This is a genomic window from Jatrophihabitans fulvus (assembly GCF_054781375.1).
On sequence record NZ_BAAGUN010000007.1, the window covers coordinates 281,718 to 332,625 of the forward strand.

The following is a 50,908-nucleotide window of genomic DNA, read 5'->3' on the forward strand; positions in this document are numbered from 1 at the left end:
CGTGCTGTTCGCGGGCCTTGCGGGTGCTGCGCGACGGCCGCACGGCCGACAGGTAGTCGTACGCCCGTTCGAGGTGCCGCTCCTCCCACTCGCTGCGCAGTGCCGCGGCCTGCGGGGTCGAGCTCTCGGAGTAGCGGGCGACCAGCCGCGCCGCCTCGGGCTGGGTGCGCCAGTAGTCCCATCCGGCGCGCAGCACGTTGCGCAGCGCCTCGATGGTGCCGGGTTCCTCGTCACCGCGGGCGGCGTAGACCTGCTCGCTGGAGCCGTTCAGCGCCGCGCGCAGCGCCTGGTTGAACAGTTCCTCCTTGCCGCCGAAGTGGTAGTAGATCGCGGTGGGGGCGACGCCGGCGACCTTCGCGATGTCCTCGAGGTTGGCGGCGAGGTAGCCCTCGCGGGAGAAGACGGTGGTGGCGGCGTCGATGATCTGGCGGCGCCGGGACGGCCGGTGGGCCGGCCGTTTCGCCGCCCGCGCCGTCGAACCGCCGCCGTCCGACCCGTCCGTGGCGTCGCTGATCGCCTCTAGCATGGGAACATGATGTCGCAGAACACCTCTCCTAAACCCGCGAACCGACCCTCGCGTCGTCAGGATCTCATCGCGGCCGCGGTGGAGCTGTTCTCACTTCAGCCGAGTGACCTGGTCACCGTCGCCGACATCGTCGAGCGCGCGGGCATGACGCCCGCCGCATTCTATTACCACTTCTCCTCCCGGGAGCAGCTGCTCGAGGAGGTCGTCCGTGACTTCGCGGCGACCTGGACGGCGCTGGTCGAGCGGCTGCTGTCCGAGGTCACCACGAGCGAGCAGCTGTGCGAGGTCGGCGCCGCCGTGCTCGACGAGATCGAACCGATGGAGCAGGTCGCCAAGATCTTCTTCCTGAGCGGGGCCACGGCGCCGGTGCTCGTCGAGCAGATCCGCCGCGAGGCGCGCAGCCGGCTGATCAAGGCGGCGGGCGCGACGGTGAAGCGGGTCGACGGCCGCACCGCGGCCACCGACGTCGTCCGCGGCCTCACCCTCATCGTGCTGTTCGAGACCGCCGTCCGGTCGCGCCTGTCGCTCGACGACTCGTACCGGACGCTCGGCCCGCGCCGCTTCCGGGAGGAGCTCACCAAGCTCAGCCGCGTGGCCGGCGGGCTCGCCGCCTGACTCAGGCCGGCACGCGGTCGCGGACGTACGGGCCGGGGGCGGGCTGCAGCGGCCGGTGGCCGTGGCTGCCGGCGCTCGACGGCGCGTCGACCTCGTCGCCCGACCGCTCGATGGCCCAGTCGGCCCAGTACTCCCACCACGACCCGGAGCGCTTCGTGGCCGACCGGCGCCACGCCTCGGCGTCGCCGCCGGGCTCGCCGTCGACGAAGTAGGACGCCTTCGGGTTGCCGGGCGGGTTCACCAGGCTGGCGATGTGCCCCGCGTTGCTCAGCACGAACGTCGACTCGCCGCCGATCAGCTCGGTCGTGCGGTAGCAGCCCTTCCACGGGGTGAGGTGGTCGGTGATCGCACCCGTCACGAACGAGGGGACCTTGACCGCGGACAGGTCGACGCGCGTGCCGAGCACCGTCGCCTCGCCGCGGGGGATGGTGTTGTTCTTGAAGACGTCGAGGAACTCGCGGTGCAACCGCGCCGGCAGGTTCGTGCTGTCGGCGTTCCAGGCGAGGATGTCGAACACCGGCGGCGGGTTGCCCATGAGGTAGTTGCTGACCCAGTAGTTGAAGACCAGGTCGTCCGGTCGCATCCAGGCGAACACGTTGCCGAGCTGCCGTCCGGTGATCACCCCGGCGCGGCTGGAGTTCTTGCGCGCCATCTCGAGCATCCGGGGCGCGGAGAACGCGCCGAGCGCGGCCCGGGAGTCGAAGTCGAGCAGCGTCACCGCGAACGACGCGGACGAGACCCGCTCGTCGCCCTGCGCGGCGAGGTGGCTGAGCACGCCGGACATGAGGATGCCGCCGGCGCAGAATCCGACGGTGCCGACCTGGTCGCTGCCGGTGATGTCGCGGACGGCGTCGATCGCGCCGAGCACGCGCGAGGCGTAGTCGTCGACACCGGTGTCGCCCATGTCGGGGGTCGGGTTGCGCCAGCTGAGCATGAACACCTGCAGGCCGCGGCTGACCGCGTACTCGACGAAGCTGCGGCCGGGCCGCAGGTCGAGGAAGTAGTAGCGACCGATCGGCGGCGGCACGATCAGCACCGGACGCTGCCGCACCTTCTCCGTCGTCGGCGTGTACTGGATCAGCTCGGCCAGGCCGTCGCGCTGCACCACCCACCCGGGTGTCGCGGCGAGGTCGGTGCCGACGTCGAACGCGCTGCGGTCGGTCTGCGACGGCATGCCGCCGTTGCGGCGGACGTCCGAGACGAAGTTGCGCGCGCCCCGCGCGATGCTGCGTCCGCCGGTGTCGAACGCCTGCTTGAGCGCGGCCGGGTTCGTGAGCAGCGCGTTGGTCGGCGACAGCGCCGCCGTCACGATGTTCATGACGAAGCGGGCGCGCTCGGCCTCCTGCCAGCTGTGGTGCGAGTGCTCGAGGTCGTCGACCAGCCGGTCGATCGACTCGCTGAGGCTCAGGTACTCCTGGGCGAGCCGGCGGAAGAACGGGTTCCCCGTCCACGCCGGGTCGGCGAAACGGCGGTCACCCTTGGCGGGGGCGCGGCTCGACTTCCCGAGTGCGATGCGGACGCTGTCGCGCGCGAACCGCCGCGCCTCGCGGCCGACGGCGGACGGCCGCCCGAAGGTGGTCGCCAGGCTCTTGAGCAGGACGGCGGCGGTCGGGATGCCGACGGCCTCGCCGGCCTCCACGAGACCGAGCGCCTCGTCCTCGTCACGGGGCAGTGTCGCGTCGGTCATGGGTCCGCCTCTCTGCTCGGTGTGCCCTACGTGCTGTGGGGGACGGCGTCGCGGTGGACGAAGTCGCGCAGCACCGGATAGACGTCGTTGGTCCACTTGCTGCCCGCGAAGACGCCGTAGTGACCGACGCCGGCCTGCAGGTGGTGCGCGTGCTCGCCGGGCTCGAGGCCGCTGAACAGTTCGTGCGCGGCGCGGGTCTGGCCCGGCGCGCACAGCTCGTCGTTCTCGGCCTCGATCGTCAGCAGCGCGGTGCCGGTGACGCGTCCGGGCTGCACCGGACGTCCCCGGTAGGTCAGCTCGCCCTTGGCGAGCAGGTCCTTCTGGAAGATGCGCTCGACGGTCTCGAGGTAGAAGTCGGCCGACATGTCGAGGACCGCGTAGTACTCGGCGTAGAACTCGCGGGCCCGGCGGCTCGAACGGCTCTGGCCGCTCGCGATGCTGCGGTAGATGTCCCGCCCGGACTTGAGGTGGCGCGACATGTTCAGCGACATGAAGCCGCCGACCTGCAGGAAGCCTGGGTACACCGCGCGACCGCGGCCGGCGTAACGCCAGGGCACCGTCGTCGTGCAGCGCCGGTACCAGCTCAGCGGCTGCTTGTAGGCCAGCTTGTTGATGAGCGTCGGGTTCGCGCGCGTGTCGATCGGCGAGGCCATCAGCGTCAGCGTGCGCGGCTGTGCGGCGTCGCCCTCGGCGGCGAGCGCGGCGGTGGCCATGACCGCGGGAACACCCGGTTGGCACACCGCGAACAGGTGGACGTCCGAACCGTCGGCCGCCATCGCCCGCAGGAACCGCACGAGGTGGTCGACGTACTCGTCCAGGCCGAAGCGGCCCTGCTCGAGTGGGATGTCCCGCGCGTTGTGCCAGTCGGTGATGTACACGTCGTGGTCGCGCAGCATCGTGCGGACGGTCGGCGTGAGCATGGTGGCGAAGTGACCGGACATCGGCGCGGCGATGAGCACCTTCGGCAGTCCGGTCGCGCCCGGCTGCGCGAAGTGCAGCAGCGAGGCGAACGGAGTCTCGTCCTCGACGACCTGCGCGACGGGCTCGCCGTCGATGCCGAGCAGCGGGTCGTCGGTGGTGCCGAAGCGCGGGCGGGTGTGGGTGAGCTGGGCCCCGACGACGACGCTGCTCGCGGCGGTCAGGTGCCGCACGAGACCGTTCTCGCGCACCGAGGGCGGGCTGGCCTGCAGCAACTTGAGGGTGACGGCGGAGCCGAGGCGAGACGGCGCGCTCAGCGCCCGGTTCGCCTCGTACGCCGAGTACAGCCAGTGGTCCACTCGAGGACTCCCGCGGGTCGGGTGGTGCCGGTCACCACGTCCGGAAGTCTAGGCGTGAACCGCGAGCCTGCCCAGCGTCCGTGATCGGACTAACTAGATAGCAACTTCAGTTTTGACGGCGCCGCAGGCCCGTGAATACGGGTGAGTAACAACAGATGTCGTTGACTAAGCCGCTCGTGCCGTGTGACGATCCGTTCCGGCGTGGGACGAAACGTCCCACAGATCGAGGGAGCGCGATGCGGTCACTGGTGCTCGGCGGCTCGACCTTCGTCGGACGGCGGCTGGTGCGCCGGCTCGTGGCGGACGGTGATGAGGTCACCGTCCTCAACCGCGGCCGCACCGCCAGCGACCTGCCCGCCGGGGTCGACCGTCTCGTCGCCGACCGCACCGACGCCGAATCGATGCGCGCCGCGCTCGAGGGCACCGAATGGGACGCCGTGCACGACGTCTCGGGCTTCGTGATGGTGGCCGGCGGGTCGCCCATCGGCGACCTGCTCGCGCTGCTCGACGGCCGCGTCGGCGCCTACGTGTTCGTCTCCTCGATCATGGCCTACGCGCCGCGCCCGGTTTTCCCGTGGACGGAGGACGGGCCCACCTCCACCGAGCCGGTGGCGAAGTACGGCGGGTTCAAGGCGTTCGCCGAGCGGACGATCCTCGAGCGCCATGCCGCCACGGGTTTCCCGGGCTCGGTCGCCCGGCCGGCGGCCATCTACGGGCCCGACAACAACATCCACGACATGGAGACGGCGATGTTCCTGCGGCTGCGCCGCGGGCTGCCGGTGCTGCTGCCGCACGGCGGGCTCGTCGCCGGCAACTACGGGCACGTCGACGACCTGTGCGCGCTGCTCGCCGCGATGGCGCGCGAACCCCGCGCGGCCGGCGAGGTCGTCAACGCCACCGGCGACGCGATCACGTCCGCGGGGTACGTCCGCATGCTCGCCGACGTCGTCGGCGCCGAGGCAGACGTCCGGCTCCTGCCGGACGAGCTCATCGGCAGCGAGGGAGCGCCGCTGTTCGGCCATCTGTTCCACGCGCGGCACCATGCCGTGCTCTCGACGGAGAAGGCGCGCCGCGACCTCGGCCTGCCCGAGGCGCGTGACCTCGGCACCGGCCACCGCGAGACCTACGAGTGGTTCTGCTCGACCGGGCTCGTCGACGCGCCCGACACGCTGTCCGACCCGGTCTGGGGTGCGGGCTACGACTTCGCCGCCGAGGCGCGCGTGGCGGCACGGCTGTGACGGCGTTCCTCGGCCGCGACGAGATCCGCGACGCCTACGAGCGCGCGCAGGCACACGACCTGACGCCGGTCGAACGGCGACGCTGGCAGCTGGTGCTCGAGCACGCGGACGCCCGTCCGAAGATCGGTGGGTCCGGTCGCGACCGGCTCGCCGCCGAGGTCGCCGCGGCGGCGCCGCTGCTGGAGCTGTTCACCGGCCACCACCGCGACCCCGAGGGCGGGCCGCCGCCGCTCGACCCGGAGCTGGTCGAGCGGCTGCGCGTCTGGTTTGCCACGCGCTCGCTGACGTTGCGGCAGGTGTCCGTGATCGCGGGCGGGTTCAGCCGGTTGATGCTCGACGCGCGGTGGGACGACGCCGACGGCGGCTCCGGCCACGGCGTCGTCCGCGTCGAGCAGGGCGGGCTGTTCGCCACCGACGGCGCGCGCGAGGTCGCCGTCATGCGGGCGGTCGCCGCGCACGGCTACCCGGTTCCCGAGGTGCTGTGGCAGGAGCCCGATCCGGGCGCGCTCGGCCAGCCGTTCTTCGTGATGAGCTTCGTGGCCGGCGCCGCCCGTACGGACGCCGACGGCGTCGACGACGTGGTGCGCTCGCTGGCCGCGTTGCACGCCCTCGACGCCGCGGACGAGCTCGCGGCGCTCGACGGGCTGGCGGGCCGGCCGCCGGAGGCGTTGCTCGCGGGTCAGCTCGACCGGTGGCACGCGGTGTACCGCGAGGCCCTCGCCGACGAGCTGCCGGTGCTGGAGGAGTGCTTCGAATGGCTGCAGGCCCGGCTGCACCCGACCGGCCCGTCCGTCGCGGTCCACGGCGACCCCGGGCCCGGCAACGTGCTGCAGGACGCCAGGGGCGTCACCGCGGTCATCGACTGGGAGTTCGCGCACGCCGGCGACCCGGCCGAGGACTGGGCCTACCTCGCGCTCATCCGCGGCCGGCGGATCGCCGGTCCCGACGAGTGGAAGCAACGCCTGCGCCGCGTGGTCGACATCGGCTACGACGAGGCGACGTGGCGCGCATGGGAGACCTACAACCAGGTGAAAGGAGCGTGCGTGAACCTCACCGCCCTCGAGGTCTTCCGGACCTCGCCGAACCCGACGCCCGACCTGCTCGCCATCGGCACCGCCGTGCACCTGCGCTTCCTCGCCCGGGCCGTCGAACTGGTCGACCGCCCGTGACCGCCGTCGAGGACCCGCGCGTCACCGCCAACCGTGAGGCGGTGCAGGGCGCGGCGCTGCAGCTGCTCGCCACGCACGGCATCGCCGGGCTGACCGTCGATCGCCTGGCCGAGGTGTCGGGCGTCTCGCGCAGCACGATCTACCGCCGCTGGCCGGACCTGTCCGTGCTCGTCGTCGCCGCCTTCGACGCCGTCGTGCACGAGCAGGCGGCCGCCGACAGCGCGCTGCCGCGCGACCCCAAGCAGGCCCTGCTCGCCTACCTGCGCGACTACGCCCGGCGCCTCAACGACCCCGTGTACGCGACCGTGCTCGTCGTGATCACCGAGTGGGCGTGGCGTGACCCGTCTTTTGCGCGCAAACACGCGAACACGTTCGACCAGAGCCGGTCCAGGGCGATGCGCATCGTGCAGAGCGGACGCAAGGCCGGCGTGTTCCGTCACGATCTCGACGCCGGGCAGGCCGTCGAGGACCTCGTCGCCCCGTTCTTCTACCGACGCATCGTGCAACGACGGCGCATCGGGGAGGACGAGGTCCGGCGACTTCACCGCAGACTCGTTCACGACTTCACCACAGGGGAGAGCACGCGATGACCGACGACCTGACCACCGAGCGCATCGAGGTCACCACGGCGCTGTTCGCAGCGTGGTCCAGCGGGGACCTCGACGCGCCGCACGCGTACTTCGCCGACGACGGGGTGCTGTGGGACTCCGTCGGCGGCGAGTACCGCGGCTGGCCCGCGATCAGGGGATACTTCGAGCACGGCCTGCGGCGCTATCCCGACCTCGTGCTCGAGCCCACCGGCGACTTCTGGTCGCGTCCGGACGGTCTCGCGCTGCTGTGGACGATGACCGGCACGCAGACCGACGAGAGTCTCGGCACCGAGTTCGTCGGCCGCCGCTGGAGCGTCGAGGGCCTCTCCTACCTCGTCTTCGACGGCCTCACCGTCACGCTCGAACGCGACTTCCACGACAAGGGCCAGCGCGAGCGCTCCCTCCGCTGTGGATGTTGATGGACGGACGGCGGCAGGGCGACGCCCGCCCATGAAGATCGGCGTCGGGTGGGTTCGAACGGCGGCGGGTGCGGCGGGTGTCAGACCTGAGGGGCGAGCCGGGCCAGCCCGTCCGCCAGCAGCCGGCGCTGGCGCCGGGCGGAGTTCGTCGCCGGGTCGAACACCGCCTGCAGGGCGATGCCGAGCATCAACGACACGAGGTGGTGGGCGGTCTGCGCGCGGCCGGGGCCGGTGAGCAGCCGCTCGACACGGCCGCGGGCGCGGCCGACGTGCCCGTCCTGGACGGCCGCGAGCTCGGGGTCGCTGACCGCCACGCCCCAGAAGGCGATGATGACGCGCCAGTCGTCGAGCCGCTCGGCGTCCATCGGCAGCCAGGCCTCGAGACACTGCTGCACCCCGGCGCCGTCCGCGATCGCCTTCTCGAAGCGGACGGACGTCCGGGTGGCCGTCGCGCGCAGCGTCGACAGCAGCAGGTCGCGCTTGTCGGTGAAGTAGGTGCTGACGATGGCGGTGCTCGTGCCGGCCAGCTCGGCGACGCGGCGGAAGGTCAGGGCGGTGACGCCTTCGGCCGCGACGACCCGCGCCGCGAGTTCGGTGACGTGGGCGCGTTGCGCGTCGCGGTCGACCTGGATCGGCATGCGGCCATCCTGCCCCGTCCGACCAAGCCTGACAATCGTCATCTGACGCTTGTCATATGACAGCTGTCATGTCACGGTGGGCCTATGGTCCACGTCCCCACCCGAGGAACCGGTCCGCTGCGATTCGGTCCCGAGGTGCCGATGGTGCCCGACATCGGCACGGGCAGCGTCCCCGCCGAGGTCTACACCGACCCCGCCCGCTTCGAGCGCGAGCGCGAGACCGTGCTGCGCCGCAGCTGGCAGGTGATGTGCCGCTCGTCCGAGCTGGCGAAGCCGGGCGACTTCGTGGTGTGGGAGGGGCACGGCGAGACTGTCGTTCTCACCCGCCGCCGCGACGGCGGCACGGCCGGCTTCCACAACGTGTGCCAGCACCGCGGCGCCCGCATCGTCGCCGAGCCCTCGGGTTGTGCCCGCCGGTTCACCTGCCGGTGGCACAGCTGGGTCTACGACCTCGAGGGGTCCGTCGTGGGCGTTCCCGACCGGGAGGACTTCGACGAGAACGAGCTCGACGGTCTCGCCGCGCCCGCCGTCGAGACGGCCGAGTGGGGTGGCTGGGTGTGGGCGGTGCTCGCCGGTCCTGGTGTCGCGCCGCCGTTGCTCGAGTGGCTGGGCGACGACATCGTCACGGACCTCGGCGCGTACCGCATGCAGGACATGAAGCTCGTCGAGAAGCTCGTGTGGGACGTGCCGGTGAACTGGAAGGTCGTCGTCGACGCCTTCAACGAGAACTATCACGCCGCCCACCTGCACGCGAAGAACACGAAACCGCAGGACGTGCGCGACGGGCGCTTCAGCACCTACTTCGTGCTCGGGCGGCACGGCATGATGGTCATCCCCTACAAGGGGGTGCTCGAGCGGTTGCGCGAGACCCTCGACCACCAGAGCCTGGCCATCTGCCACTACACGCTGTTCCCGACCGCGGTGTTCAACTGCAACCCGAACCACATCCAGCTGTTCCGCTCGGTGCCGATCTCGGTCGACCGCAGCCGCTTCGAGTGCTGGGAGCTGCAGTACCCGGACGGAGACGACGAGTACGACACCAAGGTCGACGAGCACTGGGGCCGGCTCAAGGGCGTCGTCGCCGAGGACGTCGAGATGTGGGACGAGCTCGCGGCCACGCGTGACTCGTACGGCTATCGTCGCAACATCCTCAACGACCGCGAGTGCAAGATCACCGCGTTCCACCGCAGCGTGCAGGAGATGCTGGATGACCCCCGTGACTGAGGTCGTGCGTCGCGAGATCGACGGCGCCGTCGCCACCCTGACCCTCGAACGTCCGGACGCGCTCAACGCGCTGACGATCGAGCTGCTCGAGCAGCTCGGCGACGCGCTCGAGTCGCTGCCTGACGACGTGGCCGTCGTCGTCCTCACCGGAGCAGGGCGGGCGTTCAGCGCCGGCGTCGACCTCAAGGCCCTGGGCGAGCGTCGCATCGAGAACGGCATGGTCGGCGACGTGCTCGACCTGCCCGCGCGCAGGGTGATCGAGCTGATCACCGGCGGCGACCGCGTCGTCGTCGCGAAGGTCAACGGCGCCTGCTTCACCGGCGCGCTCGAACTCGCGCTCGCCTGCGACATCGTGATCGCCGCGGACGAGGCCAAGTTCGGCGACACGCACGCCAAGTTCGGGCTGCGCCCGACCTGGGGCATGAGCCAGCGGCTGCCGTTCCTGCTCGGCGCCGCGCGCGCCCGGCTGCTGTCGTACACCGCGGCGACCTTCACCGGGCGCGAGGCGGCGCAGTGGGGACTCGTCGCACGCTCAGTGCCCCGCGACGAGCTCGACGCCACGGTCGCCGGCCTCGTCGAGGGCATCGTGGCCAACAGCCACGGGTCGCTGCGGGCCTACAAGGACCTGTACCGAGCCGCCGAGCGGCTGAACCTCACCGACGGCCTCGCCTACGAGGCGGCCACCGGGTACGTCATCGACGACACCGAGTCACGCGTCGCGGGCTTCCGGAAGTGAGTCTCGAACAGCGCATCGCGCGGCTCGAGGCCCGGGCCGAGATCGCCGAACTGCTCGTCCGCTACACGCTGGTCATCGACGACCACGACTTCGAGGCGCTCGGCGAGCTGTTCACCGACGACGCCGTCTTCGGCTCGCCCGGCGGCGCGCAGACCGGCCGCGACGCCATCGTCGCCAACTACCGGTTGCGCGGCGAGCAGTACCCGATCAGCCTGCACGTCGCCCGCGGGCTCGTGCTCGATTTCGACGACGACGATCACGCGCGTGGCCAGGTGCCCGGCTTCTCCGAACAGGCGTCGGACCAGCACTCGATCGTCACCGCGTTCCGGTACGACGACGAGTACGTCCGCGTCGACGGACGCTGGCGCTTCGCCGCCCGCCGGGTGCGGACGCTCTACGCGCTGTCGCATGCCGAGCTGGCGTCCGGCGGTCTCGGATGGGAGCTGCGCAAGCGGTGGCCGCACCGCGAGCCGTCCCGCGCCGAACTGCCACCCACCTGACCGCTTCCCCTGCCGTGTGGTCGATTCCGGCCGCGGAATTCGACCGGAGCGCAGGGGAAGGTGTCAGACGGCGCGGCCGGTGTACGCGATCAGTCGCTGCAGCGGGGTCGCGTCCGCCGGAGGAGCGACCTCGGGCCCGTAGGCCTTGCCGCGACGGGCTTCGACGATGTGCGGCGCCACCGCGAGCAGGTGGTCGACGACCTCGTCGTCGACCGCGAAGGGGGCGCCGACGGCGGTGGCGAGGTCCCAACCGTGCACGACGAGCTCCATCGGGACGATCGCGGCCGCGTGGATCGCGGGCAGTGGGCCGCGCAGGTCGACCTCGCCGTCCAACCCGCGTCGCCGCCAGGCGTCGAGAGCGGCGGGGACCAGCTCGTCCAGCGGGTCGGACTGCCGCAGTTCCGCGCCCGCCAGCCCGCCGAGGCGCACCATGGCGAGGTGCAGGTGGTCGACCACCCCGTCGACGGTGAGGTCCGGGCACGGGGTCGGCCGCGCGCCGTCGTCCGGCCCGAGCCGGTCGAGCACGGCGCGGCACGCCGCCCACGCCGGCGGTGTCGCCGAGAAGACGTCCATCAGGAGATCACCACGCATTCGTAGTGGGCGAGGCCGGTGGCGCCGTCCGCATCGGTGAGCCGCACGAAGCTCTCGGCCCAGGCGTGCTCGAACTCGAAGTCCTCGCCGCCCGCGTCGACGACCTTCGTCGGGTGCGAGACGTCCCAGACCTCGCCCTCGGCGTGGTACTCGCCGCGGTAGACGCCCTGCCCGAGACCGTCGTCGAAGCCGCCGAAGTACCCGCCGCCCTGGCAGTACACCCAGCCGAGGTCCTCGACGGTGTAGGCGTGCTCGCCGCCGTCGGCGTCGGTCAGGCGGACGCTCCCGCCGCGCAACCGCTGCCCGCCGTCGTGGAAGTCCAGGTCGGTGACGACGGACGTCACCGGCACGACGCGGTCGGGGTACAGCAGCGCGCCCTTGCCCGAGGCGCGGCGTCCGCTCGGGTCGACGAACCAGAAGCCGCCGTGCCGCGGCAGGTCGAACAGCACCCACTGGCGCACGCCCGGCGCACGGCGCCGGTGGCCACTGGGCGCGGAGTAGGTGCGCGGACCGCCCCGTCCCGGTTGGTACCCCCACGAGTGGTTGCGGAAGAACCGTCCGCCGATCAGGTCGACGCGCTCCCCGTCGACCTCGACCCATCCCTCGCACGTGCCCGTCACCTCGTAGGTGAGCCGCTCGCTGACGAGCCGTCCGTCGTGCCGCGTCACCTCGACCGGGTCCTCGTACGGCAGGCCGTTGGTGCGGCAGGTGAGGTCGAGCGCGACACCGAACTCGTTCTCGTCCAGCACGAGGCGGACGGTGCGCAGCGGCTCGACGATCTCGAGCCGCAGCGGGCCGACGACGAGGTCCTCCATGCGCGGGCGCAGCCGCCGGGACACCCGCACGTTGTGCTGGCGCCCCTCGTGGCGCACGCACACGAACCCGTCCATCACGTCGGTGTTCGAGTACAGCCGCAGGTTCGACGTCAGCGCGACGCGGCCGTCCGCGTCGGCGACGCACACGTAGTGCCCGTCGTTCCAGGACGTGTCGCTGCCACCCACTCCCGCGAACGTCGCGGTGACCTGGTGGAACGGGTACTCGTCGTGGCCCAGCAGCACGGCGGCAGCCTACTGACCGCGCACCACGTCGACCTGCCCGTCCGCGAGGTGCACGTCGACGACGACCAGCGCGCCGGTCGCGTTCGCGGGCGCAGGAGAGACGGTCGAGAGGCCGGCACCGTTGTCGCGGTCGTCGTCGCCGGACGGCCCGGGGCGCAGGTCGATGCGGCCGAGGTGCACGTTCGCCTCGACGCGGACGTTGGCGTCGGCCGGCACCAGCACCCGGATCTGCCCGGCCGCGGCGGTGACACGCACGGTGGTCGGCGTCGTCTGCGCCGGCAGCGAGCGCAGGTCGAGCGTGCCCTTGCCGAAGGCCAGCCGGTACTCCGACTGCGGGCGCTGCGTGGGCGTCCAGGTGCGCTCGCCGGCGCCGTCGGTGAAGCTCGCGTGGCTGCCGCCGAAGGCGACGAGACCGGCGACGGTCAGCGGCAGCAGCGACACGATCGACCACGGCGTGCGGCGCAGTGCCATGCCGACGAGCAGGCCGCCGCCGACGAAGCCGAGGGCGGTCCAGAAATAGACGGGGATGCCGATGCGGCTCACCGCGTCGACGACGCCCAGCACGACCAGCGTGGCGCCCAGCCCGACGAGCACGGTGATCTTCACCGGCAGCGCGCGGCGCCGGCGGGCGCGGCGGGCCGCCGCGGCCTCGTCCCACCAGCGCCGGGTCTCGGCGACCCACACCGGCGTGCCGTCCGGCTCGGCCGCGGCCGGAGGTTCCTCGGCCGGTCCGGCGGACGGTGCGGACGGTGCAGACGGTGCAGACGGTGCAGACAGTGCGGACGGTGCGGACGGTTTCGTCAGGTCCACCGGCGCCCCGGTCGTGGCGCCCGGCCGCGCCTGCAACTCGCGCCGGCCGAACACGACGACCAGCAGCACGACCACGCCCACGACCGGGAAGAACGGTCCCGGCAGCCACCAGCTGAACGCCGCGGCCCAGATGACGACGCCGATGACGACGGCGACCACCCACGGCGGGATGTTGCGACGGCGCAGCTGCGCGATCCACCCGTCGATGGGGGCGTGTGCGGTGCCCCGCTCGGGAATCGCCGCCCAGGCGAGCAGGTAGGCGATGATGCCGGCCCCGCCGAAGAACGCCGACGTCGCGAACAGCACCCGGAACAGCACCGGGTCGACGCCGAAGTACTCGCCCAGCCCGGAGCACACGCCCGCGGCGACGCGGCCCTTGCGGCTGCGGCGCAGCGTGCGGCCGTCCTGCGGGGACGACGGCGGGGGAGGCGTCGGGGTGGCGGGCATGTCAGTCGTGGTCATGCCGACGAGCGTGACGCCGGGCGGCCGTCCGGCACATCGGGCGCGTCCCTGAAGCCCACCCCGAAACCCGGTCTCCGGGGAGAGCCTGATGCGCCCGTCCGGTCATGACGGCGAAGATAGTGGCGTGACCGCGACCGTCCCGCCCGCGCCTGCGGTGGCGCGCCGCCTCACGCGGCGTCCGGGCGACGGCAGGGTGCTCGGGGTCGCGACCGCGATCGCCGACCACGTCGGGGCGCCGGTGAACGCGATCCGGCTCGCGTTCGTCGGGCTCGCGTTCGCGGGCGGCCTCGGCGTCGCGCTCTACGGGGTCTACTTCATCGTCCTGCCGGTCGAGGGTCGTCCCGACCGGCCCCGCATCGCGCGTGTCCTCGAAGGCGTCTTCGCGACCGTCGTCGCGACGGTCACGGTCGCCATCGCCGCCCGCACCCTGCCGCAGGCCGGGTTCGTCGTCCCGGCGATGCTGGCGTTGCTGGGCGGCGCGCTCATCTGGCGGCAGGCGACGGACGCCGACCGGTTGCGCCTGATCTCGATGTCGCGCTCGTCGCTGGAGGCCGGCCCGCTCGACTGGCGCGGACGGTTGCGCATGCTCGCCGGCGTCGCGCTCGTCGCCGCGGGCGCGGTGTTCGTGCTCGCCCGCGCCGACGTGACCGCCGTCCGCGACGGGCTGGTCGCGGTGGTCGTCGCGATCGTCGGCATCGCCCTGGTGACCGGACCGTGGTGGATGCGCACGGTGTCGCAGCTCTCGGCCGAGCGGGAGGAGCGCGTCCGCAGCCAGGAGCGTGCCGACATCGCCGCCCAGCTGCACGACTCGGTGCTGCAGACGCTGGCGCTGATCCAGCGCAACGCCGAGTCGCCCCGCGAGGTCGCCCGGCTCGCCCGGGGACAGGAACGCGAACTGCGGACGATGCTCTACGCCGACCGCCGGGCGGCGGCCGGCCAGTTCGCCGACCGGTTGCGCTCGGTCGCCGCCGAGGTCGAGGACGCGTACGCGATCTCGGTCGAGGTGGTGGTCGTCGGCGACGCCGTCCTCGACGACACCCTGGCCGCCGCCGCGGCCGCCGCCCGCGAGGCCCTCGTCAACGCGGCCAAACACGCGAAGGTCGAGTCGGTCTCGCTGTACGCCGAGATCGAGGCGGACGAGGCGAGTGTGTTCGTCAAGGACCGGGGCGCCGGGTTCGAACTCGACGAGGTGGCCGACGACCGGCAGGGCGTCCGAGGCTCCATCATCGGACGGGTCGAACGGCACGGCGGCCGCGTCCGCATCCGCACGTCACCGGGCGGCGGCACCGAGGTGGGGATACACATGCCCCGCCGCAGCAGCGAGGGGGAATCGTGACGAGCGTCGTGCTGGTCGACGACCACGGCATGTTCCGCGCCGGCGTGCGCGCCGAGCTGGGAGAACGGGTCGAGATCGTGGGGGAGGCGGGGTCTGTCGCCGAAGCCGTCGCCGTCATCACCGCGCGCCGCCCGCAGGTCGTCCTGCTCGACGTGCACATGCCCGACGGCGGCGGGCTCGCCGTGCTCGAGGCCGTCGGCGACACGCTGCCCGACACCCGCTTCCTCGCGCTGTCGGTGTCGGACGCCGCCGAGGACGTCATCGCCGTCATCCGCGCCGGCGCCCGCGGCTACGTCACCAAGACGATCTCCGCGTCCGACCTCGCCGACGCCGTGACGCGGGTGGCCGACGGCGACGTCGTCTTCAGCCCGCGGCTCGCCGGCTTCGTGCTGGACGCGTTCCGCGACGCGCCGGTCATGCCGTCCGTCGACCCCGAGATCGACCAGCTGACGCCCCGCGAGCGTGAGGTGCTGCGCCTGCTCGCGCGCGGCTACGCCTACAAGGAGATCGCGTCCGAGCTGTTCATCTCGATCAAGACGGTCGAGACGCACGCCTCGAACGTGCTGCGCAAACTGCAGCTGTCCAGCCGCCACCAGCTGACGAAGTGGGCGGCCGACCGGCGGATGCTCTAGCGGGCGCCCCGGCAGACGCGCAGGATCGCGTCGGCCAGGTCGGGTCCCTGCGGGCCGAGGGCGGCGCGGTAGGCGTCCATGATCACGCGCTCGCGGCCGAGCTGCACGCGGGTGCCGCCGGCGTTCATGCGGGCGGTCTGCACGCGCGACGAGAGCTTCGCCCGCTCGGTCACGAGACGCATGATCGCCTCGTCCAGCGAGTCGATCTGGTGGCGCAGCACGGCGATGGTCTCGGCCGCGTCGTCGTGCGTGGCGGGGGTCTGGGCGTCGGTCACGGTCATCGGAGTCCTCTGGTCGATCGGGCGATCCTCGGCCCCACGCCGGACCCGGACACGAAAAAACCCCGGGCATCGGCCCGGGGCGTCGGTTGGTGGTGCGTCAGCCGGCGTCGGGCACGTACACGTACCCGTAGAAAAATCGCGCGCCGCTGGTCACGGGGCGATGGTGTCACGCCGTCCCAGCCCGCGACAACCTCGTCCCAAGCACTGGGACGGACCCCGGGCGCCCGTCCACAGGGCCGGAGGATGTCGGCGTCCGCCCGTAGGCTGGGCTACGCGATGAGTCAGCCCGTCCTGTTCCCCACCGATCCGAGCTCCGACGCCGGCGCGGCCCTGCTCGAGGGCCTCAACCCGCAGCAGCGCGCGGCGGTCGTGCACGAGGGCGGCCCGCTGCTCATCGTGGCCGGCGCGGGGTCGGGCAAGACCCGCGTCCTCACCCATCGCGTGGCCTACCTGCTCGCCGAGCGCGGCGCCACCCCGGGCCAGATCCTCGCCATCACGTTCACCAACAAGGCCGCCGGCGAGATGAAGCACCGCGTGGCCTCGCTCGTGGGCAACCGGGCGCGCGCGATGTGGGTGTCGACGTTCCACTCGATGTGCGTGCGGCTGCTGCGTGCCGAGGCGAAGCACCTCGAGCTGAAGACCTCGTTCTCGATCTACGACGCCGACGACTCGAAGCGGCTGCTGACGCTCGTCGGCCGCGAGCTCGACCTCGACCCGAAGCGCTACCCGGCCCGCTCGCTGTCGGCGCAGATCAGCAACCTCAAGAACGAGCTGGTGACCGCCGAGGCCTGGCACGAGAAGGCGAGCGGCGCCGCCGAGGAGGTGCTGGCGAAGGTCTACACGCGCTACCAGACCCGGCTGCGCGAGGCGCACGCCCTCGACTTCGACGACCTCATCATGACGTCGGTGCGGCTGCTGCAGACGTTCCCCGACGTCGCCGACCACTACCGCCGGCGGTTCCGGCACGTGATGGTCGACGAGTACCAGGACACCAACCACGCGCAGTACATGCTGGTGCGCGAGCTGACGATGCCCGAGCCGGGTGCGCCCTACGAGCCCGCCGAACTGGCCGTCGTCGGAGACGCCGACCAGTCGATCTACGCGTTCCGGGGTGCGTCCATCCGCAACATCCTCGAGTTCGAGCGCGACTACCCCGACGCGACCACGATCATGCTCGAGCAGAACTACCGCTCGACGCAGACGATCCTCAACGCGGCCAACGCCGTCATCTCGCGCAACCCCGACCGCCGTCCGAAGAACCTGTGGTCGGACGCCGGCGCGGGCGAGAAGATCAGCGGCTACGTCGCCGAGAACGAGCACGACGAGGCCGCGTGGGTCGCGCAGCGCATCGACGAGCTCGGCGACGCGGGCGAGGCCAAGCCGCAGGACGTCGCGGTCTTCTACCGCACGAACGCGCAGTCCCGTGTGTTCGAGGAGGTGTTCATCCGCGTCGGCCTGCCCTACCGCGTCGTCGGCGGTGTGCGCTTCTACGAGCGCAAGGAGATTCGCGACGCGCTCGCGTACCTGCGGGTCATCGCGAACCCCGACGACCTCGTGTCGCTGCGCCGCATCCTCAACACCCCGCGCCGTGGCATCGGTGACCGCGCCGAGGCGTGCGTCGAGGTGTTCTCCGAACAGGAGCGCATCTCGTTCACCACCGCGCTCGAGCGGGCCGACGTCGTCCCCGGCCTGGCGCCGCGCTCGCTGAACGCGATCCAGGAGTTCACGTCCCTGATGACCCAGCTGCGGGGCATGGCCGCCGGTCCCGACGGCGTGCCCGGCGCGATCCTCGAGGCGGTGCTCGACCGCACCGGGTATCTGCGCGAGCTCGAGCAGAGTCGCGACCCGCAGGACGAGTCGCGCGTCGACAACCTGCGCGAGCTCATCAACGTCGCCCGCGAGTTCGAGGAGCAGCGCGCGTCGATCGACGAGGAGCCCACGCTCGACGCGTTCCTCGAACAGGTGTCGCTGGTGGCCGACGCCGACTCCATCCCCGACGCCGAGGGCGGCGTCATCACCTTGATGACGCTGCACACCGCGAAGGGCCTCGAGTTCCCCGTCGTGTTCCTGACCGGTCTCGAGGACGGCGTGTTCCCGCACATGCGCACGCTCGGCGACCCCGGCGAGATGGCCGAGGAGCGCCGGCTCGCCTACGTCGGCATCACCCGGGCGCAGCACCGGCTCTACCTCTCCCGGGCCCTGTCGCGGTCGTCGTGGGGCGCGCCGCAGTGGAACCCGCCCTCGCGCTTCCTCGACGAGGTGCCGGCCGAGCTCGCGCAGTGGACGGGCGCGGTCGACCGGCAGCCGTTCGTCAACGCGTACGGCGACGGCGGCGGGTCCGCCGGCGAACCGCCGTCGCGCTACGGCGACCACGGCTACCGCTCCCGCGGCCGGCGGCCGTCCGCCCAGGAGCAGCTGGCCGCGTCCGGACGGTTGCGCGGCGGCGTCGGCAACCGGGCCATCCCGTCGCTCGACGCCGGCGACCGCGTCACCCACGACGCCTTCGGTCTCGGCACCGTCGTCGCCACCCGCGGGGCGGGCGAGGGCACGCAGGCGCAGATCGACTTCGGTGGCGACACCGGCGTCAAGTGGCTGATGCTGCGCTACGCGCCGGTGCAGAAGCTGTAGGCCCTCCCGGGCCCGGACGGTTACGCGAAGGGCAGCGGGATCGGGGTGCGCGACACGGCCTGCGCCCGGGCCGCCGTCAGGCGCTTGCGGTGGTGCTGCCGGCACAGCACCTCGTAGCCGACGGTGCCCGAGCCGGACGTGTCGTTCATGTCGCCGACGACCACGACGTCGCCCTCGACGACCATCTCGCCGTCGACGGTCCGCGCGTTGTGGGTGGCGCGGCGGCCGCACCAGCACAGCGACTCGACCTGCAGCGCGTGGGTGTGGTCGGCCAGCTCGACCAGCCGGGCGGAGCCCTCGAACAAGCGGGTGCGGAAGTCGGTGAGGATGCCGAAGCAGAACACGTCGATGTCCAGGTCGTCGGCGATCGCGGCGAGCTGGTCGACCTGCTCGATCGAGTAGAACTGGGCCTCGTCGCAGATGACGTAGTCGATGCGGGCGCCGGCGAGCGCGAGGCGGTCGACGACGTGGTCCCAGAAATCGAAGCCGGGGCCGACCTCGATCGCGTCCGCGGCGAGCCCGAGCCGGGACGAGATCATCGACTCGCCCGCCCGGTCGTGGGACGTGAACAGCAGGCCCACCCGGCCACGGGCGGCGTGGTTGTGGTTCGTCTGCAGCGCGAGCGTCGACTTCCCGGCGTCCATCGTGCCCGTGTAGAAGTGCAGCGCCGCCACCTGCGGCATCCTGCCAGGCAGACGACGGCTGATCTCAGCTGCCCTTGGCGAAGACTCGCTTGGCGTGGCGGCTAGGGCTGAGCACTTTCAGCTTGTAGGGGCACGTCTCGCCGGTGAGGTTGGAGTAGGCGTTGATAGCGCGCTCGGCCGCGTTCTGCGCCTGCTCCAGGCCGCTGGTACGAGCGCCTCGATTCCGCAGCAATGCAGAGTAAAAGGCCGATGAGAAGACGGTGCCCTCGTACCACCCAACCTGACGAGACGTCCCTATGTAGGCGATATCGCCCTGAAGACAGTCACGAACAGCCCGCTGCCACACGCCTGTAACCGTGCTGCATCCGTCGGCGATGACGGCCGGCGTGCGTATGCCGCGCTGGTATTCCTCAGACCACTCCGCGAGTGCTGACAAAGAAACGCTGGTCTCGTTATCCGAGGAGTGGAACATGGGTTCCTCAGACTGATCTCCATGCGCTTGAATGTGCAAGACGGAACAGCGGCTGGTCATCGCGCTGAACACTGTGTCCAGGTCGCGGGAACGGATGAAGTCGCCGTCCACTGCTCGGACGCGCTCGTCTTCATGGTAGTCGGCGTTCAGGCTGTTGAAGAGGCTCTCGGCGGCCTGCATCGAGGCATTGAACGCGTTGTCCAAACCAATGTCGAGCAGGGTGATTCGCCGATTCTTCACTGCGAGGACCTCCCTGGTGGCGAACACGAAACGCGGGTGCTTTCGTGAATGATCTTTTTCAGTGAGTAGCGGGCCTGGCCCCTCGCCGCAACTCGAAGGCCCGCCCTTCCCCGGTGCGGAGCCAACTGGCGACGTTCACCCTGCGGCCGCTCGGGTGTTGCGACCGCGCCGTGAGCGCCCGTGGCCGGCTTACGCAACGTGGGCCTCGGGGGACGGGTACGACCTGTGGCTGCTCGGGCCCGTCGGATGGCACCGCCGCATGGTGGGCCCGAGCGCCGGCGACCCCGACGTCGTGCTGCGGACGTCCGCCGACGGGCGCTGCGAGCTCACCGTGACCAACCGCGCCCGTACGTCATCGAGATCGACGTAGGGCACCCGACGTATGCGGGAGCGGCGGAGGTACGGCTCCCGGTGCGTAGCGGGCGCGCGGCTCGGCACCGCTTCTCGGTGCCCGCGGCCTGCACTGTTACGGCGTGGTCTTCCGCGTCCGGTTGACGGCGTGTTCCTGTGGCTCTTCGGCGGCCGGGTCAAAGACCGCGCCGTGGCAGTCTCCAACCCCGCCATCGGCACCAAAGGACGGCCGTCCGATGACTGGCAGCTTGCGCGTTTCACTGGCGGGTTGCACCGCTAACTGGACGACATTAACGAACCAGTCAGCCCCCGACCGTGCCAGTCAACCTACGGGGGGACCGGTCAGCGGCGGGTGACGCCGAGGCGGCGCGCCTCGGGCAGCCACGAGGTGAAGAACTCGGAGATGATCGCGTCGAAGAACTGCTGGTCGGTCATCTCGAGGGTGTCCTTGAACTCGGTCAGGCCGACGTTGTCGACGACCCGTCCGCCCATCGTGTCGAGCTGCTCGAGGAATCTCGGCGAGTAGCCGAGCCCGATGAACTGCCAGAAGATCGGACGGGCCGCGGCCTCGACGAGCAGTCGCACGGTCTCGGCCTGGTCGGCGGGGGCGCCGTCCGTCACGAAGATGACGAACTTGGGCGGTTCGTCCTTCTCCGCCTCCAGTCGCGTCGGGTCGGGACCGGCGGGGGCGGGGACGTCCGCCTGACCGCGTCCGAACAGCTTCTTGCGCCGTTGGGCCTTCGGCGGGCTGCCGAGGATGTTGCGGATGGTGGGGCCGTACGCGGTGCCGCCCATGCGGTTGCCGGACATCCACTGGTCGACGAAGCCCTGGTAGTTCGAGCGGTCGACGGCCTCGGGCGGGAACGCCTGGTGGTGGAAGAAGTGAACGGGCACCACACCGTCGTCGTCCAGGCCGGACAGGCTGAGGGCCAGCGCGCGCTCGACGACGGTCTGCACCTCGCCCGGCTCACCGTTCCGCCCGCGGTAGCGGCCCATCATGCTGCCGGAGTAGTCGATGGCGATCTCGACCTGGGCGACGAGCTCGCCGAGGTCGATGCCGCGCGACTGCTGCGTCTTCAGCAGGCTGATGAGCGACGCCTCGGCGTCGGCCGTCCGCTTCTCGAGGGAGATGGTCATGAGCCCGATGATGCAGCACCGACTTGTGCGGAGGGACGCACATCACGTGACGACCGTCGCCGCCCGGAATACGCTCCCCCTGTGGCCGACCGCATCCGAATCGTCATCGCCAAGCCCGGTCTCGACGGGCACGACCGTGGTGCCAAGGTGATCGCGCGAGCCCTGCGCGACGCCGGCATGGAGGTCGTGTACACGGGCCTGCACCAGACGCCCGAGCAGATCGTGCAGACGGTGATCCAGGAGGACGCCGACGCCGTCGGGCTGTCGGTGCTCTCCGGCGCGCACATGACGCTGTTCAAGCGCACCCTCGAGCTGCTGCGGGAGAACGACGCCGAGGACGTCGTCGTCTTCGGCGGCGGCATCATCCCCGAGGAGGACGTCCCCGTCCTGAAGGAGATGGGCGTCGCGACGGTGTTCACGCCGGGCGAGGCGAAGATGGACGAGATCGTCGCCTGGGTGCGCGAGAACGTCGGCGGTCTGACCGGCGCCGAGCCCGGCGGTGCGTGAAGCCGGTCTCAGCACGGCACCCCGCCCTGCGGCGTCTCGCTAGGGTCCGAAAGTTTCCGGTAGCAGCAACCATTCGCGAGAACGGAACTGAATCAGCGTGGATCTGTTCGAGTACCAGGCCAAGCAGCTCTTCCAGGACCACGGCGTGCCCGTGAGTCTCGGCGAGGTCGTGACCACCCCGGACGAGGCGCAGGCCGCGGCCGAGCGCATCGGCGGCGTCACCGTCGTCAAGGCGCAGGTGAAGATCGGCGGCCGCGGCAAGGCCGGCGGCGTGAAGGTCGCCAAGACCCCCGGGGACGCCCGCGCCAACGCCGAGCAGATCCTCGGCATGGACATCAAGGGCCACACCGTCCACCGGGTCCTGGTCGACCCCGGGGCGGACATCAAGGAGGAGTACTACGTCTCCTACCTGCTCGACCGCTCCAACCGCACGTTCCTGGCGATGGCGTCCTACGAGGGCGGCATGGAGATCGAGCAGCTCGCCGTCGAGCGTCCGGAGGCCCTCGCCAAGGTGCCGGTCGACGCCATCGAGGGGGTCGACGCCGCCAAGGCGCGCGAGATCGCGGTCGCCGCGAAGTTCCCCGAGGACCTGATCGAGCCCGTCGCGGACGTCCTGGTCAAGCTCTGGGACGTCTTCGTCAAGCAGGACGCCACGCTCGTCGAGGTGAACCCGCTGGCCAAGGTGGGCGACGGCAGCATCGTCGCCCTCGACGGCAAGGTCAGCCTCGACGACAACGCCGACTTCCGGCAGGAGAAGAACGCCGGCTTCGTCGACCAGGACGCCGCCGACCCGCTCGAGGCCAAGGCGAAGGCCAAGCACCTCAACTACGTCAAGCTCGACGGCGAGGTCGGCATCATCGGCAACGGCGCGGGCCTCGTCATGAGCACCCTCGACGTCGTCGCCTACGCCGGCGAGAAGCACAACGGGGTCAAGCCCGCGAACTTCCTCGACATCGGCGGTGGCGCGAACGCGCAGGTGATGGCCGACGGCCTCGACGTCATCCTCGGCGACAGCCAGGTGAAGAGCGTCTTCGTGAACGTCTTCGGCGGCATCACCGCCTGCGACGAGGTGGCCAACGGCATCAAGGGCGCGCTCGAGATCCTGGGCGACCAGGCGACCAAGCCGCTCGTCGTCCGTCTCGACGGCAACAACGTTGACAAGGGACGCGCGATCCTGAACGAGCTGAACCACCCGCTCGTCACCCAGGTCGACACCATGGACGGCGCGGCCGACAAGGCCGCCGAACTGGCCGCGAAGGGCTGAAGCAGATGTCGATCTACCTGAACAAGAACTCGAAGATCATCGTCCAGGGCATCACGGGCGGCATGGGGTCCAAGCACACGACGCTGATGGTCGAGGCCGGCAGCGACATCGTCGGCGGGGTCAACGCCCGCAAGGCCGGCACCGAGGTCGAGCTCGGCGGCAAGACGCTGCCGGTCTACGGCACCGTCGAGGAGGCGATGAAGGAGACCGGCGCCGACGTGTCGGTCGTCTTCGTGCCGCCGGCGTTCACCAAGGACGCCTGCATCGAGGCCATCGACGCCGGCATCGGCCTGCTGGTCGTCATCACCGAGGGCGTCCCGGTGCAGGACACCGCCGAGATGTGGTCGTACCTGCAGGGCAAGAGCACCCGCATGATCGGCCCGAACTGCCCCGGCATCATCACGCCCGAGGAGTCGCTCGCCGGCATCACGCCGCACACCATCGCGGGCAAGGGCCCCATCGGACTGGTGTCGAAGTCCGGAACGCTGACCTACCAGATGATGTACGAGCTCAAGGACATCGGCTTCTCGACCGCCATCGGCATCGGCGGTGACCCGATCATCGGTACCACGCACATCGACGCGCTCGAGGCGTTCGAGAACGACCCCGAGACGAAGGCGATCGTGATGATCGGCGAGATCGGCGGCGACGCCGAGGAGCGCGCGGCCGCCTACATCAAGGAGCACGTCACCAAGCCGGTCGTGGGCTACGTCGCGGGCTTCACCGCCCCCGAGGGCAAGACGATGGGCCACGCCGGCGCGATCGTGTCCGGCTCGTCCGGCACGGCCGCGGCGAAGAAGGAGGCCCTCGAGGCCGCCGGCGTCAAGGTCGGCAAGACGCCGAGCGAGACCGCCAAGCTCATGCGCGAACTGCTGGCCTGACCGACGGGACCTGCGACGCGGACCGCCCACCTGGGCGGTCCGCGTCGTCCGTTAAAGACGCACAAGTGCGAAAAGTCGGGCTAAGTCCTGGCGCAGAAGGTGAGTCCTTGGTTCCGTGTGCGCTCAGCGGCCGCTAACTTTTCGGGTAAGAACGGTTCGACGCCAATATCCGGCTGCCTGAGGAGGCACCCCATGTCCGCGCCACCGCCGCCCCCGCCGCAGAACCCCCCGCCGGGCGGCTACCCGCCCCCCGGTGGCGGTCAGCCCGGCCCCTGGAACGGGCCCGGCAAGCAGGGCTTCGACCCCAAGACCGTGAACCCGCTCGACTGGGCCATCGTCGGCGCCGGGGTCCTCGCCTTCATCTTCTCGCTGTTCCCCTACTACACGATCAGCGCCGACTTCGGCCCGGCGATCGGTGAGCGCAGCGAGAGTGCGACCGCGTGGTCGGGCTTCTTCGGGTGGGCGTCGACGCTGCTCGCGCTCGCGGGCGCCGCCGCCGTCGCCGTCACGCTCTTCGCGCCGCAGGTGAGGCTGCCGAAGCCCGGACGTCTCATCGGGCTCGGTCTGTTCGCCGCCGCGACGCTGTTCGTCATTCTCGCGTCGTTCCTGAACGGCTACGACGACGGTGGTCTCGATCAGGTCGACACCGGTCGCGGCATCGGCTACTGGCTCTCGCTGATCGTCATCGTCGCCGGCCTCGTCCTGTCGCTCATGCGGTTCCAGGCCACCGGCGGTCAGCTGCCCGGCAAGGCGGGCAGCAAGGTCCCGAACATCGGCCACCACGGCCCGCAGGGCGGCATCACCGGCAGCCAGGGCCAGCCGGGTCAGTACGGCCAGCCCGGCCAGGGCGGCCAGCCCGGTCAGTACGGCACCCCGCCCCCGCCGCCGCAGGGCGGCACGCCGCCGCCCCCGCCCGGGTACGGCCCGCCGCAGTAACCCGAAGCACCGATCGGCACCACCCGGTGGCCCGCCGATCACCCGACCGGAGCCGGAGCGCACTGCGCTCCGGCTCCGTCGCGTCCGGGGGTCGGACCGCCGGGCAGGTGGCGCCGGACGCCGACATGGGTAAGCCGTGCCAGGACCTGGGCATGCCCTAGGGTCGGCTGAACACGATCACAACACGGCCGTTCGGCTTCGCATGACGTTTCGCATGACGAGAGGATTCGGTGAGATGACCTACGGTCCCCCCGGTGGGCCCCCTTCCGGCCCGCCGCCTCAGGGCGGGTACGGCCAGCCACAGGGGCAGCCCGGCGGCTACAACCAGCCTCCGCAGGGGCAGCCCGGCGGCTACGGCCCGCCCTCGCAGGGCCAGCCCGGCGGCTACGGCCAGCCCGCCCCCGGCGGTTACGGCGCCCCGCAGCAGGGCGGCCAGCCGGGCGGCTACGGTCAGCCCGGACCGTCGTTCGGCGGTCCGCCCCAGGGCGGTTACGGCCGGCCCGGTGGCGGCAGCAGCTTCAACTTCGCGGCCGTCAACCCGCTCGACTGGGCGGCGATGGGCGCGGCGCTGCTGGCGTTCATCTTCTCGTTCTTCAGCTTCTACACCTACACCGCGCCGACGCAGCGCGTCGGCGACCAGACCTACGGCGGCGACTCCGTCGACCAGAGCGCGTGGGCCGGCTTCTTCGGCTGGTTCGGCGTTCTGCTGGCGCTGCTGGCCGGTGCGGCCGTCGCGCTCGCGGTCTTCGCGCCGCAGGTGAAGCTGCCGGTGCCGGCCCGTGTCGCCGCCCTCGGCGGTTTCGCACTGTCGATCATCTGCCTGTTGCTCGCTCTGCTCGTGACGCCCGACTACAACGGCTACAGCGTCCCCGACAGCGTCGACACCGGCCGCGGGTTCGGCTACTGGGTCACGCTGATCCTGGTCGTGGCCGCCGGCGTCACCGCGTTCCTGGGCTTCCAGAAGAGCGGTGGCGACATCAGCAAGATCTTCGCCGGCTCCGGTGGCGGCCAGCCCGGTGGGTACGGCCAGCCGGGTGGCTACGGCCAGCCCGGTGGGTACGGCCAGCCCGGTGGCTACGGCCAGCCGGGTCACCAGGGTCAGCCGGGCGGCCAGCCGGGTTACGGCGCCCCGCAGGGCGGCTTCGGAGCTCCCGGTGGCGCGCCGCAGTCGCCGCCGTCCCCGCAGGGGTACGGGCAGCCGGGCAGCGGCGGTCCCGGTGGCGGTTACGCGCCGCCGTCGCCCCCGCCCGCCCCGCCGCAGTCGGGTGGGTACGGGCCGCCGTCGCAGCAGGGCCAGCCGGGCCAGCAGCCGGGCCAGCAGTCGGGTCCGCCGTCGAGCAGCCCGTCGCCCGGGTCCTCGTCCGCCCCGGACTTCTCGAAGCGCGACGACGACCGGGACGACGCCCCGCCGCCGGAGTCGGCGCCGGACGAGCAGACCCGCTTCGTCCGCCCGCCGGGTCTGGACAACCCGCCGCAGCCGCCGCAGCAGCAGGGCCCGCCCCCGGGGTACAGCCCCCCGCCGGGCTACACCCCGCCGCCGCAGCAGGGGCCACCGCCGGGTTACGGCCACTGAGGTCGGCACCTGAGAACCTCCGATGCCGGGACGCACACCGCGTCCCGGCATCGGCGCGTCTACGGCCCGATCGCGCTCCGGTTTGCCAGCCTGGAGCGATGCCGTCCGCCCAGCCTCCCGAGCGGCGGACGTCGGCCCGTCCGGCAGTGCGGCCGACCGCGCGCCGCGCGCGCCCGCCGCGCCCGCTGGCGCTGAGCGCCGCCTGGACCGGCGTGGTCAGCGCCCTGGTCGCCTGCGTCGTCGCGGTGGGCACCGTCGCCGTCGTGTGGCTGCCGGCCTCGGGCGGCTCGGGGTCCGGTGACTCGGCGGTGCGCGCCGGGGTGCTCACGTTCCTGGCCGGGCTGCACGGTGGCGTCACCGTCGACGGCGTGCCCACGGCGTTCGTGCCGCTGGGCATCACGTTGCTGATCGTCCTGGTGGCCTGGCGGGCCGGTGCGAGCGTGGTGGCCACCGCCGCGGAACTCGGCGAGACCCGCACCGCGACGCTCGCGCAGGCCGTTCTCGCGCAGTCGGGCGCCTTCGCCGTCACGGCCGCGGTGCTCGCAGGCCTGGGCACGCTGGGCACGAGCAGTGCCTCGGTGCCCGGGGCGCTGGTCGCCGGATTCGTGCTCTGTGCCCTCGCCGCCGGTGGTGCCGTGGCACGGCACGCGGGCCTCGCCGCCGATCTCGTGCCCGCCCGCGCCGTCCGCGTCGTGCGCGGCGCGGTGGCCGTCCTCGCGCTGCATCTCGGCGCCGGCGCGCTGCTCGTCGCGGGTGCCGTCGTGGTCCACCACGACCGGGTGTCGACGCTGACGTCCGAGGTGGGCGGCGGCTTCTCGAGCGTGCCGGTGCTCCTGCTGGGCATCCTGGCCGCACCCAACGCCGTCGTCGCCGCGTCCGGTTACCTCAGCGGAGCCGGGTTCGCGGTCGGTGCCGGCAGCCACGTCGGCCTCACGTCGCACACCACCGGCACCGTGCCGGCGTTTCCGCTGCTCGGCGCGTTGCCCGAGGGCAGCGGCGCCACCTGGCCGGTGTGGGCCCTGGCCGTCGTCACCCCGCTCGCGGGCGGCGTCGTGCTCGCCGTGCTCGCGCGCCGTGGGGCGTCGTCGGTCGAGGCCTGGCGGACGGTCGGCGGGGCGCTCGTGCTCGTGGCCGCCGCCGCAACGGTGTTCGCGTGGCAGGCCGGCGGCGCGGTCGGGAGCGGACGCCTGCACGCGGTCGGGGTGTCGCCCTGGCGGTACGGCCTGCTGCTGGCCGCCGCGATCGGCGTCGTCGCGTCGGCCGTGCTCGGTCTCGCCGCCGCGGTGCAGGGCGCCGTCGGACGCGAACGGGACGAGCGGCCCGGGCTGCGCGAGACGTTCGCCGCGCTCAGCGGGGTCGAGGAGTACGACACCGACCGGTACCGCGACGACCACGATCGGTACGAGGACGAGGACGGGGACGCGCGCACGGACGACGACGACGCGGGCCCGGCAGACGACGCAGACGACGAAGACGACGCAGAGGACGCAGACGCAGAGGACGCCGACGAGCCCGGACGGCGCGCCGGATAGTGTTGCCGGGTGCCCGGCCCGGACGTTCCCCCGCCGCGCACCGTCGTCCTCGCCTCGGGTGGGGGCACGACGCTGCAGGCGATCCTCGACGACCCCGGCCTGCGGCCGCACGTCGTCGCGACGGGCACCGACCGTCCCGACTGCGAGGCGCTCCGGCGTGCCGAACGTGCGGGCGTGCCGGTCTTCGCCGTGCCGATGGGCGACGACCGGCCCTCCTGGAACCGCCTGCTCGAGGACGCGATCGCCGCGCACGATCCCGATCTCGTCGTGCTCGCCGGGTTCATGCGCATCCTCGACGCCGGGGTGGTGCGGCGCTTCCGCATCGTCAACACGCATCCCGCCCTGCTGCCCGCGTTCCCCGGTGCGCACGCGATCCGCGACGCGCTGGCGGCGGGAGCCACCACGACGGGCGTCACCGTGCACTGGGTCGACGAGGGCGTCGACACCGGACCGGTGATCGCGCAGGTCGAGGTGCCGGTCGAGCCCGGCGACGACGAGCAGTCGTTGCGCGCCCGGGTGCAGGCCGCCGAGAAACCGCTGTACGTCCGCACGTTGAACGAGCTCGTCTCGAGAGGGGTCATCGCATGACCAGGATCGCCGTCCGCCGCGCGCTGGTGAGCGTCTACGACAAGACGGGCATCGAGCAGCTCGCGCAAGGGCTGCACGAGGCGGGCGTCGAGATCGTCTCGACCGGCTCGACCGCCGCCCGCATCCGCGAAGCGGGTGTGCCCGTCACCGCCGTCGACGAGGTCACCGGATTCCCGGAGATCCTCGGCGGACGGGTGAAGACGCTGCACCCGCACGTGCACGCCGGGCTGCTGGCCGACCAGAACGACCCGTCGCACGTCGAGACCATCGAGGGCCTCGGCATCCAGGCGTTCCAGTTGCTCGTCGTCAACCTGTACCCGTTCGCCGAGACGGTCGCGTCCGGAGCGGCGCAGCCCGAGGTGATCGAGCAGATCGACATCGGCGGCCCGGCGATGGTGCGCGCCAGCGCGAAGAACCACGGATCGGTCGCGGTGGTCACGTCGCCGCAGCGCTACGACAACGTGCTCGCGGCGGTGCGTGAGGGCGGGTTCGACCTGGCCGCACGGCAGCGGCTCGCGGTCGAGGCGTTCCGCCACACGGCCACCTACGACATCGGCGTCGCGTCGTGGCTCGGCAACGCGGTCGCCCCGGACGACGACCACCAGGGGAGCCCGAGCGGCTTCCCGGGCTGGGTCGCGTCCGACTACGAGCGCGCGGCGGTGCTGCGCTACGGCGAGAACCCGCACCAGCGCGCCGCGCTGTACGTCGACGCGACCACCGACGCCGGTCTCGCGCACGCCGAGCAGTTGTCGGGCGCCGAGATGAGTTACAACAACTACGTCGACGCGGACGCCGCCTGGCGCGCCGCCCACGACTTCACCGAGCCGTGCGTCGCGATCATCAAGCACGCCAACCCGTGCGGCATCGCGATCGGGTCCGACATCGCCGACGCGCACGCGAAGGCGCACGCCTGCGACCCGGCGAGCGCGTACGGCGGCGTGATCGCCGCCAACGGTCCGGTCACCGTCGGCCTCGCCGAGAACATCGCGAAGGTGCTCACCGAGGTCATCGTCGCGCCGTCCTACGAGCCGGACGCCCTCGAGCGGTTGAGCAGGCGCAAGAACACCCGCCTGCTGATCGCGAAGCCGGCGACGTCCCCGCTCGAGCGCCGTCCTGTGTCGGGTGGACTGCTGCTGCAGACCGTCGACCGCATCGACGCCCCCGGCGACGACCCGGCGAACTGGACGCTGCAGGCGGGCGACGCCGCCGACGAGCAGACCCTCGCCGACCTCGCCTTCGCGTGGCGGGCGGTGCGCGCGGTCAAGTCGAACGCGATCCTGCTCGCCTCAGGCGGTGCCACCGTCGGCGTCGGCATGGGACAGGTCAACCGGGTCGACTCGTGCCGGCTCGCGGTGTCCCGGGCCGGTGACCGGGCGGCCGGATCGGTGGCGGCGTCCGACGCGTTCTTCCCGTTCGCCGACGGCGCGCAGGTTCTCATGGACGCCGGCGTGAAGGCGATCGTCGAACCGGGCGGGTCGATCCGCGACGAGGACGTCGTCGCCGCTGCGAAGCAGGCCGGCGTGACGCTGTACTTCACCGGCACGCGGCACTTCGCGCACTGACGCGCAAAACCGTGTACGACGCGCCGCGGGAGACGTGGACGGAGCGCTCGTTCGAGGACGAGGACTTCGCCGAGAGCGATCTCGGTGAGCTGACGACCGTCGGCTGCAGCTTCGTGTCGTGCGACTTCTCGTCGGCCCACCTGGCGTCGTCGCGGCACGAGAACTCGGCGTTCGTCGCGTGCACCTTCGACGGTGCCCGGTTGACGGACGCCCGCTTCGACGGGTGCAAGCTGGCCGGCACCAGCTTCGTCGGTGCGCAGCTGCGGGGGACGACCTTCGCGGGATGTGACCTGACGTCCGCGGCGCTGGGCGGCACGAACCTCGCCGGCCGCGATCTCACCGGCGTGCGGCTCGCCGACGCGAATCTCGTCGACACCGACCTGACCGGCGCGACGCTCGCCGGGGCCGACCTGCGCGGCGCCCGCTTCGGCAACACGGTGCTGCGCGACGCCGACCTGCGCGGCGCCCGGATCGACGGTCTCGACCCGCGCCGCGCCGACCTGCGGGGCGCCCGGGTCGACGTCGAGCACGCCCTCGCGTTCGCCGCCGTCTTCGGCGTCGTCATCGGCTGACCGGGCTGCGGGAGGTCCGACGTCAGGGCGGACCCGTCCAGCATGTGACGTGGCGGTACACGTACAAGAGAGGTCCGCCGCAAGCGTCCGATATACGGGGTGATCGCGCGCCACCACGACTGGCAGCTACGTGAGAACCGAATATGTTTCCGCGTGATCTTCGCGTGAGCGAGCCTCCCCCCAGCAAAGGACCCGCCATGACCGCCACGTCCGACCCCGCCGCCTCCGCCTATCCCGGCCCGCAGGTCGGTGGCCCGCCGCCGCCCCCCGCCCACACCGGCCCGAAGGTGGCCGCCACGTGGACGGGCATCCTGCTGGCGCTGGGCGGCCTCGCCGCCGCGATCGGCGCCTTCCTGCCCTACGAGAAGATCTCCGACGGCGAGGGTGCGACGTACCAGTTCACCGGACTCGGTTCCGAGAAGGTCACCGGCGGCGTCGACGCCGATCTGCTGACCCCCGGCAACGCCGGCAAGGTCGTGCTCGTGGCGGGCATCGTGGCCCTCGTGCTCGGGCTGCTCGTCCTCGCCCGCAAGGGCCGCATCTGGGTCGGCATCGTGGCGGTCGTCGTCGGCGCCATCGGTGCGCTGCTCGCGTTCGCGAGCCTGGGCGCCCCGAAGAACGACGCGGACAAGCTCGGTGAGGGGCTCACCGGCAGCGTCGGCATCGGCGCGGTGCTGGGCACGATCGGCATGGTGGTCGCGCTGGTCGCCGGCATCCTCGCGATCGTCGTACGCCGCCGGTCCGTCTGAGCGCGCACGCTCTCGCACACACCTGAGCACTGACGTCGGCCCGGTCGCTGGATGCGACCGGGCCGACGCGCGTCCGGGGAGCGGTCCCCGTCCGCCCGAGGTGCGGTCAAGATCGTTCTGACGTACGTTCCGAACGACCGTCCGGACGGCTCGCCGAAGCCGTCCGGCCCCGAACGACGACGAAGGATCCCCGTGACCGCGACCCCGCCGCCGCCCCCGCCGAACCAGCCCCCGCCGCCCGGCTTCCCGCCCCCGCCACCGCCCGGACAGTCCCCGCAGGGCTTCCCGCCGCCGCCCCCGCTCGGGGCCGGTCAGGTCGAGGAGAAGGCTCCGCCCGCGGGTTGGCTCGTCCCGCTCGCGGCCGTCCTCGGCGTCATCGGCGTCTTCACGCCGTGGTTCAAGCCGCAGGTGTCGGGCACGGTGAACGGGCAGTCGCAGTCGGGTGACGCCGTGCAGGACGCCCTCTACTCCTGGAAGGAGGGCAAGCTCGGCCTCATCGCGCCGATCGTGCTCGTGCTGGTCGCCATCGGCGTCGTCGGGCTGCTGACCGGCAAGAAGTCCCGCTTCCACCGCGGGTCGACCAGCCCGGTCGTCAACGGTGCGCGTGGCGCCATCATCGCCGGCGTGGTCGCGATCGTGGCCGTGGTCGTCTCGTACTTCCTGCTGCCGTCGCAGTACACGTTCACCGACGGTGCCCGCGAGTACTCGTGGGACGAGGCGATCCGCCGCTTCGAGTCCCTGGGGGCGAAGGACGTCGAGCTCAGCCAGGGCCCGCAGATCGGCTTCTGGCTCACGGTCGCCGCGGGGGTGATCGCGATCATCGGCGGCATTCTGATGCTCGTCACCCGCAGCAAGCCTGTCGCGGCGGGTGCGCCGACGCCCCCGGCCTTCCCCGGCCACGGCCCGCAGGGCGGTCAGCCGGGCAGCCAGCAGGACGGTCAGTACGGCGGTCAGTACGGCGGTGGCCAGCTGCCGCCGCAGCCGGCCCCCGGCCAGAACCCGCCGCATCAGGCGCCCGGTGGAGCGCCGGACCTGACCAAGCACTGATCGGCCGCCCGCGAGGGCGGCACGGCGACACACGGGCCGCGGGACCACAGGGTCCCGCGGCCCGTGTCGTCGCGGCTGGCAGACTCACGAGACGTGACGGCTCAGGTGCTCGACGGCGCGGCGACGCTGGCCGCGATCAAGTCCGAACTCGCGACGCGGGTGACCGCGCTGACCGAGCAGGGGCTCCGTCCCGGCCTCGGCACGGTGCTGGTCGGCGACGATCCCGGCAGTCGCTGGTACGTGAACGCCAAGCACAAGGACTGTGCCGAGATCGGCGTCGCGAGCATCCGCCACGACCTGCCGGCGGGCACGTCGCAGGCCGAGGTCGAGCGCGTGGTCGCCGAACTCAACGCCGACCCCGCGTGCACCGCGTTCCTGGTGCAGCAGCCGACCGGCCTCGACGAGTTCGCGATCCTGTCGGCGGTCGATCCCGAGAAGGACGTCGACGGCCTGCACCCGACCAACCTCGGCTGGCTGGTGCTGGGCAAGCCCGCGCCGCTGCCGTGCACCCCCACGGGCATCATCGAGCTGCTGCGGCGCCACGACGTGCCCATCGCCGGCGCCCACGTGGTGGTCGTCGGACGCGGCATCACCGTGGGCCGTCCGCTGGCGCTCATGCTCACGCGGCGGTCCGAGAACGCCACCGTCACCGTCTGCCACACCGGCACCCGCGACCTCGCCGCGCACGTGCGCGAGGCCGACATCGTGGTGGCCGCGGCGGGCTCGCCGTCGCTCATCACCGCCGACATGGTCAAGCCGGGCGCCGCGGTGCTGGACGCCGGCGTCAGCCGCGTCGACGGCAGGATCGCCGGTGACGTCGCACCGGACGTCGCCGAGGTGGCGGGCTGGTTGAGCCCGAATCCCGGCGGCGTCGGTCCCATGACCCGGGCGATGCTGCTGTCGAACGTGGTCGCGGCCGCCGAACGCGAGCTCGCCGGGCGCTCGTGAACCGCGGGGCGGCGACCCGGCGCTGGATCCGCGAGCAGCTCGCGTTCCTCGTCGTCATCGTCGGCCTGGTCGCGTCGTTCCTCTACCTGCTGCTGGAGGCCGGTCACTGGGTGCGCGGCGCCGCCGGGATGGCGGTCGTCGTGCTGTTCGCCGCGCTGCTGCGCGCGGTGGTGCCCACGCAGCACGTCGGCATGCTCGCCGTGCGCAGCCGCTGGTTGGACACGGTGTTGTACGCGGCCGGCGGGGGAGTGACCCTCGCCGTTGCCCTCTACCTCCGCCTGAAGAAGTAAGGGGCTCGCGCGTTAGGGTCCGAAGTGACCGCCCGACAAGCTGGACCCGACCCTAGGAGTTCCGTCCATGGCCGACACGCGCAACGGCAAGGTGACCGTCGTAGGCGCCGGTTTCTACGGCTCGACCACCGCACAGCGCCTCGCCGAGTACGACGTCTTCGAGACTGTCGTGCTCACCGACATCGTCGAGGGCAAGCCCGAGGGTCTCGCGCTGGACCTCAACCAGTCCCGTCCGGTCGAGGGCTTCGAGACGACCGTCGTGGGCGCGACGACCACCCCCGAGGGCGGCGGGTACGAGGCGACCGCCGGTTCGGACGTCGTCGTCATCACCGCCGGCCTGCCCCGCAAGCCCGGCATGAGCCGCATGGACCTGCTCGAGGTCAACGCCAAGATCGTCCGTGGTGTCGCCGAGAACATTGCCAAGCACTCGCCCGAGGCCGTCATCATCGTCGTGTCGAACCCGCTGGACGAGATGACCGCGCTCGCGCAGCTCGCCTCCGGGTTCCCGAAGAACCGCGTGTTCGGCCAGGCGGGTGTGCTCGACACCGCCCGGTTCACCAACAACGTGGCCACGGAACTCGGGGTGCCGGTCGGTTCGGTGCAGACGCTCACCCTCGGCTCGCACGGCGACACGATGGTTCCCGTCCCGTCCGCGTGCTTCGTCGACGGCAAGCCGCTGTCCGAGGCGCTGCCGGCCGACAAGATCGAGGAGCTCGTCACCCGCACCCGCAACGGTGGGGCCGAGGTCGTGGCGCTGCTCAAGACCGGCTCGGCGTACTACGCCCCGTCGGCGGCCGCCGCGCGCATGGCCCGCGCCGTCATCGAGGACGCCGGCCAGGTCATCCCGGTCTGCGCCTGGGTCGACGGCGAGTACGGCATCGACGGGGTGTACCTCGGCGTCGAGGCCGAGATCGGCCGCTCGGGCGTCAAGAAGGTCGTCGAGCGCGACCTCACCGACTCCGAGCTCGCCGGCCTGAAGGAGGCCGCGGAGGCCGTCCGCGCGAAGCAGGCGGACGTCGCCGACCTCTGATCGACCCAGCATCGACGAGGCCCCGCGTCCAGTGGATGCGGGGCCTCGTCGTGTCCGGGCTCAGTCGGTCGGGAGGGTGCCGGTCTCGGTGACCTCGTCGGCGACGTCGTGCAGCTTGCGATGCAGCCGCTGGCTGCTGCGGCGCAGCAGGTCGAACGCCTGATCCTGGGTGATCTTGTGATCGCTCATGAGGATGCCCATCGCCGCGCCGATCTGGCGGCTGGTCACGAGAGCCTGCTCGAGCTGGCTGGCCTTGACCGCCGTGCGCGCATGCAGCAGCAGGACGCGCGCATGGGCGGCGAACACCGCCGCGGTGCCGAGCGTCTCGTCGACGAACGCCTCGGGCCGGGCGCTGTAGAGGTTCAGGGCCGTGCGGGCGGGCTCGTCGGCCAGGTGGATGGCGAGGATGCCCCGCACCGGACTCCGGTCGAGCGCGGCCGCAGTGAACGCCGGCCAGCGCTTCTCGGAGGTGAGGTCGGCGGCGACGACGGCCTCGCTGTCGGCGGCCGCCTCCATGCACGGACCCTCGCCGACCTCGTACTGCAGCCGGTCGATCTCGGCGGCGACGCCGTCGGAGTCGGCGAGGCTGCGCGGTTCCCTGCGCGGCGGCCATTCGGTGACGGCCGCCCAGTCGCAGCCGGGAACGGCCGCGACGGCGAGGTGGACGAGGCGGGTGAGCGCGGCGTCCAGCCCACCGCCCCCGCTGAGGAACTCGTTGAGCCGCGCGAACTCCTCGGCCAGCTGCGCGCTCTGGCCCATGGTGACGTCGCCGGAGGTGGTGCCGGTCGTGCTGTCCGTGCTGTCCGTGCTGGTCGTCGTGCTCGTCGTGTCGTGCTGCTCCGGCATCGTGTCCCCGGGGTACCAAGGTGCGCTCGTGGCTGAGCTGAGCAATACCCTAGAGGCTCCCCGTCCCGGGCCGGAGACCACTGTCCCGGTCGGACGGCCGCCGTCGGAATCGCCCCGTTAGCGCAGTCCGCCACCGGGCAGACCAGGGTCAGGCCGACATGACGACCGCCCGCTTTGCGCGGCCCGGTCCGGCCTTGCGGCGAGCCACGTCCGCGCCCACCTGTCGTGTGGAGTTCTCGATGACCGACCGTCCCTACCCGTCCCCGGCGTCCGTCGGACCGCCGGACGCCCTCGTCTCCGACGGATACAGCCCGCCGAGCGTGACCGGCGAACCGCCGTCCGCCCCGGCTCCCCGTCACTCCGACGACCCGTCGGGTTCGAACTCGACCGCGTCCGCCACGGCCGATGCCGGCAAGCAGGCCGCCGGCGAGGTCGCCTCGACCGCCGCCGACAAGGCGCAGGACGTCGCCGGTGAGGCCAAGGCCCAGGCCCGCAACGTCCTGTCCGAGGCGCAGACCCAGCTGCAGGACCAGGCCAAGGCCCAGCACGGCAACCTCGTGTCCAACCTGCGCTCGCTCGCCGACGAGCTGAGTTCCATGGCCGGCAACGCCGACCAGAACGGCATCGCGACCCGCTGGGTCGGCGAGGCGGGCAACCGTGCGCGATCGGCCGCCGACTGGATGGGCGACCGCGAGCCGGGTCAGCTGGTCGACGAGGTGCGCGCGTTCGCCCGTCGGCGTCCCGGCACGTTCGTGCTCGGTGCGCTCGCCGCGGGCATCGCCGCCGGCCGCCTCACCCGCGGTGTCGTCGGCGTGCACAAGGAGGGCGTCGACGGCGGCGGGACGCAGGAGACCGACCGGTCGGTCGGTTCTGTGAGCGCTCAGCCGACGGGGGTGCACGGCGACCCGGGTTTCCTCGCGCCGCCGACGTCGCAGCCGGCCCCCGTCGTGCCGCACGTGCCGACAGCGGGCCCGGTGACCGGAGAGCCGTCGTGACCGCGACCCCGAACACCGGTGCGTCCGCACCGTCCGACCCCACGACGACGGACGTTCGTGAGGCGTCCGTCGGCGAACTGATCGGCAACGTCACCCGCGACCTCTCCACGCTGATGCGTCAGGAGATGGAGCTCGCCAAGGCCGAGATCAAGACCGAGGTGTCGAAGGCGGGCAAGGGCGCCGGCATGCTCTGCGGCGCCGGGTTCGCCGGCTACATGGTGCTGCTGTTCCTCTCCATCGGCCTCTGGTGGGGCCTCGAGAACGTCATGGACGCCGGCCTGGCCGCGGTGATCGTCGCGGTGGTATGGGCCGTCATCGGTGCCGTCCTGTTCGTCCAGGGTCGTTCGGCGCTCAGGCGCGTCGACCCCAAGCCCGAGCGCACCGTCGAGACCGCGTCGCAGATCCCGTCCGCCCTCAAGGGCAACTGACCTCCGAAGGAATTGATCATGAGCTCTCCCGAAGAACTGCAGCGCGAGATAGAGCGCACCCGCTCGAACCTCAGCGGCCACGTCGACCTGCTCGAAGAGAAGGTGTCACCCGGCAAGGTGGTCGGCCGTCGCGTCGACAGCGTCAGGAGCGGCGCGTCGTCGCTGCGCGACCGGGTCATGGGATCGCGCGACTCGGGTGACGGCCTGCGCGGCGCGGCCGACTCGGTCTCCTCGTCCGCGTCCGATCTCGGTTCCGCCGTCGGCAACGCCCCCGACACCGTGAAGCAGCAGGCCCAGGGCAATCCCCTCGCAGTCGGCCTCATCGCGTTCGGCGTCGGCTGGCTGCTGTCGTCCACCGCTCCCGCGACGCGGGCCGAGAAGCATCTCGCCCAGACCGCTGAGGCCAAGGCGAAGGAACTCGCCGAGCCGCTGAAGCAGACCGGTCAGGAGCTGGCCCAGAACCTCAAGGAGCCGGCCCAGGAGGCCGTCCAGCAGGTGAGGGACACCGCGACCGAGGCCGCGCAGGACACGGCCGACCAGGCGAGGTCGTCCGCGCAGGACGTCAGGAACACGGCCGGGCAGTAGCCCGCCGACCGGCCACGGAGGACAGGTATGAGCGAGCGTTCCGCGTCACGTGCGGCCACGCCCGGCAGGGGGTCGTCCTCGAAGCCGGCCGAGGCGGGCGCGGCCGGCAGCCCCGAACCGGACAAGCCGACGGAGATGCCGAAGGCAGGCTGGTTCGCGATTCTCAAGCGGGCCCTGAAGCAGTTCAAGCACGACGACGTCACCGACCGCGCGGCGGCGCTCACGTACTTCGGGGTGCTTGCACTGTTCCCCGGGATGCTCGTGCTGGTGTCGGTGCTCGGCCTGCTCGGCAAGTCGACCACGAACAAGATCTTGAACAACCTGGGCGAGGTGGCACCGGGTGGCGTGAAGTCGTTCCTGACCACCGTCATCGCGCAGGTCCAGGGCAAGGCGGGTGCGGCGAGCCTCGCGGCGATCGTCGGTATCGCCGTGGCGTTGTGGTCGGCGTCGGGGTACGTGGCGGCGTTCATGCGGGCGTCCAACGCGATCTACGAGGTCGACGAGGGCAGGCCCATCTGGAAGACGATCCCGGTGCGGGTGCTCACGACCCTGGCGCTCGTGGTCATGCTGCTGGTGAGTCTGGTGCTGGTCGTCGTGACCGGCCCCATCGCCGAGCAGGTCGGCCAGGCGTTCGGCATCGGCGACACCGCGGTGCTCGTCTGGGACATCGCCAAGTGGCCGGTGCTGCTCGTGGTCGTCAGCCTGATGTTCACGTTGCTCTACAAGGCCACCCCGAACGTCAAGCAGCCGAAGCTGCGATGGATCACGCCCGGAGGCGTGCTCGCCGTCGTCGTGTGGGTGCTCGTGTCGGCGCTGTTCGCCGTCTACGTCGCCTTCTCCGGCTCGTACAACAAGACGTACGGCTCGCTGGCGACCGTGATCGTGTTCCTCGTGTGGTTGTGGATCACGAACATCGCGATCCTGCTCGGGCTCGAGTTCGACGCCGAGACCCAGCGGGAGCGAGCGATCCGGGGTGGCATGCCGGCGGACGTGGAGCCGTTCGCCGAGCTGCGCGACACCCGCAAGCTCGACGAGCCGCAGAAGCGGCAGGCCGAGGAGGCGGCGGCGATCCGCGAGCGGACGGTGGGGCGTTCGCAGAACTGACCTGGCGCGCCGGGCCCGTCGTTTCCGCGACGGGCCCGTCGCGGATGGGTAACGCTGTCGGCGCGGACCGTTGCGCCGCACGGGTCGAGGACGGTAGACCCGTGAGCGCGCAACCTGGAGCCGTCCGGGTTCGCCGGAGATCGGTCGACGACGACCGAGGACGGAGTGCCCGTGACCACCGCATCGCCACCCACGCCCACGAGGCCGACCAGGCGGACGGAACTCGACACCTATCCCAGCGGGGGCCGGCGCTACCTGTGCCTCGCCATCGTGGTGGTGGCGACGGTCGTCCTCTACTACCAGTTCTATCTCGCGGGCGCGGTGGCCGCAGGCACCGAGGGCCGCAACGGCATCCTCGTCGACTACGACATGTCGTTCGTCTACTACGTCAACATCGCCGTCGTCGGGTACGTGCTGGGAGCGCTGGCGTCGTTCGTCACCGGCGTCGCCGACAAGTACGGCCGTGTCAACATCATCACCGTCGGTCTGCTGGTCGTCTCCCTGCTGTGCCTGCTCGGCATCCCGCTCGCCGACAGCAAGGTCGGCTTCGCGATCGTGTTCGGCGCCATCGGTCTCGTCGAGGGCGTGATCCTCGTGGCCACGCCGGCGCTGATCCGCGACTTCAGCCCGCAGCTCGGCCGCGCGTCGGCGATGGGCTTCTGGACGCTGGGCCCGGTGCTCGGTTCGCTGCTGGTCAGCATCCAGGTGAGCAGCCTGGGTGACGACACTCCGTGGCACAACCAGTACGTGATCTCGGGCGTCATCGGCCTCGTGTTGACGGCGGTGTCGGCCGTGTTCCTGCGCGAGCTCTCGCCGCGACTGCGCGATCAGCTGATGGTCAGCGCGCACGACCGCGCGCTCATCGAGGCCCGCGCCAAGGGCATCGACGACACGGAGATCGACGCCGCGCTCAAAAAGCCGTTCGCGCAGATGCTGCGTCCGAACATCGTGCTCTCGGCGCTGTCGATCAGCCTGTTCCTGATCATCTACTACACGGCGGTCGGCTTCTTCCCGGCCTTCTTCCAGACCGTCTTCGGCTACACGCAGACCAAGGCGAACTCGCTCGGCAACTGGATCTGGGCCTTCGACGCGCTCGCCCTGATCGTCATCGGCATCCTGTCGGACAAGCTGCGGGTGCGTAAGCCGTTCATGCTCGTCGGAGCCATCGGCGCGATCGTCATGACCATCGTCTTCCTGACGCGGGCGACGCATCCCGAGACGTCGTACACGACGTTCGTGGTCATCCTGAGCCTGCTGGCCGTCTTCCTCGGCGTGACGTACGCGCCGTGGATGGCGAGCTTCACCGAGACCGTCGAGGCGCGCAACCCCGCGCTCACCGCGACCGGCCTCGCCATCTGGGGTCTCGTCATCCGCATCGTCATCGCGGTGTCGGTGTTCCTCGTCCCGGTCATGGTCGACACCGTCTCGACCCTGGTCGAGAAGGGCGCCCCCGTGCAGGCCGGGCGGGTGGACGGCTTCACCGCGCAGGAGAACGCGACCGTCAAGGCGGTCGCCGCCGACCCCTCCATCGCCGAGAAGGCGCAGGAACTCTCGACGAAGTACAAGGCGGAGCTCGCGACCGCGCAGTCGCTCAGCCCGCAGACCACGCAGGCCCTGGGCGCGAACCCGGACGACCAGCAGGCGCAGCTGCAGGCGGCGAGCGAGATCAGCAAGGTGCCCGTCGCGCAGGTGGCCGTCATCGCGAAGCTCAACGCGCAGTATCCGGAGGCGCTGAAGGCGGCCCAGGCCGTCGACCCCGACACCCGGCAGGCGATCGTGCTCGACCCGACCGACCGGGCTGCGGCGGCCAAGGCGATCCAGCAGGTCGTCACCAAGCTCGGGGTCACCCCGGCGCAGGCCCAGGGCTACCTGCAGCAGCTGACGAAGCTGCCGTTGCAGCAGCTGCTGCTGCTCAACACATCGGGCCAGAAGGTGCAGGCCGCGCAGGCGAAGCTGCTGGCGTTGGCGAAGGTGCCGGCGGCCGACCTGGCGTTCCTGCAGAAGTACGCCGCACTCGGCGAACCCAAGGTGGCCAACCTGCTGCGTGAGGTCTCGCACGCGGCCGAGACGTCGCCCGACCAGTGGCGCAACTACTTCTGGATCGCCGTCGGCGGGCAGATCGTCTTCATCCCGCTGATCTTCCTGCTCGTCGGACCGTGGAGCCCGAAGCGCGCACGGCGTGAGGAGCAGGAGCACGAGGCGCGCGTGCAGGCCGAGCTGGCCAAGCTCTGACGCATCCCCACCCGGACGGGTTGTCCGCCCCTCGTGACGAGGGGCGGACAACCCGGAGGGGCGTCAGCGCAGGGCGAGGAACAGGGCGTCCAGGCCCACCGAGCCGACGTCCAGTGCGCGCCGGTGGAACGCCTTCAGGTCGAAGGCGTCGCCCTCGCGGGCACGCACCTCGTCGCGCAGCTGCAGCCAGAGCCGTTCGCCGATCTTGTACGACGGCGCCTGTCCCGGCCAGCCCAGGTACCGCTCGAGCTCGAAGCGCAGGAAGCCCTCGGCCATGTTCGCGTGCGCGCTGAGGAAGCGGAACGCCTTGTCGTGGTCCCAGGCGCCGCCGCCGACCTCGGCCGGGGCGGGCATCTCGCAGTGGATGCCGATGTCGAGGACGACCCGGGCCGCGCGCATCGACTGCCCGTCGAGCATGCCGAGGTGGTCGGCGGGGTCGTCGAGAAAACCCAGGTCGGACATCAACCGCTCGGCGTAGAGCGCCCAGCCCTCGCCGTGCCCGCTGACCCACGAGATCAACCGCCGCCACTTGTTGAGCAGATTCGCGCGAAAGACGGTCTGCGCGATCTGCAGGTGATGGCCGGGCACGCCCTCGTGGTAGACGGTGGTGCGCTCACGCCACGTGCCGAACTCGGTGATGCCCGGCGGCACCGACCACCACATGCGGCCCGGACGGCTGAAATCGCCGCTCGGGCCGGTGTAGTAGATGCCCCCGTGCTGCGTCGGCGCGATCATGCACTCGATGCGCCGGATGGGGTCGGGGATGTCGAAGTGGGTGCCGGCGAGGGTCTCGAGCGCGGTGTCGGCGGTGTGCTGCATCCACTCGCGCAGCGCGTCCGTGCCCTCGATCCGGTACTGCGGGTCGGTGTCGAGATGCGCGATCGCCTGCTGGGGCGAGGATCCCGGCACGATGCGGTCGGCGGTCTCGTGCATCTCGGCGGTGATGCGGGCTAGTTCCTGCTGCCCCCACTCGTACGTCTCGTCCAGGTCGACGCTCGTACCGAGGAAGCTGCGCGAGTGCAGCGCGTACCGCTCGCGGCCCACCGCATCCTTCTCCGGCGCCCGGGGCAGCAGGTCACCGCCCAGCCACGCGCCGAGCTCGGCGTAGGCGTCGGACGCCAGTTGCGCGCCCCGTTCCAGCTCGGCGCGGAGAGAGTCCGGCACCTCGTCGGCGCGGGCGACGAGCCCGGCGAAGAACCCGTCCGCGCCGACGTTGTCGCCGCACTGCCGCACCCCCATCTCGACCTGGCGGCGCGGGGGCATGTGCCCGTCCGCAGCAGCGTCGGCGAGGGAGGCGCGGTACCCGGCGATCGCGTCCGGGACCGCCGCGAGACGCCTCGCCACCGTCGCCCAGTCGTCCGCGGTCGACGTGGCCATCAGGTCGAACGTCGACCGGACCCGCTGCAGCGGGGAGTCGAGGTTGTTGAGCCGGCAGGCGTCCGCTCGCGCGTCGCGCAACTGCTCCTCGGTCTCGAGGGTGTCGCGCAGGGCGGCCACCGTCACGCGGTCGACGTCGTCGGCGGGCTCGGCCGCCGCGAGCCGGGCGAGCGTGTCGCGGCGCAGCTGCGACATAGAGGCCAGCCAGTCGGGGTCCAGGGCGGGCAACCGGTCGTCGTGGCCGGCGATGCCCGCGTATGTGGCGAGCAGCGGATCGAGCCGCGCGAGGGCGTCGGTGTAGTCGTCGGCGAGGGCGTCCACGGTGGTGGCGGGACGGTGCTCGGTGGGCGTGCCGGAGGGGTGGTTGGTCACCTTCGCACCCTAGATCCCGGCCGTCGTCGGGCGGGTGTCTGTAACAATCTGTCCGACTTTCTCGGTCCGGGGCGTGAGAACCGCCCCGACCTGGGTAACGTCCGCGCAACACGCGGGTGACCGCCGGGCAATCCCCGGGGCCCTCGTGCCGGGAACGGAACGTCACGGCGAAGGGACCTGCGGTGCTGGCCTACGAACGACACGGGAGCGGCGAACCGCTGGTCCTCGTGCACGGCGTGACCCACCGCAGGCAGGCCTGGTACCCCGTGCTCGACGAGCTCGCCCAGCACCGCGAGGTCATCCTCGTCGACCTGCCCGGCCACGGCGGCTCCCCGGACCTCGTCACCGACGGACGGCCCGTGGCCGAGGTGCTGCGCGACGAGTTCAAGACCTTCCTCGACGAGATCGGCGTCGTCCGTCCGCACGTCGCCGGCAACTCCCTCGGCGGACTGGTCGCGCTGTACGCGGGCGTCAACGGCCACGCGCGGTCGGTCACCGCGCTGTCGCCGGCGGGGTTCTGGCGCAGCGGCGCCGAGTTCGCCTACACGAAGCGCATCTTCACGCAGGCCTGCGGTCTCGCCGGGCGGCTCGGGCCGCGCGTCGAGCTGCTGGCCCGCTCCGGCGCCGGCCGCAAGGTGATGTACGGCCTGCTCACCGCCCACCCCCGTCGGGTCGCGCCCGCGCAGGCGCTCGGTGACGCCCGGGGCTTCCTGCGGGCCCGTCCGGCGCTGACGACCCTGCTCGGGGCCGCCGAGCCGTTCGCCGGCGAGATCGCCCGCGACGTTCCGGTGACGATCTGCTGGGCCGCTCGCGACCTGGTCCTGCCGCCGTGGCAGGCCGAGACGGCCAAGCGGCTGCTGCCGCACGCCGAGCACCGCATGCTCGGTGGTGTCGGGCACGTCCCCATGACCGACGCCCCGCACCGGGTCGCGCAGGTGCTGCTGCAGGGCAGCGCACCGGCCGCCACGGTGGCGCCGCTGGTCGACGCCGCACGCCGCACGTCGCACCGCCGCGCCGCCACCGCCTGAGCGCCGTAGGCTCCCCTGCGTGGGGGAACTGTTCCTCAATATCGGGATCGTCCTCGCGCTCATCATGGTCGAGGGCCTGTTCGTGGCCGCCGAGATCGCCCTGGTGTCGTTGCGTGAGGGCCAGGTGCGCGCGCTGGCCGAGTCCGGCGCACGCGGTGCCGCCGTCTCCCGCCTCGTCGGTGACCCGAACCGCTTCCTCGCCGCCGTCCAGATCGGGGTCACCTCGACGGCGCTGCTGTCGTCCGCGTTCGGTGCCGTCACCATCTCGGACGAGGTCGGGGAGTTCCTCGTCGGCCACGGGTGGAGCGCCGGGCTCGCGACCGCCACCGGCGTCGTCGCGGTCACCCTCGTCATCTCGTTCGTGACGCTCGTCGTCGGCGAGCTGGCGCCCAAGCGCCTGGGCCTGCAGCGGGCCGAGCGGACGGCGCTGCTGTTCGGACGCCCGCTCGAACGGCTGGCGGCCTTCTTCCGTCCGGTCATCTGGTTGCTGTCACGGTCGACCAACGCGATGGTGCGGGTGCTGGGAGGTGACCCGCACGCAAGCCGTGCGCCCATCACGGAGGAGGAACTGCGCGGCCTGGTCGCCGCTCACGAGTCGCTCGGCGCGGACGAACGCACCCTCATCGACGAGGTCTTCGCCGCCGGCGAGCGCTCGCTGGACGAGGTCATGGTGCCGCGCACCGAGGTCACGTTCCTCGAGAGCACGATGACGCTGCACCGCGCGGCGCAGGTGGCGGCCGCCTCGCCGCACTCGCGCTACCCCGTGGTCGGCCGCGGTCAGGACGACGTGCTGGGTTTCCTGCACATCCGCGACCTGCTCGAACCCGCGATGCGCCACGAGCGGGACCGCACGGTCGCGAGCGTCGTCCGCCCGGTCGTGTCCCTGCCCGGCAGCAAGCCGGTGCTGGCGGCGATGTCGGAACTGCGGCGGGAGGGCCACCATCTCGCGATCGTGGTCGACGAGTACGGCGGCACCGACGGCATCGTGACCCTCGAGGACCTCATCGAGGAAGTCATCGGCGACATCCGCGACGAGTACGACAGCGACCTCGACGCGGTACGCCCGCTGGCCTCCGGGGACGTCGAGGTCGGCGGGTTGCTCAACCTCGACGAGGTGCATGAACAGTCGGGAGTGGAGCTGCCCGACGGCCCGTACTCGACGCTGGGCGGCTTCGTCATGGCCCGGCTCGGACGCTTGCCCGAGGTCGGCGACTGTGTCGAGAGCGACGGCCTGCAGCTCACCGTCGTCCGCATGGACGGCCGTCGCGTCGCCCGGGTACGGCTGACGCGAACCGAGCCGGCGCCAGTGGAAGAATCGGCCGTGTGAGTTCCACACCGCTGCCCCGCGTGCTGTCGGGCATCCAGCCGACGTCCGCGTCGTTCCACATCGGCAACTACATCGGGGCCCTGAAGCAGTGGGCGGACATGCAGGACGGCTACGACGCCTTCTACTGCGTCGTCGATCTGCACGCGATCACGCTGAACCCCCCGGATCCGCAGGTGCTGCGCGAGCGCAGCCGCGGCAGCGCCGCGCAGCTGCTCGCCGCGGGCGTCGACCCGCGACGCAGTGCGGTGTTCCTGCAAAGCCACGTGCCCGGCCACACGCAGCTGTCGTGGGTGCTGGAGTGCCTCACCGCCGAGGGCGAGGCCAAGCGCATGACGCAGTACAAGGACAAGTCGTCGCGCGGCGAGAGCGTGAGCATCGGGCTGCTCACGTACCCGATCCTGCAGGCGGCCGACATCCTCGTCTACGACGCGAACCACGTCCCCGTCGGCGAGGACCAGCGTCAGCACATCGAGCTCACCCGCGACCTCGCGCAGCGGTTCAACTCCCGCTACGGCGAGACGTTCGTGATGCCCGACGCGTTGATCCCGAAGGAGACCGCGAAGATCCTCGACCTGCAGGACCCCACGGCGAAGATGAGCAAGTCGCTGCCCGACGCGGGCACGCTCAACCTCACCGACGATCCGTCCGTGCTGACCAAGAAGATCAAGCGGGCGACCACCGACTCCGAGACCGAGGTCCGCTACGACCCCGCGACCAAGCCGGGCGTCTCGAACCTGCTCACGATCATGTCCGCGGTGACCGGCACGTCGGTGCCCGACCTTGAGAAGCACTTCGAGGGCCAGGGCTACGGCGCGCTGAAGAAGGACGTCGCCGAGGCGGTCGTCGCGTTCGCCGAGCCGTTCGCGAAGCGGGTCGCGGAGTACGCCGGCGACCCCGCCGAGATCGATCGCGTCCTCGCCGCCGGCGCGGCCAAGGCACGGCCGGTGGCCGAGGCGACCGTACGGCGTGCCTACGAGCACGTGGGATTCGTGCTGCCGGCGTGAGCGACATGGCGACGGTGGGGGTCGCGATCGCGATCCCGCAGCCGCACGCGTCCGCGCTGACGGCGTGGCGCGCGCGGGTGGGTGACCCGGCCGCCGAGCTGGTGTTCCCGCACGTGACGCTGCTGCCGCCGACGAAGGTCCCCGCCGACGCGATGGCGACCGTCGAGGAGCACCTGCTGTCCGCAGCGGCGCAGACGGCACCGTTCGCGATGCACCTGTCGGGCACCGGCACGTTCCGTCCGGTGTCGCAGGTGGTGTTCGTCCAGGTCGCGACGGGGGTCGCGCAGTGCGAGCTGCTCGAGCGGCAGGTGCGCAGCGGCCCGCTCGCGCGCGAGCTCGACTACCCGTACCACCCGCACGTGACGGTCGCCCACGACGTGCCCGACGCCGCGCTCGACGAGGCGTACGACGGGCTGTCGGGTTTCGTCGCCCGGTTCACGGTGGCCTCCCTGGTGCTGTTCTCCCGCGACGGGGACGGCCGCTGGCAGTGGGACACCGAGTTCCCGCTCACCGGTGGCGAACCGCAGGCCGCCGGGTAGACCGGGGGGCATGAGCGACGAGTCCCGCCTGAACGAGGCCAAGGACAAGGCCGTCGAGGCCAAGGACAAGGCGACCGGTCGCTGGCAGCAGCTGCAGGACGACCACCTCTGGATCAGACACGTCGCCGACGCGTGGGCGTTGCTCAACCGCAACCACGGCAACCAGTACGCGGGCGCGATCACCTACTTCAGCTTCCTGGCGCTGTTCCCGATGCTGCTGCTCGCGGTGTCGATCACCGGCTTCGTGCTGTTCGCCAACCCCGGCCTCGAGGACGACCTGTTCAACCGCATCACCCAGGAGGTCCCGGGCCAGTTCGGCACCACGCTGCGGGACGCGATCAGTGCGGCCATCGACAACCGCGGTGCCGTCGGCGTGGTCGGCCTCGTGGGCGTGCTGTTCACCGGCCTGGGCTGGATCGCCAACCTGCGCGAAGCCATCGACGCCGTCTGGGGTCGTCCGAAGCCGAAGCGCAGCTTCCTCGCCGCCAAGGGCAGCGACCTGCTGGTGCTGGGCGGCCTCGGCCTGGGCGTGATCGTCTCGCTGGGCCTGACGGTCGTGGGCACCTCGCTCACCGATCAGATCCTCGGCCTGGTCGGCCTCGACGACCTGCCCGGGTCGACCGTCGTGCTCAAGATCCTCGGTATCGCGATCGCGGTGCTCGGCGACGCCGTCATCTTCTGGTGGCTGCTGGTGAAACTGCCTGTCGCCGAGGTGGAACGTCCGGTCGCGATCAAGGGCGCGCTGCTCGCGGCCGTCGGGTTCGAGGTGCTCAAGGTCGTCGGCACGTACACGATCGCCCACACCGCGAACAGCCCGACCGCGGGGCCGTTCGCGGGCGTCGTGGCGGTGCTGGTGTGGATCCAGCTGGTGTCGCGGTGGATGCTGTTCTGCTGCGCGTGGATCGCGACCGTCACCGCCGCCGGGCGGACGGCCAACAGCGTGCCCGTGATGCCGGTGCGTGCGGCCGAACCCGGCGGGGACACCGGGGAAGAGGCCGATGAGACCGGTCCGAGCCCGACGGCGGTGGGCGCATCGCTCGTCGGTGCGGGCGTGCTGGCGGGTGCGGTGGCGACGTGGGCGGCGACCCGGGCCGCGCGGGGCGACTAACCCCGTCTGAGCAGGCGGTGGCCGGCCGCGGCGGCGCCGCCGACGAGCAGGGCCGCGCCGAGCGCGAGCGTCCAGGCCGGCACACCGCCGTCGTCGTCCGACCTACGCGCCGACACGGCCGGTGACGCCGACGGCCCGGCCGACGGAGCGGCCGTGCGCGACTCCGGACGGCGCGACGTGGCCAACGTGCCGATCCGCGCGTCCGACGGCAACCGCGACGCCCAGTTCACGAGCCGCGTGGCCTGCTGCCACTGGTCGAGCGGCCAGCGCTGCGCTCGCAGCATGACCACGCCGTAGCGGTGCCCGTTGCGCTTCACCGCCCCGACGAACGTGTGCTGGGCCGCGTCGGTGAACCCGGTCTTGGCGGCGAGCGCGCCGCGGACGGTCTGCAGGAACTGCTGGTTCTGGTTGTAGAGCGCGACCCGTCCGACGATCTTCTGGAAGGGCAACGCCGACTGCATGACGCGGTCGTAGGCGACGAATCGCGGCATCGACATCGCCGCCCGCAGCACGAGGGTCATGTCGTACGCGCTCGTGAGCTGCTTCCACCCGTCCAGACCGGACGGCGTCTCGACGTAGGTGTCATAGGCGCCGAGGTCGCGCGCGGTCTCGTTCATCAGCGCGACCGTGCGCGCCCGTCCGCCGGCCGCGGCCGCGAGCGCCTCGGCGCAGTCGTTGCCCGAGACGAGCAGCAGTCCCCGGAACAGGTCGTCGACGGTGTAGCGGCCGTTCTTCACCAGCCCCGCGTGCGACCCCTCGGTCTCGGCCGAGCGCCGCGACACCGTGATCGTGCGGGACCCGGGCAGGCGCGGCAGCAGCGTGACCGCGGTCAGCACCTTCTGGATGCTCGCGGGCTGGTAGCGGCCGTGCGGGTCGCGTCCGGCGACGATGCGTCCGGTGTCGAGGTCGGTGACGAGCCACGCGCGCGCGGTGATGTCCGCGGGGACGCGGGTCACGCCCTGCGGCAGGACGAGCCGCCGTCCCAGCAGACGTTCACCGCCGACGGGCCTGCCGTCCGGGTCGAGACCGCCGCGCGGCGGGCGCGGGTCGGGGGCGGCGGGGGAGTTGCCGCCGTCGGTGGGCTTCGGGGCGGGCGGAGGCACCGGGATCGCCCAGGCGGGTGCGCCGGTCGCCAGCATCGCGGCCGCCGCCACTGCACTCGCAACCCGCCTCCGCACCTGGCGAGGGTAGACGGCGTCGCTGGGCGGCCCCGCGACGCCACGCATACGCTGCCGGTCGTGAGGGCGGTCGTGTTCGGCGTCGCCGGCCCGGTCGGCCGGGCGACGGCGTCCGAGCTGAGCGGTGCGGGCTGGGACGTCGTGGGCACCGGACGCGGTGACGCTCCGCCGGGGTTCGGCGGGCAGTTCGTGCGCGCCGACCGGCACGCGTCGGTCGCGGACGGGTTGGGTGCCGGTGCCGACCTGGTCGTCGACTGCCTCTGCTACACCGCCGCGCACGCGCGGCAGCTGCTCGCCTGCGCGGCGGACATCGGTTCGGCGGTGGTCCTCTCGGCGCGGGCGGTCTACGTCGACGATGCGGGCCGGCACGCGAACTCCGACGAACCGCCCCGGTTCGCGGGCCCGGTCGCCGAGACGCAACCGACGATGCCGCCGGACCTGTCCGGCGACTACGACACCCGGGCGGGGTACGGCGCGAACAAGGTCGCCGCCGAGCACGAGTTGCTCGCCGGCGACCTGCCGGTGTCGGTGTTGCGGTCGTCGCGGGTGCACGGACCGGGTGCCACGCGTCCGCAGGAATGGTTCGTCGTGCGTCGGCTGCTCGACGGCAGGGCGGCGGTGCCGCTCGCCCGCGGCGGACGGACGGGCGACCACCCGACCGCGGCGCGCAACGTCGCGCGGCTCGTGCGCGCGTGCGCCGCGTCGCCGGCGACGCGCGTGCTGAACGTCGCGGACCCCGACTCACCGTCCGCCGCGTCCGTCGTCGCCGCAGTGGCCGAGGCGGTCGGACGTCCGCTGGAGATCGTGGGGCTGCCGCCGGACGCGGACGTCGAGCTGGGCCGCAACCCCTGGGACGCGTGGCCTCCGTTCGTGCTCGACGTGTCCGCCGCGGCGGCGGTGCCCGGGTACGAACCGCTGCCGTACCCGGTGGCGGTGCGCGAGGCGGTCGGCGGCCTGCTCGCCTCGCCGCCCACGGGATTCGACGAGTGGTTCGACTACTCGCTCGACGACCGCGCGCTCGTCCGGCGAAGATGAGCCGGTGGCGACGGCACTGATCACCGGCGTGGGGCGGCAGCGAGGACTCGGTGCCGGCATCGCGTCGGCCCTGGCCGCGGACGGTTGGGACCTCGTCGTCTCGTACTGGCGGCCGTACGACCAGCGGCTCGGTCTCGACGGCGCAGACCAGGACCCGGCGGAGTTCGCCGCGGCGCTCGCGGCGTCGTCCGGGCGTCGGATCGAGGCACTGCCGGCGGATCTGTCGACCGTGGACGGTCCCGACGACCTGGTGGCGACGGCACGTTCGCGGGTCGGTGCGCTCCACGCGCTCGTACTCTCGCACTGCGAGTCGGTCGACTCGGACACCATGACCACGACCGTCGAGAGTTTCGACCGGCACTACGCAGTGAACGTCCGCGCCACGTGGCTGCTGATTCGCGCGTTCGCGCGCGAATTGCCGTCGACGGGTGGTGCAGTGGTCGCACTGACGAGTGACCACACCGTGGACAACCTGCCGTACGGCGCGACCAAAGGCGCGCTCGACCGCGTGGTGCTCGCCGCCGCGCACGAGCTCGGCCATCGCGGACTTCGCGCGAATGTGCTCAATCCCGGTCCGGTCGACACGGGGTGGATGGCGGACGAGCTCCGCGAACAACTCGTCGCCGCGCAGCCGACCGGACGCCTCGGCACCCCGGAGGACATCGCCGCCGTGGTGGGCTTCCTGCTGTGCGACCGTGGTCGCTGGGTGAACGGCCAGCTGCTGCACGCCAACGGCGGCTTCCCGCTCGGGCAGCTGCCGGTCTGATCGGAGCGCGCTGTTCGCTGTGGGCGATCAGCGGACTGCTCATGGCCCGAAACTGTCGTACCGCAGCTCTATGTTCGATTCATGACCAGCGTGGCGCCACCGCTCACCGCCTCCGCGGCGGTGGCGGCGCTGCGGTCGGCGATCGACGATCTGCTCGCGGCCGATCTGATCGGGTGCGACGCGGCTGCCTTCCTCGCTTCGGTCGACGAGCTCGAGTCGCAGTCGCGACGACTCGCCGCGGTGG

The 50,908-nt window shown here is 71.9% G+C and carries 51 protein-coding genes (1 of these 51 running past the window's edge); 37 read left to right on the plus strand and 14 right to left on the minus strand.

Annotated features, from left to right (window positions below):
• On the minus strand, positions 1-526 hold the 5' portion of the coding sequence (locus ACYVP9_RS20920) for a TetR/AcrR family transcriptional regulator (protein ID WP_460606887.1). The gene continues 152 nt to the left of window position 1, outside the view; 526 of the gene's 678 nt are visible here — the first part of the coding sequence; its start codon is at positions 524-526; its stop codon lies off the left edge, out of view.
• A gap of 6 nt (positions 527-532) precedes the next feature.
• On the opposite strand from ACYVP9_RS20920, the gene ACYVP9_RS20925 reads away from it, so the two are divergent.
• Entirely contained in the window at positions 533-1,141 is a 609-nt protein-coding gene (locus tag ACYVP9_RS20925) for a TetR/AcrR family transcriptional regulator (RefSeq protein WP_460606888.1), read from the plus strand.
• 1 nt (position 1,142) lies between these two features.
• Here ACYVP9_RS20925 and ACYVP9_RS20930 read toward each other — a convergent pair whose 3' ends face one another.
• Both ACYVP9_RS20930 and phaZ read right to left on the minus strand, forming a co-directional pair.
• On the minus strand, positions 1,143-2,828 hold the full coding sequence (locus ACYVP9_RS20930; RefSeq protein ID WP_460606889.1) for a PHA/PHB synthase family protein: 1,686 nt from the start codon (positions 2,826-2,828) through the stop codon (positions 1,143-1,145).
• A gap of 26 nt (positions 2,829-2,854) precedes the next feature.
• The gene (phaZ, locus tag ACYVP9_RS20935; protein ID WP_460606890.1) at positions 2,855-4,105 is read right to left on the minus strand and encodes a polyhydroxyalkanoate depolymerase; all 1,251 of its coding nucleotides are present in this window, start codon (positions 4,103-4,105) and stop codon (positions 2,855-2,857) included.
• A gap of 236 nt (positions 4,106-4,341) precedes the next feature.
• Here phaZ and ACYVP9_RS20940 point away from each other — a divergent pair, with 236 nt between their 5' ends.
• The 4 genes from ACYVP9_RS20940 to ACYVP9_RS20955 are packed head-to-tail and all read left to right on the plus strand — an operon-like array spanning position 4,342 to position 7,521.
• A complete protein-coding gene (locus ACYVP9_RS20940) occupies positions 4,342-5,343 on the plus strand; it encodes a Rossmann-fold NAD(P)-binding domain-containing protein (RefSeq protein WP_460606891.1) in 1,002 nt (333 codons plus the stop codon).
• The gene (locus ACYVP9_RS20945) at positions 5,340-6,512 is read left to right on the plus strand and encodes a phosphotransferase family protein (protein WP_460606892.1); all 1,173 of its coding nucleotides are present in this window, start codon (positions 5,340-5,342) and stop codon (positions 6,510-6,512) included. Before ACYVP9_RS20940 ends, ACYVP9_RS20945 begins: the two co-directional genes overlap by 4 nt.
• Positions 6,509-7,102 (plus strand): TetR/AcrR family transcriptional regulator, encoded by a 594-nt coding sequence (locus ACYVP9_RS20950; RefSeq protein WP_460606893.1) that lies wholly within the window; start codon positions 6,509-6,511, stop codon positions 7,100-7,102. The genes ACYVP9_RS20945 and ACYVP9_RS20950 overlap by 4 nt, the downstream gene beginning before the upstream one ends.
• On the plus strand, positions 7,099-7,521 hold the full coding sequence (locus ACYVP9_RS20955; protein ID WP_460606894.1) for a nuclear transport factor 2 family protein: 423 nt from the start codon (positions 7,099-7,101) through the stop codon (positions 7,519-7,521). The genes ACYVP9_RS20950 and ACYVP9_RS20955 overlap by 4 nt, the downstream gene beginning before the upstream one ends.
• Positions 7,522-7,601: 80 nt before the next feature.
• Here ACYVP9_RS20955 and ACYVP9_RS20960 read toward each other — a convergent pair whose 3' ends face one another.
• Complete coding sequence (locus ACYVP9_RS20960) at positions 7,602-8,159, minus strand: TetR/AcrR family transcriptional regulator (RefSeq protein WP_460606895.1); 558 nt, start codon at positions 8,157-8,159, stop codon at positions 7,602-7,604.
• Between the two features lie 84 nt (positions 8,160-8,243).
• On the opposite strand from ACYVP9_RS20960, the gene ACYVP9_RS20965 reads away from it, so the two are divergent.
• From ACYVP9_RS20965 to ACYVP9_RS20975, 3 genes are read left to right on the plus strand one after another with little or no spacing between them, the layout of a single operon-like run.
• Positions 8,244-9,383: an aromatic ring-hydroxylating oxygenase subunit alpha gene (locus ACYVP9_RS20965; RefSeq protein ID WP_460606896.1), complete on the plus strand. Its 1,140-nt coding sequence runs from the start codon at positions 8,244-8,246 to the stop codon at positions 9,381-9,383.
• On the plus strand, positions 9,367-10,119 hold the full coding sequence (locus ACYVP9_RS20970) for an enoyl-CoA hydratase/isomerase family protein (RefSeq protein WP_460606897.1): 753 nt from the start codon (positions 9,367-9,369) through the stop codon (positions 10,117-10,119). The genes ACYVP9_RS20965 and ACYVP9_RS20970 overlap by 17 nt, the downstream gene beginning before the upstream one ends.
• On the plus strand, positions 10,116-10,619 hold the full coding sequence (locus ACYVP9_RS20975) for a nuclear transport factor 2 family protein (RefSeq protein ID WP_460606898.1): 504 nt from the start codon (positions 10,116-10,118) through the stop codon (positions 10,617-10,619). The genes ACYVP9_RS20970 and ACYVP9_RS20975 overlap by 4 nt, the downstream gene beginning before the upstream one ends.
• Positions 10,620-10,682: 63 nt before the next feature.
• Here ACYVP9_RS20975 and ACYVP9_RS20980 read toward each other — a convergent pair whose 3' ends face one another.
• The 3 genes from ACYVP9_RS20980 to ACYVP9_RS20990 are packed head-to-tail and all read right to left on the minus strand — an operon-like array spanning position 10,683 to position 13,540.
• Positions 10,683-11,192, minus strand: coding sequence for a DinB family protein (locus ACYVP9_RS20980; protein ID WP_460606899.1), 510 nt, complete (start codon positions 11,190-11,192; stop codon positions 10,683-10,685).
• Positions 11,192-12,268 (minus strand): hypothetical protein, encoded by a 1,077-nt coding sequence (locus ACYVP9_RS20985; RefSeq protein ID WP_460606900.1) that lies wholly within the window; start codon positions 12,266-12,268, stop codon positions 11,192-11,194. Before ACYVP9_RS20985 ends, ACYVP9_RS20980 begins: the two co-directional genes overlap by 1 nt.
• Before the next feature lie 9 nt (positions 12,269-12,277).
• Positions 12,278-13,540 carry a PspC domain-containing protein gene (locus ACYVP9_RS20990; RefSeq protein ID WP_460606901.1) on the minus strand — a complete coding sequence of 421 codons (1,263 nt, stop codon included), beginning with the start codon at positions 13,538-13,540 and terminating at the stop codon, positions 12,278-12,280.
• A 124-nt stretch (positions 13,541-13,664) separates the two neighbouring features.
• On the opposite strand from ACYVP9_RS20990, the gene ACYVP9_RS20995 reads away from it, so the two are divergent.
• Positions 13,665-14,876, plus strand: a complete 1,212-nt coding sequence (locus ACYVP9_RS20995; RefSeq protein ID WP_460606902.1) for an ATP-binding protein — start codon at positions 13,665-13,667, stop codon at positions 14,874-14,876.
• Positions 14,873-15,508: a transcriptional regulator gene (locus tag ACYVP9_RS21000; protein ID WP_460606903.1), complete on the plus strand. Its 636-nt coding sequence runs from the start codon at positions 14,873-14,875 to the stop codon at positions 15,506-15,508. The genes ACYVP9_RS20995 and ACYVP9_RS21000 overlap by 4 nt, the downstream gene beginning before the upstream one ends.
• Here the strand turns inward: ACYVP9_RS21000 and ACYVP9_RS21005 are convergent.
• A complete protein-coding gene (locus ACYVP9_RS21005; protein ID WP_460606904.1) occupies positions 15,505-15,789 on the minus strand; it encodes a chorismate mutase family protein in 285 nt (94 codons plus the stop codon). The two genes, ACYVP9_RS21000 and ACYVP9_RS21005, sit on opposite strands and share 4 nt — an antisense overlap.
• Positions 15,790-16,065: 276 nt before the next feature.
• Between ACYVP9_RS21005 and pcrA the strand changes: the two genes are divergently transcribed.
• Entirely contained in the window at positions 16,066-18,417 is a 2,352-nt protein-coding gene (pcrA, locus tag ACYVP9_RS21010; protein WP_460606905.1) for a DNA helicase PcrA, read from the plus strand.
• 20 nt (positions 18,418-18,437) lie between these two features.
• Here the strand turns inward: pcrA and ACYVP9_RS21015 are convergent, their stop codons facing one another.
• The 3 genes from ACYVP9_RS21015 to ACYVP9_RS21025 form a co-directional block, all read right to left on the minus strand.
• Positions 18,438-19,091 (minus strand): thymidine kinase, encoded by a 654-nt coding sequence (locus ACYVP9_RS21015; protein WP_460606952.1) that lies wholly within the window; start codon positions 19,089-19,091, stop codon positions 18,438-18,440.
• Positions 19,092-19,125: 34 nt separating this feature from the next.
• Entirely contained in the window at positions 19,126-19,800 is a 675-nt protein-coding gene (locus ACYVP9_RS21020) for a hypothetical protein (protein WP_460606906.1), read from the minus strand.
• Between the two features lie 666 nt (positions 19,801-20,466).
• Positions 20,467-21,261, minus strand: coding sequence for a vWA domain-containing protein (locus ACYVP9_RS21025; RefSeq protein ID WP_460606907.1), 795 nt, complete (start codon positions 21,259-21,261; stop codon positions 20,467-20,469).
• 81 nt (positions 21,262-21,342) lie between these two features.
• On the opposite strand from ACYVP9_RS21025, the gene ACYVP9_RS21030 reads away from it, so the two are divergent.
• The 14 genes from ACYVP9_RS21030 to mdh all read left to right on the plus strand — a co-directional run bounded on the left by ACYVP9_RS21030 (position 21,343) and on the right by mdh (position 34,740).
• Positions 21,343-21,768 (plus strand): cobalamin B12-binding domain-containing protein, encoded by a 426-nt coding sequence (locus ACYVP9_RS21030; RefSeq protein WP_460606908.1) that lies wholly within the window; start codon positions 21,343-21,345, stop codon positions 21,766-21,768.
• 97 nt (positions 21,769-21,865) lie between these two features.
• Positions 21,866-23,032, plus strand: a complete 1,167-nt coding sequence (gene sucC, locus ACYVP9_RS21035) for a succinate--CoA ligase subunit beta (RefSeq protein ID WP_460606909.1) — start codon at positions 21,866-21,868, stop codon at positions 23,030-23,032.
• Between the two features lie 5 nt (positions 23,033-23,037).
• Positions 23,038-23,913: a succinate--CoA ligase subunit alpha gene (gene sucD, locus ACYVP9_RS21040; RefSeq protein ID WP_460606910.1), complete on the plus strand. Its 876-nt coding sequence runs from the start codon at positions 23,038-23,040 to the stop codon at positions 23,911-23,913.
• 192 nt (positions 23,914-24,105) lie between these two features.
• Complete coding sequence (locus ACYVP9_RS21045) at positions 24,106-24,849, plus strand: hypothetical protein (RefSeq protein WP_460606911.1); 744 nt, start codon at positions 24,106-24,108, stop codon at positions 24,847-24,849.
• Positions 24,850-25,084: 235 nt separating this feature from the next.
• The gene (locus tag ACYVP9_RS21050; RefSeq protein ID WP_460606912.1) at positions 25,085-26,422 is read left to right on the plus strand and encodes a hypothetical protein; all 1,338 of its coding nucleotides are present in this window, start codon (positions 25,085-25,087) and stop codon (positions 26,420-26,422) included.
• 98 nt (positions 26,423-26,520) lie between these two features.
• The gene (locus ACYVP9_RS21055) at positions 26,521-27,954 is read left to right on the plus strand and encodes a cell division protein PerM (protein ID WP_460606913.1); all 1,434 of its coding nucleotides are present in this window, start codon (positions 26,521-26,523) and stop codon (positions 27,952-27,954) included.
• 9 nt (positions 27,955-27,963) lie between these two features.
• Positions 27,964-28,542, plus strand: coding sequence for a phosphoribosylglycinamide formyltransferase (purN, locus tag ACYVP9_RS21060; protein WP_460606914.1), 579 nt, complete (start codon positions 27,964-27,966; stop codon positions 28,540-28,542).
• The gene (purH, locus tag ACYVP9_RS21065) at positions 28,539-30,104 is read left to right on the plus strand and encodes a bifunctional phosphoribosylaminoimidazolecarboxamide formyltransferase/inosine monophosphate cyclohydrolase (RefSeq protein ID WP_460606915.1); all 1,566 of its coding nucleotides are present in this window, start codon (positions 28,539-28,541) and stop codon (positions 30,102-30,104) included. Before purN ends, purH begins: the two co-directional genes overlap by 4 nt.
• A gap of 11 nt (positions 30,105-30,115) precedes the next feature.
• A complete protein-coding gene (locus ACYVP9_RS21070) occupies positions 30,116-30,676 on the plus strand; it encodes a pentapeptide repeat-containing protein (protein WP_460606916.1) in 561 nt (186 codons plus the stop codon).
• A 197-nt stretch (positions 30,677-30,873) separates the two neighbouring features.
• A complete protein-coding gene (locus ACYVP9_RS21075; RefSeq protein WP_460606917.1) occupies positions 30,874-31,425 on the plus strand; it encodes a hypothetical protein in 552 nt (183 codons plus the stop codon).
• Between the two features lie 192 nt (positions 31,426-31,617).
• Positions 31,618-32,472 carry a hypothetical protein gene (locus tag ACYVP9_RS21080; RefSeq protein ID WP_460606918.1) on the plus strand — a complete coding sequence of 285 codons (855 nt, stop codon included), beginning with the start codon at positions 31,618-31,620 and terminating at the stop codon, positions 32,470-32,472.
• Between the two features lie 93 nt (positions 32,473-32,565).
• Positions 32,566-33,420: a bifunctional methylenetetrahydrofolate dehydrogenase/methenyltetrahydrofolate cyclohydrolase gene (locus ACYVP9_RS21085; RefSeq protein WP_460606919.1), complete on the plus strand. Its 855-nt coding sequence runs from the start codon at positions 32,566-32,568 to the stop codon at positions 33,418-33,420.
• A complete protein-coding gene (locus ACYVP9_RS21090; protein WP_460606920.1) occupies positions 33,417-33,710 on the plus strand; it encodes a DUF3017 domain-containing protein in 294 nt (97 codons plus the stop codon). Before ACYVP9_RS21085 ends, ACYVP9_RS21090 begins: the two co-directional genes overlap by 4 nt.
• A gap of 67 nt (positions 33,711-33,777) precedes the next feature.
• On the plus strand, positions 33,778-34,740 hold the full coding sequence (mdh, locus tag ACYVP9_RS21095) for a malate dehydrogenase (protein WP_460606921.1): 963 nt from the start codon (positions 33,778-33,780) through the stop codon (positions 34,738-34,740).
• Between the two features lie 60 nt (positions 34,741-34,800).
• Here the strand turns inward: mdh and ACYVP9_RS21100 are convergent, their stop codons facing one another.
• The gene (locus tag ACYVP9_RS21100; protein ID WP_460606922.1) at positions 34,801-35,586 is read right to left on the minus strand and encodes a GAF and ANTAR domain-containing protein; all 786 of its coding nucleotides are present in this window, start codon (positions 35,584-35,586) and stop codon (positions 34,801-34,803) included.
• A 239-nt stretch (positions 35,587-35,825) separates the two neighbouring features.
• On the opposite strand from ACYVP9_RS21100, the gene ACYVP9_RS21105 reads away from it, so the two are divergent.
• The 5 genes from ACYVP9_RS21105 to ACYVP9_RS21125 all read left to right on the plus strand — a co-directional run bounded on the left by ACYVP9_RS21105 (position 35,826) and on the right by ACYVP9_RS21125 (position 40,930).
• On the plus strand, positions 35,826-36,581 hold the full coding sequence (locus tag ACYVP9_RS21105; protein ID WP_460606923.1) for a hypothetical protein: 756 nt from the start codon (positions 35,826-35,828) through the stop codon (positions 36,579-36,581).
• Entirely contained in the window at positions 36,578-37,009 is a 432-nt protein-coding gene (locus tag ACYVP9_RS21110) for a phage holin family protein (protein WP_460606924.1), read from the plus strand. Before ACYVP9_RS21105 ends, ACYVP9_RS21110 begins: the two co-directional genes overlap by 4 nt.
• 18 nt (positions 37,010-37,027) lie before the next feature.
• Positions 37,028-37,594 carry a DUF3618 domain-containing protein gene (locus ACYVP9_RS21115; protein WP_460606925.1) on the plus strand — a complete coding sequence of 189 codons (567 nt, stop codon included), beginning with the start codon at positions 37,028-37,030 and terminating at the stop codon, positions 37,592-37,594.
• Between the two features lie 27 nt (positions 37,595-37,621).
• A complete protein-coding gene (locus ACYVP9_RS21120) occupies positions 37,622-38,698 on the plus strand; it encodes a YihY/virulence factor BrkB family protein (RefSeq protein ID WP_460606926.1) in 1,077 nt (358 codons plus the stop codon).
• Positions 38,699-38,869: 171 nt separating this feature from the next.
• Entirely contained in the window at positions 38,870-40,930 is a 2,061-nt protein-coding gene (locus ACYVP9_RS21125; RefSeq protein ID WP_460606927.1) for an MFS transporter, read from the plus strand.
• Positions 40,931-40,993: 63 nt separating this feature from the next.
• Here ACYVP9_RS21125 and ACYVP9_RS21130 read toward each other — a convergent pair whose 3' ends face one another.
• A complete protein-coding gene (locus tag ACYVP9_RS21130) occupies positions 40,994-42,679 on the minus strand; it encodes a DUF885 domain-containing protein (RefSeq protein ID WP_460606928.1) in 1,686 nt (561 codons plus the stop codon).
• Between the two features lie 182 nt (positions 42,680-42,861).
• Here ACYVP9_RS21130 and ACYVP9_RS21135 point away from each other — a divergent pair, with 182 nt between their 5' ends.
• Genes ACYVP9_RS21135 through ACYVP9_RS21155 form a run of 5 tightly spaced genes read left to right on the plus strand, consistent with a single transcriptional unit; the run spans position 42,862 to position 47,685 of the window.
• Positions 42,862-43,707 carry an alpha/beta fold hydrolase gene (locus ACYVP9_RS21135; protein WP_460606929.1) on the plus strand — a complete coding sequence of 282 codons (846 nt, stop codon included), beginning with the start codon at positions 42,862-42,864 and terminating at the stop codon, positions 43,705-43,707.
• A 19-nt stretch (positions 43,708-43,726) separates the two neighbouring features.
• On the plus strand, positions 43,727-45,034 hold the full coding sequence (locus ACYVP9_RS21140; RefSeq protein ID WP_460606930.1) for a hemolysin family protein: 1,308 nt from the start codon (positions 43,727-43,729) through the stop codon (positions 45,032-45,034).
• Positions 45,031-46,038 (plus strand): tryptophan--tRNA ligase, encoded by a 1,008-nt coding sequence (gene trpS / locus ACYVP9_RS21145; protein ID WP_460606931.1) that lies wholly within the window; start codon positions 45,031-45,033, stop codon positions 46,036-46,038. The genes ACYVP9_RS21140 and trpS overlap by 4 nt, the downstream gene beginning before the upstream one ends.
• A gap of 5 nt (positions 46,039-46,043) precedes the next feature.
• Entirely contained in the window at positions 46,044-46,577 is a 534-nt protein-coding gene (locus ACYVP9_RS21150) for a 2'-5' RNA ligase family protein (RefSeq protein WP_460606953.1), read from the plus strand.
• 10 nt (positions 46,578-46,587) lie between these two features.
• Positions 46,588-47,685: a YihY/virulence factor BrkB family protein gene (locus tag ACYVP9_RS21155; protein WP_460606932.1), complete on the plus strand. Its 1,098-nt coding sequence runs from the start codon at positions 46,588-46,590 to the stop codon at positions 47,683-47,685.
• On the opposite strand, the gene ACYVP9_RS21160 is transcribed toward ACYVP9_RS21155, so the two are convergent.
• Positions 47,682-48,863: a D-alanyl-D-alanine carboxypeptidase family protein gene (locus ACYVP9_RS21160; RefSeq protein ID WP_460606933.1), complete on the minus strand. Its 1,182-nt coding sequence runs from the start codon at positions 48,861-48,863 to the stop codon at positions 47,682-47,684. The genes ACYVP9_RS21155 and ACYVP9_RS21160 overlap by 4 nt on opposite strands.
• Before the next feature lie 60 nt (positions 48,864-48,923).
• Here ACYVP9_RS21160 and ACYVP9_RS21165 point away from each other — a divergent pair, with 60 nt between their 5' ends.
• Together ACYVP9_RS21165 and ACYVP9_RS21170 are read left to right on the plus strand one after the other, a co-directional pair.
• Complete coding sequence (locus ACYVP9_RS21165) at positions 48,924-49,898, plus strand: NAD-dependent epimerase/dehydratase family protein (protein ID WP_460606934.1); 975 nt, start codon at positions 48,924-48,926, stop codon at positions 49,896-49,898.
• Positions 49,899-49,902: 4 nt separating this feature from the next.
• A complete protein-coding gene (locus tag ACYVP9_RS21170; protein ID WP_460606935.1) occupies positions 49,903-50,664 on the plus strand; it encodes an SDR family oxidoreductase in 762 nt (253 codons plus the stop codon).
• The last annotated feature ends 244 nt before the right edge of the window (positions 50,665-50,908 follow it).

Excerpts from the sequence above, each read along its gene's own strand:
- ACYVP9_RS20925 (WP_460606888.1), top strand. The coding sequence starts at position 533 with ATGATGTCGCAGAACACCTCTCCTAAACCCGCGAACCGACCCTCGCGT.
- ACYVP9_RS20930 (WP_460606889.1), bottom strand. The coding sequence starts at position 2,828 with ATGACCGACGCGACACTGCCCCGTGACGAGGACGAGGCGCTCGGTCTC.
- ACYVP9_RS20940 (WP_460606891.1), top strand. The coding sequence starts at position 4,342 with ATGCGGTCACTGGTGCTCGGCGGCTCGACCTTCGTCGGACGGCGGCTG.
- ACYVP9_RS20955 (WP_460606894.1), top strand. The coding sequence starts at position 7,099 with ATGACCGACGACCTGACCACCGAGCGCATCGAGGTCACCACGGCGCTG.
- ACYVP9_RS20960 (WP_460606895.1), bottom strand. The coding sequence starts at position 8,159 with ATGCCGATCCAGGTCGACCGCGACGCGCAACGCGCCCACGTCACCGAA.
- ACYVP9_RS20965 (WP_460606896.1), top strand. The coding sequence starts at position 8,244 with ATGGTCCACGTCCCCACCCGAGGAACCGGTCCGCTGCGATTCGGTCCC.
- ACYVP9_RS20970 (WP_460606897.1), top strand. The coding sequence starts at position 9,367 with ATGACCCCCGTGACTGAGGTCGTGCGTCGCGAGATCGACGGCGCCGTC.
- ACYVP9_RS20980 (WP_460606899.1), bottom strand. The coding sequence starts at position 11,192 with ATGGACGTCTTCTCGGCGACACCGCCGGCGTGGGCGGCGTGCCGCGCC.
- ACYVP9_RS20990 (WP_460606901.1), bottom strand. The coding sequence starts at position 13,540 with ATGACCACGACTGACATGCCCGCCACCCCGACGCCTCCCCCGCCGTCG.
- ACYVP9_RS21005 (WP_460606904.1), bottom strand. The coding sequence starts at position 15,789 with ATGACCGTGACCGACGCCCAGACCCCCGCCACGCACGACGACGCGGCC.
- pcrA (WP_460606905.1), top strand. The coding sequence starts at position 16,066 with ATGAGTCAGCCCGTCCTGTTCCCCACCGATCCGAGCTCCGACGCCGGC.
- ACYVP9_RS21025 (WP_460606907.1), bottom strand. The coding sequence starts at position 21,261 with ATGACCATCTCCCTCGAGAAGCGGACGGCCGACGCCGAGGCGTCGCTC.
- sucD (WP_460606910.1), top strand. The coding sequence starts at position 23,038 with ATGTCGATCTACCTGAACAAGAACTCGAAGATCATCGTCCAGGGCATC.
- ACYVP9_RS21045 (WP_460606911.1), top strand. The coding sequence starts at position 24,106 with ATGTCCGCGCCACCGCCGCCCCCGCCGCAGAACCCCCCGCCGGGCGGC.
- ACYVP9_RS21050 (WP_460606912.1), top strand. The coding sequence starts at position 25,085 with ATGACCTACGGTCCCCCCGGTGGGCCCCCTTCCGGCCCGCCGCCTCAG.
- ACYVP9_RS21055 (WP_460606913.1), top strand. The coding sequence starts at position 26,521 with ATGCCGTCCGCCCAGCCTCCCGAGCGGCGGACGTCGGCCCGTCCGGCA.
- purH (WP_460606915.1), top strand. The coding sequence starts at position 28,539 with ATGACCAGGATCGCCGTCCGCCGCGCGCTGGTGAGCGTCTACGACAAG.
- ACYVP9_RS21075 (WP_460606917.1), top strand. The coding sequence starts at position 30,874 with ATGACCGCCACGTCCGACCCCGCCGCCTCCGCCTATCCCGGCCCGCAG.
- mdh (WP_460606921.1), top strand. The coding sequence starts at position 33,778 with ATGGCCGACACGCGCAACGGCAAGGTGACCGTCGTAGGCGCCGGTTTC.
- ACYVP9_RS21100 (WP_460606922.1), bottom strand. The coding sequence starts at position 35,586 with ATGCCGGAGCAGCACGACACGACGAGCACGACGACCAGCACGGACAGC.
- ACYVP9_RS21105 (WP_460606923.1), top strand. The coding sequence starts at position 35,826 with ATGACCGACCGTCCCTACCCGTCCCCGGCGTCCGTCGGACCGCCGGAC.
- ACYVP9_RS21115 (WP_460606925.1), top strand. The coding sequence starts at position 37,028 with ATGAGCTCTCCCGAAGAACTGCAGCGCGAGATAGAGCGCACCCGCTCG.
- ACYVP9_RS21120 (WP_460606926.1), top strand. The coding sequence starts at position 37,622 with ATGAGCGAGCGTTCCGCGTCACGTGCGGCCACGCCCGGCAGGGGGTCG.
- ACYVP9_RS21150 (WP_460606953.1), top strand. The coding sequence starts at position 46,044 with ATGGCGACGGTGGGGGTCGCGATCGCGATCCCGCAGCCGCACGCGTCC.
- ACYVP9_RS21155 (WP_460606932.1), top strand. The coding sequence starts at position 46,588 with ATGAGCGACGAGTCCCGCCTGAACGAGGCCAAGGACAAGGCCGTCGAG.